This window comes from Hyphomonas sp. CY54-11-8, assembly GCF_000682735.1.
Taxonomy (GTDB): domain Bacteria; phylum Pseudomonadota; class Alphaproteobacteria; order Caulobacterales; family Hyphomonadaceae; genus Hyphomonas.
In genome coordinates, this window is sequence record NZ_AWFD01000009.1 from 1 (window position 1) to 54,119 (window position 54,119).

The following is a 54,119-nucleotide window of genomic DNA, read 5'->3' on the forward strand; positions in this document are numbered from 1 at the left end:
GTTTGGCGATGCCTTCGGCTTCATATTTTCCCCCCACCATGAACCCGGAAATATTCTGCAGGAAAAGAAGGGGAATGCGGCGCTGGCAGGCAAGCTCGATAAAATGCGCGCCTTTTTGTGCGCTTTCGGAGTAAAGCACGCCATTGTTTGCCAGGATCGCCACCGGGATTCCCCATATGTGCGCAAAGCCGCACACAAGTGTCGCGCCATAGAGTGATTTGAATTCATGGAATTGGGAGCCGTCCACGAGCCGGGCAATAATCTCCCGAACGTCGAATGGTGTCCGAAGGTCGGGCGGAAGGACGCCATATATTTCTTCCGGCGAATGAAGCGGCGGCCTGATAGGTTGAAGATTGATGTTCGCATTTCTGTTCGCGGGAAGGGTCGCCACAATGTCGCGAACAATGGCGAGGGCGTGTTCATCATTTTCCGCCAGATGGTCGGCGACACCTGATTTGCGACTATGCGTATCACCGCCGCCCAGCTCCTCGGCTGAAATCACTTCGCCGATTGCGGCTTTGACCAGTGGTGGGCCGGCAAGGAAAATCGTGCCCTGATTGCGAACGATAATGGATTCATCCGACATTGCCGGCACATAGGCGCCGCCTGCCGTGCAGCTTCCCATGACACAGGCGATCTGCGGTATGCCAAGCGCCGACATGTTGGCCTGATTGTAGAAGATTCGGCCGAAATGATCCTTGTCCGGAAAAACTTCATCCTGGTGTGGCAGGTTCGCGCCGCCTGAATCGACGAGGTAGATGCAGGGCAACCGGTTTTCGAACGCGATCTCCTGCGCGCGCAGGTGTTTTTTTACCGTCAACGGATAGTAGGTGCCGCCTTTGACAGTTGCGTCATTGACAATGATCATGACAGATCGGCCGCAAACTTGGCCGATTCCGGTTATCAGTCCTGCACCAGAGATGTCTTCTCCGTACATTCCGTACGCCGCCAGTTGTGACAATTCGAGAAACGGGCTCACAGGATCGAGCAGGTGCCTGACCCGATCGCGTGGCAGGAGTTTCCCCCGGGATGTATGTCGCTCTCTTGCCCGTTTATTGCCGCCCCGCGCCAAGTCAGCGACATCGGCGTGAAGGCGGTCTCGGAGCTCACGATTATGGCGACTGTTGCTGGCGAACCCGGTGTCGGCCGGATTTAACTGTGTCTTGATGACGGCGCCGCTCATCCTTTCATGAGCTCCCGACCGATGAGAAAGCGACGGATTTCGTTCGTTCCGGCGCCGATGTCATAGAGTTTTGCATCTCGCGCAAATCGCTCGACTGGCCACTCCTTTGTATAACCGGCCCCGCCCAGCGCCTGGATTGCCTCCATCGAGCTGCGCACCGCGTTTTCACTCGACATCAGTATGGCGCCTGCCGCGTCAAATCGGGTGGTTCGGCCTTCGTCACAGGCGTTAGCAACGGCATAAACATAAGCCCTTGCGGAATTCAGCGCGACATACATGTCGGCAAGTTTTGCCTGCATGAGCTGAAAATTGCCGATGGGCTGGCCGAACTGTTTCCTTTCGCGAGCATAGGGCAAGACAGCATCAATGCAAGCCTGCATGATGCCGATCGGTCCGCCCGACAACACCGTGCGCTCATAGTCGAGACCGCTCATTAGTATGGCGGCGCCCTGACCAAGGTCACCCATGACATTCGTATCCGGGACAAAGCAGTCCTGGAAGACCAGCTCTCCGGTGTAGGACCCTCGCATCCCCATCTTGTCGAGTTTTCTTGCAACGGAAAAACCCTCAAAACCCTTCTCTACAAGAAAAGTCGTTAGCCCTTTTGAACCCGCCGCTGGATCGGTCTTCGCGTAGATGACCATCGTATCGGCAATGGGACCATTTGTGATCCAGAATTTGCTGCCATTGAGAACGAATCCGCCATCCGCCTGTTCGGCTTTCAGCATCATGCTCATGACATCCGAACCTGCACCCGCTTCCGACATGGCGAGCGCACCGACATACTCGCCGCTAATCAGCTTTGGCAGGTAGCGGGCTTTCTGGTCCGGACTTGCCCAGCGCCTGATCTGATTGATACAGAGATTGGAATGGGCACCGTAGGAGAGCCCGATCGAGGCAGAGGCTCTGGAGATTTCCTCCATAGCAACAACATGGTGCAGATAGCCCAGTCCAAGTCCGCCATCTTCTTCTTCAACCGTGATCCCATGAAGTCCCAACTCGCCCATTTCGGTCCAGACCCACTGCGGGCACTCATCGGTCCGGTCAATCTCGGCGGCGATCGGCGCAAGCTTGTCGCGCGCAAACCGCGTGCAGGTTTCACGGATCATGTCTACCGTTTCGCCGAGCGAGAAATCAAATAGCGTCATGTGTCTGCGCCCCTGACTGTGTTTTGCGAGGGACTAGCAAATTTGATCAAATAGGAAAAATTGAATTAAACGGCCCCACAGTATAAGCATTGTCTATGATCGATCGTTATCTCGTCCGCTATTTCCTCGCTGTCGTCGACAGCGGTAATTTTTCCCGTGCGGCCCAACGAATGAACGTGGCCCAGCCGACTCTGTCCATTGGTATTGCCAAGCTGGAAGAACTGGTTGGCGCAAGCTTGTTCGACCGCAACAACAAGCGGGTAAACCTGACTGATGCCGGTGCGCGTTTCCTTCCCTATGCGCGGCGGATCGAAAGTGAATTCAATCGGTCTCTCGCCGCCATTCAGGAAGTGCAGCCTTCCAAGGTCCTGAAGCTCGGAATTCTCAACACGATTTCTTCCACACTTGTTCAATCGGCCATCGCGCAGATGCTGGCCGCAGATCCGTCGCAACGCATTGAAGTCGTCGACGGTTCGGAACGCGAGATTGTGAATAGTATCGGACGCGGCCGCGTCGATGTTGCCTTGACCCTTGTGGAGAGGGGAGGGGAACGTCTTGGCGAAGAAGTGCTGTTTGAAGAAGGTTATGTCGCAGCCCTGCCGCGCACTCATCCGCAGGCAGGCAAGAGTGTGCTGAAAGCCGAAGACCTGGCCGACAGCATCATGATCGTACGCCGCCAATGCGAAGCGCTATCCGAGACAAGCCGATACTTTACTGAACGCGGCGTGCGTCCGTTTTTTGCATACAGGTCATCTCAGGACGATAGGGTCATGGCAATGGTCGCGGCTGGCCTGGGTTTGACCGTGGTTCCGGAGTCCCACGGTGCTCCAGGCGTTTGGCAGGCTCGATTGACCGGGTTCGACCTGACACGGAAAATTGGTCTGATGTACTCTCCCGACGTGAATCGTACCGCGCTCGACGGGTCGCCAGCCTTCCAGAAATTCAGGGAACTCGTTGGACGGCGTGGCTGAGCCACACTCATAAATCGGGAATGGAATTGTCAAAGGAACCGTGCATTGTCAAATTAAACGAGTTTGAGGCAGTCGAATCTAGCGTCTAGCCTCGGAGGGGCGTTGTCAGGGGAATCGAGGTTGAGGCGGCCAATCTGGGCGTCTAGCGTCGGAAAATGACCCAATCGCCATTCCGCTATTTCAAGACGTCCCCCGAGATCATCCAACTTGCGGTGATGATGTACGTCAGATTTCCGCTTTCGCTGCGCAATGTTGAGGACTTGCTACATGAGCGCGGGATCGACATTTGCCATGAAACGGTTCGACATTGGGTTGATCGGTTCGGCACCCATTTCGCTCATCAGATCCGAAAACGCCGGTCAGAGGGAATGCGTCAGCGAATTCAGTGGCAGTGGCACCTGGACGAAGTTTTTGTAAAGATCCGTGGGCAGACTCACTATCTGTGGCGTGCGGTCGATCATGAAGGCGAAGTTCTCGAGTCATTCGTGACGAAGGCGAGCGACAAGGCTTCTGCGTTGAAATTTATGCGAAAAGCCATGAAGCGGTATGGAAACCCCCGGGTCGTAGTCACGGATAAGCTTCGTTCCTACGGCGCAGCCATGAGCGATATCGGAAATGCTCACCGTCGCGAAATTGGACGACATTTAAACAACCGAGCTGAAAATTCTCACCTCCCTTTCCGGCGACGAGAGCGGGCGATGTCTCGCTTTAGGCACATGCGAAGTCTTCAAAAGTTCGCCTCCATCCATTCGTCTGTGTACAATCACTTCAATCATCAAAGGAATATCGAGAGCAGGGCCAGGTTCAAATTGTTACGTGACGCCGCTCTTCTCGAATGGCGCGAGCTGCTCGCGGCCTGAGACCTGCTCATCCGGGAAAAACGGAGACTGGTTCGAATTCGTCTGACAGCACCCTGGGAGGCTGTTTCAATTGCGGCAAATCATGTTAGCAAAACGAATGGCGCGGATGGGCCGCGTCGAAGTCAGGAAACAGGAAAGGAGTGCACCACAGTTTGCACTACAGATTGCAGACTTTTTGCACTACAGGCGAAAAATTCGACGCCATAACGCGTTGAATTGATTAGGTTTCAGGGATTGGGGTTAGGCGCGTCACTCGCGGTTCGGAAATCCACTGTCGGCTCTTGGCGAAAGGGCAACCTGGTTTGCTGCGTACGAGCTTCAATTCAAAAATAAATTAGACCCCAGACCCTTTTGTTCGGTACAGCCTGTGCCGTTCGGGTGATTAAGGGACCCACTTTCTCATTCCAAAAAACATACTAAAATCGAGATCTTGTGCCTGTGCCGAGAGTAATTTCTGTCTTCATTGTGCATGAATTTTTAATAATAAATGTTGCATAGTATGGAGCATGACCCCTATATTGCCGGTGATGGAGACAGGACATGACAGCACTTGCAAAACTAAAAAGGAGATTGCGCCCCGGGCAGGTGTACCGGCGCAAGGAGCTTGCGACCTGGTCAAACGCTGTCGATCGACATGTTGGACAGCTGCTTGACGAAGGACGCCTCGAAAAAGTTGGGGCAGGGCTCTACATGGCTCCGAGAAAAACCCGGTTCGGGCAGGCACCCGCCAAGCCGGAGAAGTTGGTTGAGTCATTCCTGGGGGATGACCGGTTTCTTATGGTTTGGCCAAACGCCTATAACAGCCTCGAATTGGGAACGACGCAGCTCTACAATGAGCCAGTTGTTTATAATCGCAAACGACACGGGCATTTCGAGCTGGATGGTCAACGCTATGATTTCCGCATGCGGACGTCTGTGCCATCAAACCTCAGTGAAGAATTCCTCCTGGTGGATCTGTTGCACAACCTCGATCGGCTTCCCGAGGATAAGGCCACGGTACTTCCCAAAGCACTTAGGCGTGCGCGACGTATGGACCGCGCGCGACTGTCACGTGCCGTGAAGGATTTCGGATCGGCGCGGGCTGCAAGGCTCCTCAAGCCTGTATTGAACCCTGATCAGACAACCGCCGCGTGACGCTTCTGCACGAACTGCCTGATTTTGCCGACCTCATCGCTGTTGCTGCGCGAAACAACACTATCGATCCGGGCCTTATCGAAAAGGACTACTGGTTGATGCATTGCCTCTGGGGACTGCAGCAGCTTGACTACAGGTTTGAGCTGAAAGGCGGAACTTCGCTGTCAAAGGGGTACGGCCTCATCGACCGTTTTTCGGAAGACATCGACATCCTGATCCACCCAGACGCCGACCTCCAGTATGGCCCAAACCACAACAAGCCTGCGCAGGTAAAAGCGCGTCTCGAATTCTTCAACGGTCTGGCCGAAGCCATCAAAATTTCTGGCATTATCGAAGTGGTCCGCGACGAAGAGTTCGACGACACACGCCACTATCGCGGCGCAGGCATTCGATTGAAGTATGAGTCGGTGAACCCACTGCCAGAAGGGCTGAAGGCAGGCATCCTGCTCGAAGTCGGGTTCGACCAGGTGGCGCCGAACCGGCCATGTACGATCTCATCCTGGGCCTACGAACTTGCAGTCGAGAGTGGGATTGCAGACTTGACCGACACCCGCGCGGTCGATGTGCCTTGCTATGAGCCGGGCTATACTTTTGTCGAAAAGCTCCAGACCATCTCAACGAAATTCCGCAAGCAGCAGGCGGACGGCGATATGCCGGTCAATTTCATGCGCCACTATTATGACGTGTACTGCCTGCTCGCTGACGCCTCGGTGAAAGAGTTCATCGGAACAGACGCATACAAGGACCACAAGGCCAAAAGGTTCCGCAAGGCAGATGAACCGGACCTCACCAGGAACGAAGCCTTTCTATTGAGTGACGCAGCAACGCGAAAAGCGTACGCGGAAGCTTATGTGAAGTCACGAGCGCTTTACTACAGGGAGCCTGCACTCTTTGACGATATTCTGGCACGCATCAGCGAGCACCTGCCGGAACTTTGAATGATCGTTGCGTGCAGGGAAATCACTAACCCTCTGAAATAAAAGGAATTACTATATTTCTCTTTTGTGGGGTGCGCCCTCCCGCACCCAATAAGCCCCTGATTTCCTTGCGGATTTCGGGGGCTTTTCTTATGCGGAAAAGGTCCGTATTCAATTTGGCTTTGGCCATTTGTGCTTGGTTTGCGAGCCGGTGCGGCTCCAGAACATGACCAACAAGGATGCAGAGACCTGGAATTTTCAAGACATTGCTTCGCAATAGTTGAAAACTCCAATCCCCACGAATAAGTTTCTAATTATGGCTGTGGGGACATCCATGAATACATCTTATGGTTTTGTGGTTTGCGCGCAATTTCTCGGAATTCAGCCCGAGGATCTTGTATACATTATCAGCTCACGATTGAATGAGGATGTGCCTGTGTCAAAGGCGCAGTCGGTCCTGCGAGGGAACATTCCTGTACCCAAGGGGTGGTGGGATGCGTTGCGAAGCTTCTGGTCGGAGTGCAAGGAAATCGGCGTGCAGCTGGCCGATGATCATCAAGCAGGCTCTGACTCCGGCTGGTGCATGTGCCTTTCCGAAAAATACCCAGCCTATATGGCGCTTCCATTGCTCCTGGCCATGCTCGAGATTTCCGGCGACCAGGATGTGAGCGTGAAGGTGGATTGCGCGTCCAGAAACCGGCACTAGGCCGCTGAGCTTGCCGATGTAGGCCGCGGGGCAACTCCGGCGTCTGAGTGGAATGTCCCCATGAGCCTCACGCCGGGGTCTTTTGTCATCTGGTGCAGGCGCCGGAGGCAATGCAGTGAGCAGCGACAGATTTATGTTACCGGGTCGTTAGATCTGGCAGACGGACTCATGAAGGGGCTTCTGGTATGCGGCGTATTTTCTTTTGGGCGCACTTCGTCATGGGGCTCGCGGCAGGAGCGCTGATCCTGCTGATGTCTGTAACAGGTGTGCTGCTCACCTATGAGCGCCAGATGGTTGCCGCCGCGCAGAACGCGGCTGTTGAGGCGCCGGCCGGCGCTGAGCCGTTGAGTATTGAAGCGCTCTCACAAGCGGCCGCGGCGCTGGGTGGGGCACCCGGAAATACCTTGATAATTCAAAGGGGTGCCTCGGATGTTGTGACTCTGTCCAAGGGGCGGCAGGACTCGGTCCTGCTTGATCCGTATACAGGCGAAGTGCTCGATGGGGCGGGCGAAGAGACTGAAGCCTTCTTCGGCCGTGTCATGCGCATTCATCGCTGGCTGGCTTTCACAGGCGGGCGCAATGAATTGGGCGCCGCGGTGAATGGTGCAGCAAACCTGATTTTTGGGGCGCTCCTGATTTCCGGCGTTGTGCTCTGGTGGCCGCGCAAATGGAAGTGGCCGCTGGTGAAGATGCAGCTCTTTTTCCGGCGCGGCCTGACAAATGCGAAGGCGCGTCACTACAACTGGCACCATGTACTCGCGGCGTGGAGCTTCGTACCACTTTTCCTGATCATCGTGTCGGGCGCTGTCTTCTCCTACAGCTGGGCAAACAAGCTGGTCTATGCGGCATTCGGCGAAACGCCAGGCGGTCAACGTGCGGGGCGACAGCCTGCTGCGGCAGCGCCACCAGTGCTGACCGGGGAGGTCCAGCCTCTTGATCAACTGGTCGCACAGGCTACTGAGCCATTCAGCAATTGGCGCCGTGTTTCCATTACGCTTCCCGAGCCGAATGCGACAACGCTCGAGCTCGCGGTCGATTGGGGCAATGGCACCCAGGCGTCGAAACAGCGCAGCGTGAGTGTCGCGCGTGATGGTTCCGGTTTTATCGGGGCGCCAGTTGGTGATATTTCCAGCCCGGCGTCGAAAGCCCGCCGTTATCTACGTTTTGTGCATACCGGAGAGATCTATGGCCTCATCGGGCAGACGCTGGCAGGGCTTGCTTCCATTGCCGCGATTGTCCTCGTTTACACGGGAATGTCTTTGGCCATCCGGCGCTTGATCCGAATACGAAATTCATCGAAAGCCTGATTTTCCGGGCTCTGCGCAATCCGTCGCATGGCGGCCGTTCAGAATTCATTTTACAAAAACGTAAAATGAGCTGACGGCCAGTCGGCGTCATGGTGCGTGTCCTGCTTTGGCTGGCCGGGGAGGTGTTCGATGAGCACAACGAACCGACCGGTCTTTGAACAATACCCGGAACGTGCCGGCATTCAGGCCGAGGCGCATGCGCGCCCGCCGCTGGCCATCGAGCCAGAGGCCGCTGAAGTATGGAACTGGGTGTTGTACGATTTGCCGGAAGATCCGGCAGTCTGGCAAGCGCCGTATGATCCGGCTTGCAGACACAAAGTGCTGGAGCTTGCCGCCGGGCAATTGCGAATTGAGCGGCATACAGAATTTGTCTCTGTCACATGGCTGGGCGAAGGACCGCCTGATACTGAGAGCTTGAGCATCATCGCGCTCTGTCCGGGGCGCCAGTTGGCCGGAGCGCGGATACTGATCCGGCCCGCCGGATGGAGTGGTATGGCAGACGTCTTCGGACCAGGCCGTATATTTGGCGGAGCTGCCCGGTTTTCCGGGGTGGAGGTTGCGACCGACTTCCAGGTCGGAGCAGACCAGATGGTCGTTTATATATTGTCTGGAGCATTCGAGGACGCTTTTGCGCGGGGGAGGCTGGTCAAGCGGCTGGTCGATCTTGAAACCTATCGGATGGCATCACTTCTTGGCCTGCCGGTGGTTCGGCAAGCGACGCCGGCGCTTCAGTCCCTGGAAGCGCGGACCGGGCGTGCCATGCGCGCCTTGAGCGCGTCCGAAGGCGAAACTCTGGGAGACACGATCCGGGAGATTTCAGCGCTTCTTGCTGAAGTTGGTGCTTTGCGGGACGACCTCCGTTACCGCATGGCCGCGTCGAAAGCCTACTATGATATTGTATCGGATCGATTGGAGAGCCTGGCCGAAGCACCGATCGGTCAGCGCCAGACCCTGAAAGGCTTCGTCGATCATCGCCTGGCGCCCGCAATCAAGACCGTTTCTGCCTTTGACCGTCGGATCGCAGATGTTTCAGTCACCTTGTCGGAAGCGATGGCGTTGGCACGGACCCGGTTGGAGCAGGCTTCGCAGGAACACAATCAGGCCTTGCTGGTCTCGATGGAAAAGCGTGCGCGCCAGCAGGTGCATCTCGGCCAGGCTGTCGAGGGGCTCTCTGTCGCGGCGATTTCCTACTATGTCGTCGGCCTGATTGGTGTGCTGATCAAATCGCTGCCGCATACGGTGGTGAGTGTTCCTGTTCTCCAAGCGGTCAGCGTGCCTGCCGTGATCGCTTTGGTCTGGTTGAACGTGCGCCGGGCGAAAACGCGGATCGACGAAGTCTGAGCACCTCAAGACTGGATGAAGACCCGTTCCGAGACGAGGTCTTCAAACGGCGCATCCAAAGGTTTGTGGGTCAGTGCGATGAGGGCGCGGGGTGCCTGTGCTGCCCAGTCTTCTAGGTTTGCAGCAAGGCGCTGGGCGAGTTCAGCCTCGAGCCCTGCGAAAGGCTCATCCAGGATCAGGATTTCAGGTTTCGTCAGAAGGGCGCGGGCGAGGCCGATGCGGCGCAATTCGCCGCCGGAAAAGGGCAAATCGTCTTCACTGAATCTGGTGTTCAGGCTTTCCGGCCGGGCCGTCACAAATGCCTCGGCACAGGCGATGCGGAGCGCGTTCCAGATGTCGTCATCCGAGGCTGCCGGCGCCGCAAGGCGCATCTGATCGCCGAGTGTGCCTGGCAGGAAAGCCGGCATTTGCGGACTGATCGCGATATGGGTCAGGACGCTTGCGATACGCGCAGTCTCTGCGGGAACATCGCCATATTGCAGCATGCCGGGCGACACCGGATGAAGGCGCATGAGTGTTTCGGCGACCGTCGTCTTGCCACTGCCAGATGGACCAATCAGCTGCAACAGCGTTCCCGGTTTCAATGTAAAACTCAGCGGGCCGATCATTGGTGCATTGGTCGCGGCCTGAGCCATGAGACCGGTCGCTTTGAGAGGGAAGAGCGTGTCCAGCACAGGTGCGGCTTCGAGTGGAGGATCCCAACTCGCTTCACTTGTCTGCAGGCGCGCGGCCAGGCGGTTTGCCGCGACGCCGGAGCGGGCACGGGCATCGAAAATCTTCAGCATCGCGCCCGTCGACTCGAACGCTGCCATGAGGGCGAGGGCTGCGCCGGTTGCCATCGCGATACCTGACTGCGCTCCGGCGGCACGCCATAGGACGAGCAGTGCCAGCGCAAGGCCGACGGTCGCTGTGAAGGTGCCGAGATTGCGGTAGGGTGCCTCGATGGCATCTCGGGTGGCAACCTGCTGTTCCAGTGCGGTCTGCGCCGCTTCCGTCTCACGGCCGATGGCGCCAAGAATGTCGAGTTCAATGGCGTTCTCAACGAGACGGGCCGTTTGCTCCCGCGCCAGTTCTGCCTGTCGGGCATGAGCTTCGGCGGCCTGGTGGGACCGGCGGACGGCCATGGCAGGGCAAATCCAGCCCGTACACAGGAAGGCGCCAAGCGCGAGGAACCCGCTGACCCAGTCATTTGCGAAGACAAATCCAAGCGCGACTGCAATGCCGGCGATGACAGCCGCAGCCGGGCTGAAGACGCGCAGGAATCCAGCCTCTGCTGCCTCGACATCATCGATCAGTGTGCTGAGCTCACGGGCTGGCATGGAGGTGAAACCCCGCTGGGTGGCTGCGCTCGCCGCAAAGAGCTGGGGGCGCAAGCGCGCCGACAGGCTCAATGTCGCGTCATGGCCGACAAGTTGTTCGCCATAGCGCGTCAGGACACGCAAGAATGCCGCTGCCCGTACGCCAGCGCTCGGATAGAGGTGGTTGAAGATATATCCCGCGCCGGCAGAGCCTGCGATCGCAGCAGCGGTCAGGAACCAGCCTGACAGGCCAAGCAAGGCGATGCTCGATGCACCGGCAAGGGCAGAGAGGAACAGGGTCAGGCCAAAACGGATTTTCGCGGGCCGGCCGAGAAGGCGCCAGAGGTTCAGCATCCGGCTTCCTCCGGCATTTGTTGCGGCTGCAGTCGTATAACCGCATCGGAAGCGGCGATAAGGGCGTCGGAGTGAGTCGCCACCAAAAGCGTCCGGCCTTTTGCCAGGTCTTCGAGCTTGGAAAGAAATTTCCTTTCTGCATCCGGATCCAGATGGGCTGTCGGCTCATCCAACAGGATGATCGGCGCTTTTCTCAAAAGAGCCCGGGCAAGGGCAATCCGCTGGCGCTGGCCGCCGGACAGCCCCGCGCCAAATCGGGCGAGCGTCTGCTCCAGTCCGCCACGGCTGTCGTAAGCGAAGTCCAGAATGCCCGCCTGCGCCGCCGCTTCCTCGATCTCAACAGGGTTGGCGTCCGGCCGGGCGATGGCAATGTTTTCCCGGATCGAGCCTTCCATCAGCCAGGGCGTCTGACCGATATAGGCGATGGAATCTGCGAGACTGTCTCCGGGTGCGAGTGAATGCGGGCCGACACGGATCTGTCCGCTGGCCAATCGGACACGGCCGATCAAGGCGAGCAGGGCCGTGGATTTTCCAGATCCGGATGGACCGGCGAGTGTGGTCACCATGCCTGGTTGCGCTTCGAATGAGAGATCAGAGATAGCCAGGCGGTCATCACCCCAGCCAAGAGCGACCTCATCGAACACGATGACTGGGGCCTTGGGGAGCGGCGCCAGTTTATTCACCGGGTGGTGTTCGCGGTGTGCCAGCCATTCCGAGAGCATCTCTGCAGCCGCGGTCGCATCTGCGCGATCATGGTGCAGGCTGGAGAGTTTGCGGATAGGGCTGAAGAATTCCGGCGCGAGGATCAGCGCTGTCAGTCCCTCTGCAAGCGTCAGAGTTTCGCCCGTGCCGAAGGGGAAAACGCCCAACAGCTTGAATCCGATATAGACGGCGACCAGCGCAATGGAGACGGATGCAAAGAATTCCAGCACGGCAGTGGACAGGAACGCCACGCGCAGGATGGACATCGTCCGGTCGCGCAGCTGGAGGGAGGCTTCTTCGAGCTTGGCAGACTCACGTCGGATGCCACGGAAAGCCCGTATCAGGCCGGATTGAGCGGCCCGGGACTGGAATGCCCCGGAAAGCTGATCCAGCGCGGCCTGTTGCGCCTTGGCCCGGGCCGCCGTTTCGCTGGCGGTCAGCCAGATGAAGATGGGCAACACCATGACGGATACCAGCAGAAGAACGGCGGACAGCCATGTCTGCGTCGCCACAGCGATCAGAATGATTACCGGCCCGGCAACGGCGAGGCGCATGCCGGGAAGCCAGCGCGAGGCGTAACCTTCGAGTTTTGCGGTGCGGTCAATGATCTGCGCCGTGCGTGTGCCAGCGTCAGCACCGCCGAGCCAGCCGGCCCCGGCGTCGGACAGGGTTTTGAAGATGTCTGCGCGGGCGGAAGTGACCATAGTCTGGCCGGCGCGGGCGAGCAGCAGGTCGCCCAGCCAACCTGAAACACCGCGGAACAGGACGCCTGCGGCTGCGATCGGCAGGCCGGGCCCAGCCGGCTGACCTGCGGTGATGGCAGCGACGCTGTGTCCGATGCCCCAGGCGATTGCGATCCAGCCGGCCATCGCCAACAGCTGACAGGAAAGCCCAAGCCTGACCGCCGGCTGCGATCTGCCTACCCATGATTGCAGGACAATCCGCGTCCGCTTTTTCCCAGATATTTCAGTGGTTTCCGGCATATTGGGTCATTAGGACTTATAAGTGTTATATTGCATGCGACTTTTTGCGCTATCGTTTGTTAAATAAGGCAGGCATATTTGTGCCGTCATGTAGACCAGAGACCGCCGATTTGCGGTCGGGAGACGACCATGCCTGAATTATTAGTTGCTGACCTGTCGCGCTGGCAATTTGCGCTGACAGCCATGTACCATTTCCTTTTCGTGCCGCTGACGCTTGGGCTTTCCATGCTGCTGGTGGTCATGGAAGGCGCTTATGTGATGACCGGCAAGGAGGTGTGGCGACGCACCACCAAATTCTGGGGCACGCTGTTCGGCATCAACTTCGTGCTCGGCGTTGCGACCGGTATCACGATGGAATTCCAGTTCGGGATGAACTGGTCCTATTATTCGCATTATGTTGGCGACATCTTCGGCGCTCCGCTGGCGATTGAGGGCCTGATGGCCTTCTTCCTGGAAGCGACGCTGGTCGGCCTGATGTTCTTCGGCTGGGACAAGCTGTCCCGCCCGGCGCACTGGCTGGTCACCTTCCTTGTCGCGCTTGGCTCCAACCTGTCGGCGCTATGGATCCTGATCGCCAATGGCTGGATGCAGAACCCGGTCGGGTCTGAATTCAATCCGGACACGATGCGGATGGAAGTCACCAACTTCATGGAAGTTCTGTTCAATCCGGTCGCGCAGGCGAAGTTCGTGCACACGGTCAGCGCGGGCTATGTGACGGCCTCCGTGTTCGTGCTCGGTATTTCTTCCTGGTATGTTCTGAAGAACCGGCACCTCGGCCTCGCCAAGCGCTCGATGGCCGTTGCGGCCAGCTTCGGTCTTCTGTCGGCCCTGTCGGTTGTCGTCCTTGGCGACGAGAGCGGTTATGCCCTGACAGATAACCAGAAGATGAAGCTCGCCGCGTTGGAAGCCATGTGGGAAACGGAACCGGCTCCGGCCGGGCTGACACTGATCGGTATTCCCAACCAGGCAGAGCACAAAACCGAATATGCCATTCACATCCCTTATGTGCTGGGCCTGATCGCGACGCGCTCGCTGGATGGCGAAGTGGAAGGTATCCTGCCGCTCGTCGCAGTGGCGGAAGACCGGATCGAAAACGGGATCCGCGCCTACACAGCAGTGGAAACGCTGAACGACAACCCGAACGACGTCAAGGCGCGCGAGATCTTCGAACAGACCAAGACGGATCTTGGTTACGCCATGCTCCTGAAACGGTATGTCGATGACCCGGCAACTGCCGACCGTGCGACGATCGAGAAGGCCGCCATGGACACGGTTCCGAACGTGGCCTTGTCATTCTTCTCGTTCCGCCTCATGGCTGGGATCGGATTCCTGTTCATCGCGGTGTTCGCCGTGGCTTTCTATTTCGTCAGCCTGAAGCGAAAAGTTCCGCGCTGGTTCCTGTATCTGGCATTGTACTCCATCCCGTTGCCGTGGATTGCGGCGGAGCTTGGCTGGGTTCTCGCTGAAACCGGACGCCAGCCCTGGGTGATTGACGGTGTGCTGCCCACCTTCATGGGCGTCTCCAGCCTGTCGGCGACGCAGGTGATCATGACCATGGTCGGCTTCACGCTCCTCTACGGCACGCTGGCCGTGATCGAGATCACCCTGATGATCCGCGCCGTGAAGCTCGGCCCCGGTGCACGCATCCTGCCTCAGGGTGTAGGCGGCGGAGGTCCCGACACCCACAGTGACGCCGTGCCGGCCCATCCGCGCACCATCCAGTTTGACAAATAGGAGGACAGGACAATGGAGCTTCCTCTCGACTATGCAACGCTGAAAGTCCTCTGGTGGGGCCTCGTCGGTGTGCTGCTAATCGGCTACGCCCTGACAGACGGCTATGACCTCGGCGTCGCCTCGCTGTTGCCCTTCGTAGCAAAGAACGACAAGGAACGCCGTCTCGTCATCAACTCCATCGGCCCGATGTGGGAAGGCCACCAGGTGTGGCTGATCACGGGTGGCGGCGCATTGTTTGCCGCATGGCCTTACGTCTACGCGATCAGTTTCTCAGGCTTCTATCTCGCCATGTTCGTGGTGCTGGCCGCGCTGATCCTGAGGCCCGTAGGATTCAAGTACCGGTCCAAGCGGGAGAGCGCGACATGGCGCACGTCCTGGGACTGGGCGCTATTTGTCGGCGGTTTTGTGCCTGCCCTGATCTTTGGTGTCGCGCTCGGCAATGTGCTGCAGGGTGTCCCGTTCGATATCGACCGCACGCTGCGGGCAACTTACACCGGCGGTCTGCTTGGCCTGTTGAACCCGTTCGCCCTGCTGTGTGGCCTGGCGTCCGTCGCCATGCTGGTGGTCCATGGCGCATCGTGGCTGGTCGTGAAGATTGAGCACGGTCACGTCATGAACCGGGCGGCCAAGTTCGGACAGATCGCGGCGCTTCTGGTCATCGTGTTCTATGCCGCTGCTGGCATCTGGCTCGCTGTGACCGGCATGGGCTATCGTATCGTGACGGACATGGATCCAAACGGTGTCGCCAATCCGCTGCGCAAGGACGTCGTGGTGGAAGCAGGTGCATGGCTGACCAATTACGGAAAGTATCCGTGGATGATCCTTGCGCCAGCGCTTGGCTTCATCGGTTCGGCCCTGGCCTTTGTTGGCCTCCGGAACAAGACGTCGCTGTCCCTGATCGGCTCAGGATTGGCGGCGACCGGCATCGTGGCGTCGGTTGGCACCTCGATGTTCCCATTCATCCTGCCAAGCTCGATCAACCCCAACGCCAGCCTGACTGTGTGGGACAGCTCTTCCAGCCATCTCACCCTGTTCATCATGCTGATCGTGACGGTGATCTTTGTTCCGATCATTCTGGCCTATACGGCCTGGGTGTTCAAAGTCCTCTTTGGTCGTCTGACCACGGAGGAGGCTAACGCCCCCGGCACTTACTAGTTCACGCTTATCAAGCGGAAGGAAAACGATATGTGGTATTTCAGCTGGATTCTTGGCCTCGGCCTTGCGCTGACCTTCGGCATCCTCAACGCGATGTGGAATGAAGTGTCCATGGGCGAAGCCGGTGAAAACGATCTGGAGATCGACTGATCATGAAGAGAGCCTGGGCGGCCTTTGGCTGGATCTTTTTCGGCCTGATCATGGGCATTGGCCTGATGCGATTTGTCTCGACGCAAGAGGACCTCAGCGAACTGGCGGCCGAAACGGCGCGGCCGGAACGCACGGCCGATGGCCGCCTGGCGCTTTACTTTACAGCGGACGACCGTTCCCATGTCAGCGCCGAGATGCTGGGCTTCCTTCAGGGGCTGGAGGCCATCGAAACGGCCATTGCCGAAGAAGACCGGCAAACCATCCGCGATGTGACGGACGGCCTCCGCCGCGGCAATGGTCAAGGGCAGGCCGTGCAGGCGAAAGCCCCGGACGGCTTCCGGGCTATCGGCCAATCCATGCGTCAGGATTTCAGTGATATTTCAGGCATGGCCATGACGGCGGAGATGGGTGAGATCCAGCTGGCCGTCAGTGGCATCATGGGAAAATGCGCCGCCTGCCATGGCAGCTACAAGGTCGTCGAAGTGAAGGATGAAGCGGCGGATTAGCAGCCTGTCGCGAGAGCTTCCCGGTTGGATTCCAGCCGTTCAAGCAATACCGGGCCGTTGGCGACGATGTCGGCCAAAGTCACCTTGTCGAGTTCGGCAAAGAAGGCGCGCAGGCCTGCGCGGAACAATGTGCTGAACTTGCAAACACCGATCAGCGGGCAGGTATTGGTTGTCGGGTTGAAGCATTCGACGATTTCGAGATCGCCTTCCGTATGACGCACGACTTCCCCGATGATAATGCGTTCCGGCGGACGTCCAAGGCGCACGCCACCAGCGCGGCCGCGGATATTTTCCAGATAACCGAGCTGGCCCAGTTGACGCGCTGCCTTGAGAAGGTGTGCCTTGGAGATGCCATGCGCATCGGCAACATCCTGAATACGCACCAGCTGGTTCGGGTGCAATGCGCAATACATCAGCGTCCGGAGCGCATAGTTTGTATAGGCTGTTAGTCGCACGTGTCCTGTTTCCTCCCGGTTGGTCCGCCACCCAGCCTGTTTATGACACATAAAAGTGTGAAAGTTATTGACACTATTCTGGGGGCACAGAGAGCATTGTCAATCCGTAACTCTACGTGGATCAGCGTCTTCTGGCTATTCTGAATGCCGGTTCTTGCAAATATTAGTTATAAAAAACAGAACAATAATCCGGTTCTAAGTGTCGTCCGCGCCACGCGTTTTTCCATAAATTCTACCTATGGCAGGCATCGGCAGAATGAGTTTGAAAAGTGTCACATAATATAACACATATGTTCTAGGAAGCGGCCCGGTAAACAGCCTGGCCGAAGCCGGAAAAAGATCGCCAACTTCACGAAAGGAATACTGCCATGTCATTGCGTATCGGAGATATCGCCCCGGACTTTACCGTTGCCACCCAGAAAGGAGAGATCTCTTTCCATGATTGGGCAGGCGACAGCTGGGTCTTTTTCTTTTCCCATCCAGCTGACTTCACGCCGGTCTGCACCACGGAAATGGGGCGCACCGCTCAGCTGGCGGACAAATTCGCCGCCCGCAATGTGAAGCCCCTCGGCTTGTCGACCGATACGGTGGAAGAGCACATCAAATGGATCGAGGACGTCAACGATACCCAGAACACCAATCTGGAATTCCCGATTGTGGCCGACAAGGATCTCAAGATCGCACAGGCCTACGACATGATCCATCCCGATCAGAGTGACACCCAGGCCGTACGGTCGGTCTTCATTATCGACCCTGACAAGAAGATCCGCCTGACGATGACCTACCCCATGGCTGTTGGCCGGAACTTTGACGAGATCCTGCGCGTGATCGACGCCCTCCAGACCAGTGACGCGAACAAGATCGCGACGCCGGCAGACTGGGTCCCGGGCAAGAAGGTGATCATTCCGCCGTCTATCGGCGATGAGGAAGCCAAGTCCCTGTTCCCGCAGGGCTGGGAAACCCTTCGTCCCTATCTGCGCCTCACGGACGTGAAGGCCTGATGAGACCGCTGCCCTTCTGACCTCCTCCCTTTAGGGCGGCCAGGATCGCGCAGGTGCCCGTCACCTGCGCGATTTCCTTTTCAGGCGTCGCCGAACAGGTCGCCGGTCGCCTCGTCGCGGACATTCGCGATATCTTCGCCGATATAGAAGCAAGGGTGTTTCAGGCGGGACAGGCCGATGCCCCGTTCGAAATGGACCCAGCCGCCATTTGGCATGCGCAGACTGAGAATCGGGGCATCGCAAACCGGGCAGGCCGAGTGGAAAGATGCGCCCTTCGCATCGCCGCCCTTGTCCTCCACGGGCACCCAACTGGGCGCAACCTGGACACAGTCCCCCGATGCCAGACGCCGGACATGTGCGCGCCGCCGAACCCATTTGATGGACATATCAGCCTCCTCATTCCGGGATGACGAAAGCATGCCGGCGATTCGGTTAAGGTCGGTTAAGTCTTGCCGGCAGGACCAGGTATGATCCCGTAATTTCCAATAAATACGCCTGTTCACGCCATTCGGTCGTCGCCACTCAACTGGCAAGAAAGTTGCGAATGGTCCTGGCAAAAGGCCTCCGGAGCAGGGTTCCGGAACGTATTGGCACAGGAAGGCGCAAGCAGGACGATGGGCACGCAGGGCGACATTCTCACAGTTGTTCATGGACCGGGGCGCGGCCGCGATGTGCCAACAGGCGGCGTGTTCATGGATCGCGTCCGGCAAACCGATCCTGACCTTGCGGCGCGCATTCGCTGTCATGAAACTGGCTCACACCCGCCAGATCTATCGGGCGTTGACCTCGTCATGTTCTGGCTTGGCGATCCTTTAAAAGAGAAATATCCCGATTGCTTTGCCGAGGCGGTCGAAATCGCCAATGCTGCCCGCGCCGCCAATATCCGTGTCCTCAACAGTCCCGAAGCGCTGAGCAATACGGCGAAGACACGCCAGTCCGCGATCTGGAACCAGGAACGCGTGCCGTCGGCGCGCGCCCGCATCGTCAACAGGCCCTCCAGCCTGGCGCAGGTTTGCAAGGAACTGGGCGGCAACTGTATTCTTCGATCCGATGTCGAACATGCCCAACGGGATGTCCGGATTGTCCGAACTGAGGCGGATGTGGAACGCGCGGCGCGTGAATGCGTGTTTCCCGTCGCGGTCATCCAGCTGTTCGATATCCGGTCGGAATACCGTGCCGCCAAGGCAAACCCCTCCAGCCTGTTTTCTCGTTACCACCACAAGGCCCGCGCCTTCGTGTTCGGTGATGCGGTCATGCCGAGTCACCTGTTCTTCGCTTCCGGTACTGTGGTCGGCCTGTCGAATTGCCTGCTGAAGCGGGAGGCTCGCCCGCGCCGGCGCCTGGGGCATCGCTTGGGCTACAATCGCAAGCTGCTCGAGGATCTGATCCGGGAAGACAAGGCCTATTTTGACACCGATCCGCTCCATGCCAGAACGCTTGTTCAGGCCGTGCAGGCGCTCGGGCTGGACTTTGCGGCAGTCGACTACAGCATCCGTCCGGATGGCAGTGTCATCCTATGGGAGGCAAACCCCTATTTCTATCTTCCGCGCGGTGAGCAGAGCGTGCTGAGTGCAGAGCGCAATGCAGTGGAGCGTGTGAACACCTCGCTTGACTGGATGGCAGGGAATCTCCGGGCTGCAGCAGCTGGTGCACATGGCGCGGCTGATCTGATGCAGGCATCCTGACTGTCACATAAGTTTGACGGCTCAGACAAGAAACCGTTGACGAACAGACATATGGAAGGCCCGAAGGTACGGGGCGTTCCGATATGTCTGGCGATCCTCAGCTCGTTTATTCTCTTGAGATCAAGGTGTTGGACCTTGAGGCGAAAGTGGCGTCGCTCGAAAAGACTCTGGATCGCCTCGCCCGCGAAGTCAGCGCAACAGACCCGGCAAATCTACCCGCCGATGTGCTGGAGCTGATCGATCAGGGCGAAAATCCGGTTCGCGCTGTGCGCCAGTATCGGTTGCTGACCCAGAAGGAGCTGGGCGAGCGCAGCGGGATACGCGCCAATCATATCTCCGCTATTGAGCGTGGCATGCCGTATGGGCTGAAAACGGCCAAACGTTTGTCGGACGCTCTGGACGTGCCGGTCGGCCTGCTCACCTGACCTGTTTCCCTTAGGAAATCCCCGCGCGGCAGGCCTTGCCAAGGCCTTCCGGCCTGTCCCATTGAAGATGAAAAACGAGGAGATGCCCATGCCGGGAACAAGCGTGCTGTCCGATATCCGAATTGCCGACATGACCACGGTGATCTTCGGGCCGTATTGCACCCAGACCCTGGCCGATATGGGCGCAGATGTGGTGAAGGTTGAGCCAGCCAGCGGTGACGATTTTCGCAATGTGGGCAAGTCTGCCAACAACCGACATATGGGTCCCTGCCACATGACGATCAATCGCGGCAAGCGATCGGTCGTCTGGGACATGAAATCCGACGAAGGCCAGGAAGCGATCCGCCGGCTGATCGAGCGCAGCGATGTGTTCATCCACAATATCCGCCCGGATGCCGTGGCGCGGCTGGGGCTGACTTTCGAGGAAGTGAAGGCGATCAAGCCGGACATTGTCTATGTCCATTGCCTCGGCTTCGGATCGGAAGGTCCCTATGCAGGCCGGCCGGCCTATGACGACCTGATCCAGGGCCTCTCCGCTGCGACCAGTCTGTTGCCGAAAGTGGATGGCAATCCGCGCCCACGATTCATCCCGACGGCTTTTGCCGACAAGGTCTCTGGCCTCCATGCGGTCTATGCGACGTTGGCAGCGCTCCGCCAGCGCGATCGGACCGGTGAGGCCGTCCATGTGGAGGTGCCGATGTTCGAATGCATCACGCATTTCCTGCTCGAGGAGCATTTCTACGAGGCGGCGTTCGATCCGGCAGTGGGTCCGTTCTGCTACCAGCGTCAGGTCGATCCGTGCCGCCAGCCGCTCCAGACGGCGAACGGCTATATCGTGATCGCGCCTTATGTGGATCAGCGGTGGGTGAAGCTGTTTGAGGTGATGGGTGCGCCGGAGGAGCTGGAGGACCAGCGCATCGCTGACCGGCGCGGCCGTTTCTTCAACATGGATTACATGATGGAGCGCGTGCAGCACTATTTCGTCAATCACACGACAGAGCACTGGCTGAAACTGCTGGCCGAAGCCGACATTCCGGCAGCACGGGCGAATGATTTTCCGGACCTTCAGGACGATCCGCATCTGAAGGCTGTGAACTTCTTCCAGCGCCGCGAACACCCGACGGAAGGTGGTTATTGGGAAACGCAGCCGCCGGTCCAGTTCGTCGGCCAGCCGCAGAGGGAGATCACGCCGGCTCCGGCCATCGGAGAGCATACCGAGGATGTGCTTTCGGAGCTGGGCCTGAAGAAGGACTGACGTTTCTCCCGTTGAGAACGATTCACAGTTTTCCTTTCAGTTGAAATTGACACCGCGCTTTGCGGACATCAGGACTGTAGCCACAAATCCCGGCGGGAAATGTGGAACCGCGTTCATGAGTGAACTAACGACCTTTGGCTCTCTGGCGCTCAGAGAACCGACAATGGATGATCTGAAGCGCCATTTCGCGATTTTCAGCGACCCGGAGGTCTCTGCCTATGCGCCGTCTGGCCCGCTGGTCGACAAGAGTGACAGCCGGCGCATGCTCCAGACCATCAAAGACCATTGGTGGAAATATGGGTTCGGTCACTGGGCGGTCTCAACAGTGGAGAACCGGGACCATGTGATCGGCTTCGGCGGGCTGGCTTACCGGCAAATCAACGGTAAGGAGCGGTTCAATCTCCGTTTCCGCCTGGCCCGTGAGGCCTGGGGCAAGGGATATGGGCAGGAACTTGGCCGGGCAAGTTTCCACGAGGCGTTCGATTTGCTGGACGCGGGTGCGGTTCACGCCATTGTCCGCCCGGATAACCAGAAGATCATTGAGGCGCTGGAACAGCTGAACATGCGTCAGACCGAGACGGTGAAGGATTGGCCGGACGCGCCGCCCAGCCTTGTCTTTTGCATCACTGCGGACGAGGCCCGGGCCACCGGCGTCTAGGCAGCCCCGATCCCCCTCGCTAACGCGTCCCAGGCGTCGCGGGCGTATTGCTTCGTCACCCGCGCTTTCGGCACCCACATGAAGCCGTGCGGCGCGCCGGGATAGACATGCAGCTCCACCGGCACCCCGGCCGCCATCAGGCGGCGGGCATATTCGAGGTCTTCTTCCGTGAAGAGGTCCAGAGCGCCGGTCGAGATGAAGGTCGGCGGCAGGCCGGACAGATCATCCGCCCGGGCAGCGGCGGCATAGGGCGAGACGTCATGTCCGCCCGGCGCCTGACCCAGCAGGGCGGCCCAGCCGAAATGGTTCTTCTCCCGGTCCCAGACATATTCCCCAAACACATGCGAGAGGTCGGCGCGGATCGTGGTGCGATCGTCCAGCATCGGGAAGATCAGGTACTGGAAGCAGAAGCTGTACTCCTTCCGGTCACGGACGAGCAGTGCGAGCGCCGCAGCGAGCCCGCCGCCTGCACTTTCCCCAGCTACGGCGATCTTGGATGTGTCGACACCCAGCTGATCGGCATTCCTGTGGAGCCAGGCCAGCGCCGCATAGGCATCTTCGACATTGCCGGGATAGGCCGTCTCGGGCGCGAGGCGATAGGCCGGTGCGACGACGACCGCATCCATGCCCTTTGCCCAGGCGCAGTGCTGCGGCGCATTGCTTTCCGGGCTGCCCAGCACGTAGCCGCCACCATGCAGGTGCAGGATGGCAGGCCGGTCTTTGCGGTCGGACGGCGTGCGGTAGATCTTCATCCGCACATCCGGCGCGCCATCGCGGCCGGGCGCCAGTTCCTGCACGATGGAAACTTCCGGCGGCAGCGGGGGCATCTGCTCCATCGCCATCTTCTCGCGCGCTTCGCGGATGGCGGGCATGGCCTCCCGCGACAGCGTCAAGGGCGGCATGGACAGGAAGAAATCCTTCAGGTCCGGTTCCAGCAGATGCTCGGATGACATTACGCGCCTCCGTCAACCCGGATGATGGAGCCGGTCGTGAAGCTGGAATGATCGGAGGCGAGATAGAGCGCAGCGGTGACAATCTCTTCCGGCCGGCCTGGGCGACCGAGGGCGTTGTCTGAAGTCTCGCGCGCCTCTTCCGTCCAGGCCTTGGAGATGTCTGTCAGGAAGGGCCCTGCTGCGATGCAGTTCACGCGGACTTCGGGGCCATATTCCCGGGCGAAGCTGGTGGTCATGGCATTCAGCGCGGCTTTGGCGCCGGCATAGGAAACGACGCGAGGCATCGGCACCAGCGAGGCGATGGAGGAGATGTTGATGATGGAGCCGCCGCCTGCCTTCTTCATGCGGTCACCGATGATGGCGGCGAGGCGGTAAGGGCCTTTGAAATTGAGGTTCACGACGCTGTCGAACAGGTTTTCCGGCACTTCGTGGCTGGGCACCATCGGGCCCATGCCGGCATTGTTGACGAGGATGTCAACGCGGCCGAATTCGGCATAGGCGGCCTCGATCAGCTGGTCGATGTCGTCCCACTTGCCGCAATGGGCGCCGATGGCGAGGGCCTTGCGGCCCATGGCGCGGACTTCTTTGGCGACTTCTTCACAGGCCTCAACCTTGCGGCTGGCGATGATCACATCGGCACCGCGTTCGGCAAAAGCCTTGACCATCTGATAGCCGAGGCCGCGGCTGCCGCCGGTGACGAGGGCGACTTTGCCTTCAAGACTGAAAAGCGGATCTGCCATGTGTTCCTCCTGATACATTACGCACCAGTCTAGCCGGGACGGGCGCGTGCACCAGTCGTGACCCATGGTCAGGCCACAAGGGAAATCCCTAGAGGAAGGCTTTCAGGTCGTCGACGAACTCATCAAGCTTGTCATGGTGCAGCCAGTGGCCGGCATCCTTGTAGAGCTTCACCTGCGCATTACGGAAATGCTTCAGCCGTCCGTCTTCCTGCGGGTTCGAGGCCCAGCTTTTCTCGCCATAAAGCAGCAGGGTCGGGCAGCTAATATTGGCCCATAGCTGTTCCAGTTCGTCCTGCGGCATGTCGTGCGGCGTCATCACGCGGAAATAATTGTCGAACTTCCAGGAATAGGTGCCGTCCTCATTCTGGCTGATGCCGTGAATGGTCAGGTGGCGTGCCTGCTCGGCGGACAGGTAGGAGTTCTCCTCGATCATGCGCTTGTAGGCGTCTTCCAGCGTGGCGTACTTGCGCGGTGTGCGGCCGGCAGCGGCACGCTTGTTTTCGATCCAGTCCCGCATGCGCTTGTCCGGCGGAACGGTTGAGCGCTCAGACAGCATCCGCGGCGACGGGCCGAGCCCCTCTATGGCGACCAGCTTCTTCACCATGTCCGGATAGATCCCGGCATAGCGCAGCGATATGTTGCCGCCATAGGAGTGGGCGACGATGTGCACCGGGCCGACATTCAGCTGGTGGATCAGCTGGGCGAGGTCGTAGACATTGGCGCGGGGGCTGTACTCCCCGTCCGACGACCAGGCGCTGTCGCCATGGCCGCGCAGGTCCGGCGCAATTATGTGCCAGTCGTCGCGCAGTTCCTGGGCCACCCAGTCCCAGTTGCGGCAATGGTCGCGCCCGCCGTGCAGCAGGATCAGCGTCGGGGCGCCTTCATTGCCCCAGTCGACATAATGAAGCCGCAGGCGCTGCGACATGAACGAATGTGAAGTCGGTCCTGTAATCATGGCGCGAATGTCGGGCGCTGCGGCGGACTTGTCCAGACATGCCGTTGCGCCCAGCAGGTGCGGCGCTCGTGAAGGCGGTTGGTGGAAGGTCAGATTTTCGGGTGCAGATTGCGCACCGGGTTTCCGGCAGAAGGAGAGTCAGAGGGCGGGCTGGCGCGATGCGGCAGGCGCAATGGCAGCGTCATGAGGGACGGGCGCCCAGATGGCCGCTGGTCATCGGGCGTAATGCAAATCAGGAAGGATTACTCCAGACCAATATCCGTCTACGCCATGATCAGGTGTGACTAATCTTGATTATACCGGACGATAGACGACCAGACTCAGGCGTCGCCCCATAGGCGGAGCAGGTTCGAGATCGCTTTCGCCAGGGTCAGCATTTCGGGCGATTGCGCATCATGCTGCTGCACGAGCGTGGCGCGCAGGTTTTCGAGGTCGAACAGGATTTCGCGCGCGGCGGCATCGCGCACAGCGCTTTCGATCCAGCCGACGCAGACGATGCGTTCGCCGGAGGTGACGGGCCGTACCTCGTGCAGCGTGGTGGAGGGATAGAGGACAAGGTCCCCCGCCTCCGGCTTCACGACATGTTCGCCGGATGGCGTGTCAACGGCGAGCTCGCCGCCTTCATAGGTGGACGGGTCACTGAGGAAGAGCGTGAAGGAGAGGTCGGTGCGCAGGCGCCGGTCGCCCGTGCCCATGAAGGCATTGTCGACATGGCGGCCATAGCCGCCGCCATTGCTGGCGCGGCTGATCATCAGCGTGGAGAAACGGCGCGGCTGGGCGGCGGCGCGCAGCACGGGGTGGCGCTCGATCGCTTCGGTCAGGATTTTCTTCGCGGCCGTGCCGGTGGCGCCGGCCAGCTCGGCCTGCTCGTTGCGCTTCACCTGACGGGCGACGGCGCCGGCGGTGGTGGCACCGTCCCGCCAGTTGAGGCCGGAGGCGAGGCTGGTGACCTGTCGGACCTGGTCTGGGGTGAGGACGCTGCTGAGCGTGATCATCATGGGATTTGCGGAGCCTTTGTTAGTGCGTCAGCGAGGTGTCAGCATGATCTGGTCGATTGCCACGGTGACCATCGATGCTCTCCCGCCTAGCCCAGATCCGCTGCTGCTGAAACCCGGGGACTTTCCTTGGAAGGTAGCTTGACGCTGGCTGTCGATACGATAATGCAATAGTATAACAATACAGCAAGTGGATCCTCCCTCCCTCATGAAACAGCTCCTCCTTCTCGCTGCCTCTTCGGCGGTCCTCGCCGGTTTTGCCCATGCCGATGCCCCGGAAGACACAGACTTGCGCCAGCAATCCGTCATCGTCACGGCGCCGGGGCCCGACAGGCTGGAGGGCGAGCTGATCGGCAATGCGACCTCAATTGGCCGGGAAGGCATTATCGAGACGCTGGGCCCGACGCTGGGCGATACGCTGGATCGCCAGCCGGGTGTCTCGACCACTTTCTTCGGACAGGGTGCGAGCCGGCCAGTGCTGCGCGGGCTTGGGGCTGAACGTGTGCAGGTGCTGACCAATGGGATCGGCGTGATCGACGTCTCTGCCGCCTCGCCCGACCACCAGGCTGCGGCCGACGGCATCGATGCGGAGAAAATCGAGATCCTGCGCGGCCCGGCGGCGCTGGCCTATGGCGGGCAGGCCATAGGCGGCGTGGTCAATGTGATTGACGGCCTGCTACCGGACGTCCTGCCGGAACGCAAGGAGTCCGCCGACATGTTCGGCGCCTATAATGACGTCAACGAAGGCACGGAAGTGGCCGGGCGCGGCCAGATGGTGCAGGGACCGTTCGTCTTTACCCTGACGGGCTCTGCCCGCGACTTCGGAAATTATGACATTCCGGGCATGGCCGAGTCGGCGCAGCTGCATGCGATGGAAGAGGCCGAGGAAGGCCCGGCGCATGAGGAAGAGGAGCACGCCTCCGGCACGATGGAAAACTCCTTCGCCCAGACGACGTCATTGGCGGGCGGTGTATCGTGGGTCGGCGAGAAGGCTTTCCTGGGCGTGGCCGTGCGCCAGCAGCAGGCGCAGTACGGGCTGCCGGGCTCGGCCCATGAGCATGGCGATGAGGACGGTGACGCAGGCGACGGCGTCGCCGCGGAGGAAAATCCCTTCATCGACATGGAACAGACCCGCTACGATTTCCGCGGCGGCATCAAGTTCGATACCGGCATCCTGAAGGAACTCACCACGACGGTCTCGCAGGCCGACTACGAGCACACCGAGTTCGAAGCGCCAGGCGAGCCGGGCACGATCTATGAAACCGACGGTACTGAAGCGCGCGTCGAAGCCAGTCACGAGATCGGCCTGCTGAAAGGCGCCGTCGGTGTGCAATATACCGACAAGACACTGGACGCGTTTGGCGATGAAGCCTTCATCACGAAGACGGATTCGAACAGCCTCGGCGTGTTCCTGTACGAGACGATCGATTGGGAAAACGGCTTCGGCCTTGAAGGCGGCGCGCGGGTCGAGAATGCCGAGCGTGGCAATGCGGCGGGTGATACCGATTTCGACCTGTTCAGCGCCTCCATCGGTGCGCACCAGCACTGGGACAATGGCTGGTTTGTCGGCCTGCAGGTCTCCCACACAGAACGCGCTCCGAACGAGAGCGAGCTTTATGCCGACGGCGCCCACCTCGCGACCGCACAGTATGAAGTCGGCAGCGTCAATCTGGACAAGGAGAAGGGCCTGAATATCGAGGCGACGGCGCGCTGGGAAAGTGCGAATGCGAGCTTCGGTGTGAACCTGTTCCGTACGTCGTTCGACGGATTCATCTATCTGGCGCCCGGCCTCTATGAAGGGCTCGAAGAGGTCGACGGCCTGCCAGTCTACCTGTTCAGTCAGGAAGACGCGACCTTCACCGGCGCCGAGATTTATGGACAGGCCTATATCCCGCAGGGCCTGCTGAAGGCGGACTGGACGCTGGACGGCGGCATCGATGTTGTCTCGGGCGAACTGGACAAGGGCGGCAACGTCCCGCTGATGCCGCCGCTGACGATCAATACCGGTGCGAAGGCGGACTGGGGCCTCTGGTCAGCCGGGGCGCATGTGACGTGGGCGGATGATCAGACAGATGTCGCGACGGGCGAGCTGCCGACCGATGGCTACACGCAGCTGGACCTGCGGGCGGATTTGAACCTCGCCGCGCTCGGCTTTGGTCATGACGGCACGACGCTGTTCGTCGATGCGCGCAATGTGACGGATGAAGAGATCCGCTACGCGACCAGCGTTCTGAAGGACCGCGTGCCTGCGCCAGGCCGCAACATTCGCGTCGGCATTCGCGCGGCATTCTAGGCTTCCTCCCGGAAGACCCGCCAGGCCCTCACCTCCAGCCGCTGATCCCCCGCAGCGGTGTCTCCTCCCCCTACAGGAGGTGGGGGCTCAGGCGGAGCCGATGAGGCGGTCAGTCGAGCTGGCGAAGAGCTCATCAAGGAAAGCATTCACCGCCCGCGCACGGCTGGTGGCGTGGATATCTTCGTGCACGGCCAGCCAGAAGGCGCGCTCAATCCGCACGGCCTCCGGCAGCACGGAGATCAGCTGCGGGTCGTGCCCGGCGATGAAGTGCGGCAGCACGGCGATGCCCGCGCCTTCCCGCGCCATCTGCCACTGCGCGACGATAGACGGGCTGCAGAAGCGGGGCGTCAGGCCCGGCATGATGTCTTCATGATAGCGCAGCTGCGAGGAATAGATCAGGTCGTCGACGTATCCGATCAGGTCATGCTCGGCGAGGTCGGCCACCGTGCGCACACGGCCGTTGCGGGCCAGATAGTCCGGATGAGCGTAGAGCTGCAGCACATAGTCCGACAGTTTCCGCACCTTGAGGCGCCCGGTCTTGGGCCGTGTCAGCATGATCGACATGTCGGCTTCCCGCTTGGGCACCGAGACGAAACCCGAGACGGCGATGATGTCGAGCCCGATATGCGGGGCCTGCGCGGCGAAGCGGGCCATGGCTGGGGCGATCAGCAGGCTGCCGAGGCCCTCGGTGACGCCGAGGCGCACGCGGCCCGCAGCGAGCGGGCCCTCGGTTTCTGACAGGCCTGCGATCTCGGCGGCGGAGTGTTCCAGCCCTTCGGCCTTGTCGGCGACGGCTTGCCCGGCCGGGGTGAGCAGATGGCCCTTCGGCGTGCGCTCGAAGAGTTCAAGGCCGAGGTCCGTTTCGAGTCTGCGCAGGCGCCGGCTGATCGTCGTCGCATCGAGGCCGGTGCGCGCGGCGACATCGGCCAGGCGCGGATGACGGCTCACATCGAGGAGCAGCCGGAGATCGTCCCAATTCATTGTCTTTTCACCTGCAAATACGCAGCTGGTAGCTGCGATATTGTCCATTTACCTGAAATTAAGCGCACTATACGGTCCCGTCAAAGTCAGGGATCTATGCCCGTGAAAATTCCACGGGATCCATTCCCGTCATTACTCAAGGGAGTCCACCATGCGCGAAGTGCATCATTTCATCGGCGGCAGACACGTGACCGGCACGTCCGGCCGGTTCGGCGACATCTACAATCCGAACACCGGCGAGGTTCAGGCGCGTGTCGCGCTGGCGACGGAAGGCGAACTGGATGCGGCGGTGGCGAATGCCGCAGACGCCTTCCCGGCCTGGTCTGTCATGAACCCGCAGCGCCGTGCACGTGTCATGTTCGAATTCAAGCGCCTCCTGGAAGCGAACATCAACGAGCTCGCCGAGCTGCTGTCTTCCGAGCATGGCAAGGTGGTTGCCGACTCCAAGGGCGACGTGCAGCGCGGCATCGACGTGGTGGAGTTCGCCTGCGGCATTCCGCACCTGCAGAAGGGCGAATACACCGAAGGCGCAGGCCCTGGCATCGACGTCTATTCCATGCGCCAGCCGCTGGGCGTCGTGGCGGGCATCACGCCGTTCAACTTCCCCGCCATGATCCCCTGCTGGATGGCGGCCGTGGCGATTGCCTGCGGCAACACCTTCATCCTGAAGCCGTCGGAGAAGGACCCTTCGGTGCCGATGCGCCTGGCCGAGCTGCTGCTGGAAGCGGGCGCGCCGGAAGGCGTGCTGAACGTCGTCAATGGTGACAAGGTGGCCGTCGATGCCATCCTGAAACATCCGGAGATCAAGGCCGTCAGCTTTGTCGGGTCGTCCGACATCGCACAATATGTCTACGCGACCGGCACGGCGCACGGCAAGCGCGTGCAGGCCATGGGCGGGGCGAAGAACCACGGCATCATCATGCCGGACGCGAACATGGAGCAGGCCGTGAAGGACATCGTCGGCGCGGCTTACGGCTCGGCAGGCGAGCGCTGCATGGCGCTTCCCGTCGCCGTGACCGTCGGCAAGAAGACGGGCGATGAGTTCGTCGAGCGCATGCTGGATGCGGCGCGCGGGCTTAAGGTTGGCGTCTCGACCGATCCGGAGGCGCATTACGGCCCGGTCGTTTCCGCCGCTCACAAGGCCAAAGTGGAAAGCTACATCCAGATGGGTGTGGACGAGGGCGCTGACCTCAAGCTTGATGGCCGGGGCCTCACCATGCAGGGCGCCGAGGGCGGATACTTCATCGGGCCGAACCTGTTCGACAATGTGAAGCCGCACATGCAGTCCTACAAGGAAGAGATCTTCGGGCCAGTGCTGCAGGTGGTGCGTGCGGAGTCTCTGGAAGAGGCCGCGGCGCTTCCCTCCAATCACCAGTACGGCAATGGCTGCGCGATCTTCACCTCGAACGGCCGCGCCGCGCGCGAGTTTGCGGCACAGGTGAATGTCGGCATGGTCGGCGTCAACGTGCCAATCCCGGTGCCGGTCTCCTATCACACCTTCGGGGGCTGGAAGCGCTCGGCCTTCGGCGATACGAACCAGCATGGCCCGGAAGGCGTACGGTTCTGGACGAAGATCAAGACGATCACCCAGCGCTGGCCCGAAGGCGACATCGGCGACCAGGCCTTCATCATTCCAACGATGGGATAGGATTTCATGAGCACCTACGACACGATCACTTTCGAACATAACGACCGCATTGCGCTGGTTACGATCAACCGTCCGGACAGCCTCAACGCGCTGAACAAGGAAGTCATGGCGGAAGTGGCGCATGTCTTTGGCGAGATTGACCGGAACAAGGACATTGCCGTCAGTGTCCTGACGGGTGAAGGCCGGGCCTTCGCGGCTGGCGCGGACATCAAGGAGATGCAGCCGCAGAGCTTCTCCGACATGTATGTCGACGATTATTTCGCCGGATGGGACCGGTTCGCGGCCTGCCGCAAGCCGGTGATCGCGGCGGTGAACGGCTTCGCCCTTGGCGGTGGGTGTGAGCTGGCCATGATGTGCGACATGATTATCGCGTCGGAAAAGGCGAAGTTCGGCCAGCCGGAAATCAAGCTGGGCGTGACGCCGGGTATAGGCGGCTCGATCCGCCTGACAAAAGCCGTCGGCAAGGCAAAAGCCATGGACATGGTGCTGACCGGCCGCATGATCGACGCCGGCGAAGCCGACCGGATCGGCCTCGTCTCCCGCGTCGTCGAGCATGACAAGCTGATGGACACGGCGATGGAAGCGGCGAAGGAAATCGCGGGCTATTCCATTCCGTCCATCATGGCCGCCAAGGAAATGGTCGGCCGGGCGCTGGAAATCTCAACTGCCGAAGGTGTGAAGTTCGAACGCCGCCTGTTCCAAGGCCTGTTCGGCACCGCCGACCAGAAGGAAGGCATGAGCGCCTTCGTCGAGAAGCGCGCTCCGGACTTCAAGGACAAATAAGAACAAAGTCAAAGGGAGGCCGTCATGGCCAAGATCGCATTCATCGGGCTCGGGAACATGGGCTCGGGCATGTGTGCCAATCTCTGCAATGCGGGGCATGAGGTGCATGCCTTCGACCTGAACGAAAAGGCCGTGCAGGATGCGGCGGCGCATGGCGCGCTGCCTGCGCTGACGCTGGCCGACGCCGTGAAGGCGGCCGATGTGGTCGTCACCATGCTGCCCGCGGGCAAGCACGTCCTGTCGGTCTATTTCGGCGACGATGGCGTCGCGGCGAATGCGAAGCCGGGCATGCTGTTCATCGATTGTTCCACCATTGCTGTGGAAGACGCGCGCGAGGCGGCGAAGCAGGCCGAGGCGGGCGGGTTCCTGATGGTCGACGCGCCGGTTTCCGGCGGTACAGCAGCGGCGGACGCAGGCACGCTGACCTTCATGGCTGGCGGGCTGGAGTCAGCCTTCGAGAAGGCGAAGCCGATCCTCGACGCCATGGGCAAGAACATCTTCCACGCCGGCGGCAGCGGGAACGGGCAAGCGGCGAAGATCGCCAACAATATGCTGCTCGGTATCTCCATGATCGGCACCTGCGAAGCGTTTAACCTGGCCGAGAAGCTGGGCCTCGACGCGCAGACCTTCTTCAACATCTCGTCGGTCTCGTCCGGGCAGTGCTGGAGCATGACCTCCTATTGCCCAGCGCCGGGGCCGGTGCCGACCTCGCCTGCGAACCGGGATTACCAGCCGGGCTTTGCCGTTGCGATGATGCTGAAGGACCTGAAGCTCGCGCATGAGGCCGCTGTGGCGGCGGGCGCGAAGATCACGCTCGGCGAGATGGCCGAGAAGGTCTATGGCGACCTCGACGCGCGCGGCCATGCCGGGCTCGATTTTTCCGGCGTGATGAAGGACCTGAAGGGCGAGCTTTAAGCGCCTCAGTGTGCCGCATGGGCGGCGCGCGCCTCCGCCATGGCGAGCGCGCCGGTGACGCCGGACTGGTCGCCAAGGGCCGGGGGCACAAGATAGGCGACAAGGTCGCCGCCCGCCGGGCCACCGTACAGGTAGTCCGCCAGAAGGATGCGGGTGGCGGCGCGCAGGCGCTCCATCAGGCCGGGCGCCTTCATGACGCTGCCGCCGAAAATGATCCGGTCCGGCATGTGGGTCAGGATGATCGTTGCGGCGAGGTGGGCGAGATAGCCCGCTTGCAGGGCGAAGGCCGGATGGCCTACCGGCATTTGCGACAGGTCAATGCCCCAGCGGTCAGTGATCGCCGGGCCGCTGGCGAGGCCTTCCAGGCAATCCTTGTGGAACGGGCAGCGGCCGGGGAACGGGTCTGATTCATAGTCGTGCGGCGGGTAGATGTGGCCCATCTCGAAATGGCCCGCGCCAGAGAGGGAGCGGCCATTCTTCAGGACGCCAGCGCCAATGCCGGTTCCCACGGTGACATAGGCAAGGGTATCGTGTCCTCTCCCGGCGCCGAGCCGCCATTCGCCGAGCGCCGCGCCGTTGACGTCCGTATCGACTATCACCGGGCAGGGCAGGCGGCCGAGCCCGTCCACCCAGTTTGCACCAGCCCAGCCGGGTTTCGGTGTGCGCTGCACTGTGCCGTAGGCGGGGGAACCGGGATCAATGTCTATCGGGCCGAAGGCCGCCACCCCGATGGCGTCGATTTTTCCATGCACGGCCTGGGCCTTGTCGAAGAAGGCGCAGACCTGCTGGAAGCTGATTGCGGGCTCTGCCGTCGGAATGACCTGGCTGGCCAAAATCTGGTCAGGACTGCTCCCGACCGCACAAACGATTTTTGTGCCACCCGCTTCGATCCCGCCCAGCATCGATTCCTCCTAAAGTAACACGTCCAAAGCAATCACTTGCCCGTATAAGCTTACAGAAGGGTTCATCTGCAACCTTTAAGAGAATTTTGAATCCGTAATTGCCGCAATCTCACGAAAATGTGTGCAGCTGCAACAATACGCGTATGGACTTTGGTCACTTTGGACTATCTTTGCTGGTACGGGCGATTTGGAGGCTGGTTGTGCAATGCATGGCCGGCCCGAATGGATATGGAAAGGCGGTTTATGCCGCCGGACAGGATTGAGTAGAAATGAAAACCCGGATTTTCGGACACTGGCACGCGGCCCTGGCAGCTGCGCTGGCCGTGATTTTCACGGCTGGCACTTTGCCGGCGCAAGCCCAGCGCGGACCGGGCGCTGCCAGCGTCTTCACTGCGCCCGTGCAGGAAGCCGAATTCTCCATGCAGATCGAAGCCCTCGGCACGCTGGAAGCCCGTGAAAGCGTTGACCTGACCCTGAACGTCGCCGACCGCGTGACGGCCATCTATTTCGATGATGGCGACCGGGTGACCAAGGGCAAGACGCTGCTCTCCCTCGCCCAGGGCGAACAGGCCGCCCTGGTGGATGCCGCCGAGGCGACCGCCAATGAAGCGCGCCAGCGCTATGAGCGGACCAAGCAACTGGTCGAGGGGCGCACAGTGTCCCAATCTGTCCTCGACGAGGCCCAGCGCGATCTGAATGCTGCCAATGCCCAATTGCGCGCCGTCCAGTCCCGCCAGAAAGACCGTGTCCTCGTGGCGCCGTTCGACGGTGTCCTCGGGTTCCGCCTCGTCAGCGTCGGCTCCTATGTCCGCGCCGGCGATGTGGTGGCCGAACTGATCGACGACAGCGAGATGAAGCTCGACTTCTCCGTGCCGTCCATCTTCCTGCGCTCGGTGCGCAAGGGAACGGATGTGCGCGTCGAGACCGACGACCTGCCGGGCATGTCCTTCGACGGGACCGTCGACACGGTTGGCGCCAGCATCGATCCGGTCACCCGCTCCATCCGCGTGCGTGCCATCCTCCCGAACCCGGACCGCCTGCTGAAGCCCGGTATGTTCATGAAAGTGACGCTGCTGGCCGATCCGCGCCGCGCGCTCTCCGTGCCGGAAGAGGCGATCGAGCCGATCGGACCGAACAGTTTCGTCTATGTTGCGACTGACAAGAACGGCCAGCTGGTGGCAGAGCGCCGGCAAATTCAGGTCGGCCTGCGCCAGGGCGGCCAGGTGGAAGTCATCGCCGGGCTGGAGCCGGGTGAAGAGATCATCACCGACGGCCTGATCCGCGTGCGCGATGGCGCCCCGATTGTCGTGCGTGACCGCACCGTGCTGCAGACAGGTGGTGGCGTGGCCTCGCCTGGCGCCTCCAACGGCCGGTAAGCGCGATGCTGCTGTCAGACGTTTCCATCAAGCGGCCGGTGTTTGCATCGGTCCTTTCGCTCGTCCTCGTCATCTTCGGCATCGTGTCGTTCATGCGGCTGCCGCTGCGCGAGTACCCGGATATCGACGCGCCGATCGTCAACATCCAGACCAATTATCCCGGCGCGTCTGCTGACGTTGTCGAAACGCGCATCACGCGCATCATCGAGGACCAGATTGCCGGTGTGTCCGGCATCCGGTTTATCGATTCCAACTCCACGGACGGCCGGTCCAGCATCAGCGTCGAGTTCTCTGTGAATGTGGACATCGATGCGGCGGCGAACGACATCCGTGACCGGGTCTCGACGGTCCTGAACAATCTGCCGACCGAAGCCGATCCGCCGGAAATCCAGAAGGCCGACAACAACGAAGACGTCATCATGTGGCTGAACCTGGCCAGCGATAACATGACGACGCCGGAATTGTCGGACTATGCTGACCGCTACCTCGTCGACCGCTTCTCGGCGCTGGATGGCGTGGCACGCGTCCGGGTCGGCGGGGACCGCTCCTATGCCCTGCGGGTCTGGATCGACCGCCGGTCCCTGGCCGCGCGGAACCTGACTGTTTCCGATATCGAGAACGCCTTGAGGCGGGAAAATGTCGAAGCTCCGGCGGGCAGCGTCGAGTCCGGCGCACGTAACTATACGGTCCGGATCGACCGGGCGTTCCGGACGCCCGACGAGTTTGCGAACCTCGTCATCGGACGGGGGACAGATGGCTACCTCATCCGGCTGGGTGATGTGGCGCGGGTTGAGCGAGGCACTCAGGAAGACCGGAACCTGTTCCGGGGGAATGGTGTCCCGCAGGTCGGCCTCGGCGTCGTCAAACAGTCGACGGCGAACACGGTGTCCGTCGCCGAAGAGGCTCGGGCGCTGGCGGACCAGCTGAATGGAACCTTGCCGGACGGCATGACGATTGTCGTCAATTATGACAGCTCGGTCTTCATCAGTGCGTCGATCCGGGAAGTCTGGGTGACGCTTGGTATTGCCGTTGCTCTCGTGACGCTGGTGATCTTCCTGTTCCTGGGCAGTTTCCGCTCGACCATTGTGCCGGCCATTACGGTGCCGGTCTCGATCACGGCGACATTCATCGTCCTGTTCGCACTTGGATTCTCGGTGAACCTGCTGACCCTGCTGGCGCTCGTTCTGGCGATTGGTCTCGTCGTGGATGACGCCATCGTGGTTCTGGAGAACATCCACCGCCGCATGGAAGAGTATGGAGAGTCGCCACTGGTTGCGGCCTTCCGCGGGACGCGTCAGGTGGGCTTTGCCGTTGTGGCGACGACGCTGGTTCTGATCGCCGTGTTTGTGCCGATCACGTTCCTTGAGGGCGATCTTGGCCGTCTGTTTACGGAGTTTGCACTGGCGATTGCGGCGGCTGTCTCCTTCTCGGCTATTCTGGCCCTGACATTGACGCCGATGCTGGCGTCGAAGCTTCTTTCCCCGACGCCGCCGCGTGGTGTGTTCTCAATTCTGCCGAATCTGATCGATGGCGGGTTCAGGAAATTGCGGGGCGGGTATTCCGTCCTTTTGAACCAACTCATCAAGCGCCCGATCGCCGTCGGGATTGTGCTCGTTGCGTTGTTTGCCAGCGCGTTCGGCCTGTTGCGGACCGTGCCGCAGGAATATGTGCCTCAAGAAGACCGGGGCAGCTTCTTCATCATGATCCGCGGTCCGGAAGGCGCCTCGTTCGATTATATGAAACAATATGTCGACGAGATTGAGCGCCGGCTGCTGCCTTATACCGAAGGGGACAATCCCGAACTGAGGCGCGTGCTGGTGCGGGCGCCGGGCTTTGGCAGCAACGCGTTCAACCAGGCCTTTGTGGTCGTGTCCCTGTCAGACTGGGGCGAGCGCCGGCCGGGGAACGAGATCATCGGCGAGATCAACAGGAAGCTGAGCGACCTGCCCGGGATCCGAGCCTTTGCCATCATGCGGCAGGGCCTTGGCGGCGGGAACGGCAAGCCTGTCCAGTTCGTTCTTGGCGGGCCGGACTACCAGCAGCTGACCGAATGGCGGGACACATTCCTGCAGGCGCTGCGGGAGAACAATCCCGGCGTCGTGGATATCGACTGGAACTACAAGGAAACCCAGCCGCAATACCGTGTGCAGATCGATTACAACCGGGCAGCAGACCTGGGCGTGACCGTGGCCGATATCGGCAATACGCTGCAGACCATGCTCGGCTCGCGCAGGGTGACGACCTATGTCGACAATGGCGAGGAGTATGACGTCATCCTGGAAGGCCTGCGGTCGGAACAGAACTCGCCGAATGACGTACAGAACATCTATGTTCGGTCCTCGACATCCGGCAATCTGATCCCGCTGGCAAGCCTGGTGCAGATCGTCGGCATCGCTGACAGCCCGATGCTGAACCGTTACAACCGGGTCCGCTCGATCACGATCGAAGCGGGGCTGGCGGATGGGGCCTCATTGGGGGATGTGTTGCTCCAGATGGAACAGATTGCGCGGGACGTGTTGCCTGCCGAGGCGCAGATCGACTTCAAGGGCCAGTCGCTGGACTTCAAGAGTTCCGGCAGTTCCATCCTGTTTGTGTTCGCCATCGGGATGATCATTGTGTTCCTGGTCCTGGCGGCGCAGTTCGAGAGCTACCGCCATCCGATCATCATCATGCTGACCGTTCCGGCGACACTGGCGGGCGGGCTCCTGGGCATCTATCTGACCGGCAACTCGCTGAACATTTACACGCAGATCGGTTTGATCATGCTGATCGGCCTGTCGGCGAAAAACGGCATCCTGATCGTGGAATTTGCCAACCAGCTGCGCGATGAGGGCATGGAATTCCTCGATGCGCTGAAGGAAGCCGCGCTGACGCGCCTCAGGCCCATCGTGATGACCAGCCTGACGACAGCAGCCGGCGCTGTGCCGCTAATTCTGACCAGCGGGGCAGGGGCCGAGACGCGCCAGGCCATCGGCGTGGTGATCCTGTCCGGTGTTCTGGCAGGCATGCTGGTGACGGTACTGATCGTGCCGACAGCCTATGCGTTGATCGCGCGCGGCTCCGGCTCGCCCAGCGATGTCGCCCGGCGCCTGGAAGCAGAAGAGCAGGAAGCGGACGAGGCGGCGGCCTCACCGGCGGAATAGGGGGAATCCCTGCCGGTAAGCGCGAGCGCTGTCGGCAGGGCCTTACTGAGCTTGTGGTTCTTTCACGATCCTGGAAAATTCACCTTCGAAGTACACAAGCGGATCCGCCTCCCGTGCGCTGGTTCTGACGACTTTTCCGATCAGGATGGAATGTGTTCCGAACGTGAAGGATTGAGAAAGTTCGCAATTCAGGACACCCATGGCATCGACAAGGAAGGGGCCGTATTCGCCGTGATTCCAGTGACCGGTGGAAAAGCGGTCCGGCGTGTTTGGGGTTCCGAAGACCTGAGCGATGCCTGCCTGATGGTCGGCCAGATAGTTCGCGGTAAAATATCCGGCGGCCAATACCGCATTATAAAGTCTGGTGCTCTGATTAATGCACGCCAGAATGACTGGCGGACTCAGGCAGACAGAGGTGACGGATGTTGCAGTAATTCCGTAGTCTGAACCATTATGATTCGTCGTAATGATCGACACAGTCGAGGCAACTCGGCGCATCGTGGCGCGAAGCCCGGCGGCAATCTTTTCATGGTTGTTCTCACTCATCGGGTCATCGTCCTTGTGTCGCACAGACGATGCATGCCTACGAAAAAATAACCACGTGTCAATTAAAAGCGAGTTCAGGAGGATGATGTCTGGCGGCGTTCGGGCAAGGAAGTCATCACCCGGCCAGAAGACCGGTGACGATGATATCGACGGCGTCCTCCAATGACTTCTGCACGGCCCGGTCGGATGCAGTCAGGCGAGGATCGACGGTCTTTATCAGGGGGCGTAATGCCAGCATGGCGCCTGCGCCGTGAGCGAGCAGGGTAAAGGGGACAACAGGGTTCACCTTCTTGAAGACGCCCTTGCTCTGGCCCTTTTTCAGAATGTCCGTGAAGGCCCAATTCCGTTGGTGGAAGAATTTTTGGACTATGTAGTCCAGTCGGTCGCTTTGGTGTCCGCCTTCAGCATTCATGATCATGAAGATGGTTGGCGATTCGACGAGTCCCATGAGGAAATTGAGGCTGACCTGTCGCAGCTGGTCCGGAAGATTGTCCTCAGGCGCTTCGGTCTGTTCGTAGGCGGCCATGCGGTCGTAAAGCCGGTCCATCCCAAAGTCGAAGGCTGCGGTCCACAGGTCTCTCTTTGACCCATACTTCGCATTGAGCAGGCTGTGACTGATGCCGCTCTTGCGGGAAATATCGCGAACCGAAGCGCCTTCGAATCCGAATTCTGCAAAGGTTTCGAGCGCAATCTCCATGCACTTTTCTTCGTCGACGACGTGCTTGCCACCGGCGGCAGGACGGCCTTTTCCACGTTTCACAGTCTTGTTCATCATTCGGCGCTTATAGGCGACAAAAATTTCCAAATCCAAAAAAATATAAATAGACAAGTGGACATTAAATGGTATTCCTTCGCAAAATTTTGACGAGGAAGCATTCATGCCTGCCACCGATATTGAGCTGATCAACCGCGCAAAAGCCCTGGTCCCGAAGATCAAGGCGCGCGCCGCAGAAACCGAACGACAGCGTCATGTGCCTGACGAAACCCTTCAGGAGCTGGCGGATGCGGAGCTCCTTCAGATGTTTGTTCCAAAACGGTGGGGCGGATCGGAAGCCAGTCTCGATACGATGCGGCAGGTGATAGAAGCGATCAGCAGCGCATGCGTCTCCACCGGCTGGATCACGGCCTTTTATGCGGGACACAATATCTATGTGACGCGCTTCAGCGAGCAGGCGCAGGAGGAACTGTTCTCTCCTCACGGCTATGTCAAAATGCCGGCCGCCACCGCGCCGAACCTGGACGCGCGGAAAGTCGAAGGTGGCTGGGAAGTCAGTGGACGAGCGGTGTGGGGATCAGGTGTTGTGCATGCCGACTGGGTGCAGATCAGTGGGCGTGTTGGCGACAGTGGGCGGTCCTTCCTGATCCCGGCGTCTGAAATGAACATGATCGACACGTGGAATTTCGCTGGTGCGGCCGGGACGGGCAGCAATGATTACTCCGTGGAAAAGGTATTTGTCCCGGACCATCGCTCACTAGACCTTGTGGAATTCAACGGCGGCAAAACTGAAGGCTCCAGCCTGCATGACAACCCGCTGTACCAGGCGCCGTTCCTGCTGTTGGCTTATTGCACCATCGTTCCGGTCGTAACGGGCGGCGTTGCGGGCGCCAGGGCGGAATTCGAAGAAATGATCTCCCGGCGCGTACGCAATTTTACCGGCGTTGTGGTCAAGGACCTGCAGCACGCCCACATAATGCTGGGTGAAATGGGGATCCGTGCCCAGGTCGCGCAAGAGATGGCGCAGGATGTCTATCGACGTGCCGATGGGATCGTCGCTGCAGGCGAATTCTCCTGGGATGAGCGGATCGCGATGAAGGGACGGGTCGCCTTTCTATCCGACCATTGCCGTCAGTCGGTGAACGCTATGATGATGAACGCCGGTGCGTCGAGCTATCACCTCGATCAGCCTCTGCAACGCTACTGGCGCGACCTGAACACGATCTGCTCGCATGCCTTCTGGGACTGGGATGCGTCCCGTGAAGTCACCGGGCGGAACATGCTGGAATTGCCGGTACAGTATCCGCTCGTTTAGCGAGACTGGTCCGCCAGGAGGTTGCTTATTCTTTCCTCCGCAGACTGTTCGATGAATTCATCGATCTGCGTAATCCTGTTGTTGGAAATCTTTAAGAAGATAGCTGCCTGAATCATCGTTTCCGCGCCATTGTCGCGACGGGTGAGGTAGAGCTGGTGGTGTTGTGCAACGACATCACCCTCCACCGATCGGTGAAGGACTTGGTATCGGAACCTGAGCAGGCCTGCTGCGCTCTTCAGGACGGCAAGATTGTCGACCTTTCCCTGTGTCTGGTCATCATTACTGTGCCAGATGGCGACATCGTCGGAATAGATTTCCTCGATCTCTGCAAAGCTGGCCCGCTCGATGGCGTCGAAGAATCTCGTGGCGGTTCCATTCGGGTCGTTCATGGCTGGGAAATCTCACTTCCTAGTTTGGGCGGTAAACGTTGACAGTCGGAACTGATAAAACTATCAGATATTAAGTGCATTGCCAGAAGTGATTTCGTGCGGGTTCAGGCCCGGGTAAAAGGCAAAGACACAAGTGAATGCAGGGAGAGGGCCAATGCCAACAGAAGCACAAAACATTCTGAATAACGCCAACCATACGGCGTATCGCTGCCGTGATGCGGAGCAAACTCGCTGGTTCTACGAGGACGTGCTCGGGCTGCCGCTACGCATAGCTTTCTCCGAAGAAAATGTTCCGGGAACGAATGAGCCGACGCCATTCATGCACCTGTTTTTCCAGCTGGGAAATGGTGACTTCATCGCCTTCTTCGATGAGCCAACCAACGCCACGCCGGCCCATTTTGCGGCGGCTCACAGCTTTGACCGTCATATCGCTTTCGAGGTGGACTCCGAAGAGGAGATGCTCGCCTGGCAGAAGAAGATCAACGAAAAGGGCGTCATGTGCCTCGGCCCGGTGGATCATGGGTTCCTGAAGTCGGTCTACATGTATGATCCGAACGGCATGCAGGTGGAGATCACCACCAAGACCCCAACGTACGCGGATTATGCCACGGAGCAGGGGCCCAAGGCGCGCAAGAACCTCGATGAATGGGTCCAACGTACCCGGGAGCAAAAGGTCGGGAAATTCGGCGCAGAAGCTCTCGACAATCGCAATATTCCCTATCCAGGGATCTGATCGCCCAATCTGATCATTCAAGGCGAATGGCCGCCGGTCTCTTTTACTGAGACTGGCGGTTTTTCAATCCTCAAATAGCTTGCGTAGTTTTGCCTTGGCGATCTTGTTCAGTTCCGCACGCGGAAAATCTTCCACGAATATCACTTCGACAGGCACCTTGAAATCCGCAAGCTGGGCGCGGCAGGTTTCAAGGATCGCTGATGCCAGTACATCGGATGCTTCCGCAGCGCGGACGAACACGGCCGGTACTTCATCCTTCATCTTGTCAGGCTTGCCGACCACGGCGCACTCCAGGACACCTTCTGTCAGCATGACAGCGCCTTCGATCTCGGACGCGGCAACATTCTCTGCGCCAACCTTCAGCATGTCCTTGGCACGGTCTGCAAAGCGAAGGTGACCGTCCGCCGTCTGGTAAACCCGGTCCCCGGTATCGAACCAGCCTTCATCATCGAAGCTGCCCGCTGTTGCTTCTGGATTGTAGAGGTATTCCTTGAACAAGGTGATGCCCGGAACCCCGCGCACCTTCAAAAGCCCTGTCTCGCCGTGTGACACATCCTGTCCGCTTTCATCAACAATCTTCAGCTCGAATTCCGGGGCAGGCAAGCCCATGGATCGTTCGGGGCTGGAGAGCTGAGGCGGTGTATATGTTCCGTGAGCGATTAGTTCCGTCATGCCCCAGGCGCCGACAAAAGTGATGCGGAACAGGTCTTCAACGGGCCCAATGTTTGCAGCGCCGATCACCCAGTAGCGGAATGCATGATCGTCCGGCACCGGCAGGGTCGCCAATGCCTGCATCGCAAACGGAATGACATTGGCCCAGGTGCATCCGTGTTTCAGCGCTGTCGGCCAGAAGCGACTGGCTGAAAATTTCGGCTGCAGCACCATGGCGCCGCCAGACCACAGCACACCATAATGTGCCCAGCTCATCGCATTGGTGTGGCAAAGCGGTGTGAACACGATCGCGGTGTCGATGTCCCGTAGCAAATTATGGGAGGCCACCGTCTGCGCGCCCCAGAGGGCGTTGGCGTGCGTCCAGACAACACCCTTGGGCCGGGATGTCGTGCCGGATGTGTATTGCACGGAAAACGGCGCCATCGGATCATTCCGCTCAATCTCGAAATCCGTATCGTCGGCGAAGAGGTCGTCAAAAGGTACGATGCCGGCCGGTACGGGCTCGGATGGTTCGGCGCTGTTTTGCTCTGTACTGGCGATCCATTCGAGGTCCGGCCCCGTTTCACGGAGCAGGTCTACGAATTCAGGTTGCGTGATGGCAAAGCGCGCCCGGGAATGGCTGATGAAGTAGCGCATTTCCTCGACGGCCGACCGAGGATTGGTTGTCACCACGACCGCGCCGAGGGCTGCGCAGGCATGGTAGGCAATCAGGAATTCCGGGCAATTGTTCGCATGTAGCAAAAGGAAGTCGCCCCGGCGGACCCCTTTCGCATGCAGGCCCGCCGCAACGCGGCGCACGTCCTTGTAGAAGGCGCCATAGGTCCAGGTCTTCGCGTCGCCTTCAAAGGGTTCCCAGTGAAGGAGCGGAGCATCCGGACGCCGGTGTGCGTGGTTTTTCAGGAGCCAGTGGAAATCCTTGTCCATGGCCACGTGCAGGCTACTCATCGGCTATTTGCCTTTGAATTGGGGTTTGTAGGCTTCAGGATCGGGATTGCTGATCCACATATCGAGCGCATGTTGGGCGTCTTCGGAGACGATGATTTTCATGATCTCTTTTGCTTCCTCAGCCATGAAGTTCAGTTGGTCCTGATTGGTTCCGGCATTTATGAGGCGTTTGATCCCGCGCATGGCGAGCGGCGCACGAGCCGCGAATTTTTCCGCGAAGGCATTCACCTCGGAGTCAAACTCATCTTCCGAATACAGGCGGGAGATCAGACCAAGTTCCAGTGCCGTTCTGGGCTGAAGGAACTCCCCATGGAGCAGGATGTCCAGAGCCTTCGCCCGGCCAAGGTATTTCAAGGCGAACCAGGCGCCGCTGCCGCCGGGCACGAGGCCGAAGCTGCTTTGGGGCAGGGCGAAAGTGGCCGTCGGAGAATCCTTCATCAGGCGGAAGTCGAAGGAAAGCGAGAACTCGCAGCCGCCCCCGCCGACATTGCCGTTGATCGCCGCAATCGTCACGACCGGGAGGGCTTCAATGCGCCGGGCCAGCGTGTGGTTGGCGTTGATGACCGACGGGATGTCGATTTGTCGCTCACCGTGCGCCAGGCTTTGCATCTCGGTCAGTTCCATCCAGCGCAGGAACACATCGTCGGTGCCTGTCACGACCAGGACACGCAGGTCTTCGTCCTGCTCAACCGCATTGAGCATGTCATGCAGTTCGTAGAGCATCTGGGTGTTGAGCGTCTGGTTGGGCGGATTGTGCATCCGGCAGGTCAGGATGTGACCTTCCCGTTCAAGTATCAGGTGTTGGTAGTCCATGATCCGCTGTTCCTCCCGGATGTTATGTTTTCTGCGGCCTTGCCCAGTGGGTCAGCTGATAGCCGCGAGACCGGCCTGAGCGACTTCCATATCGTCCGAATAGTGACCGCCGCTGACGCCGATGCCGCCGACAAGTTCGTCGTTCACGAATACCGGATAGCCGCCGCCGAAAACGACAAGGCGGTCGGTCTTCACGATGCCGTGCAGCAGCGGCGGATCGTTCTCGATGAATGCGTGCCACTCATGGGTCGCCATGCCGAAGGAGATGGCGGTGTAGGCCTTGTCCTGGGCGATTTCGACGCTGAGCAATGGAGCGCCGTCCATACGTTCATAGGCCTTGAGGGCGCCTGCATCGTCGACAACGGCGATGACCATGGGTTTGCCCATCTCTTCGGCTTTGGCCTTGGCGGCCTCGATCATTTTCTGCGCAGCGTAGCTGGTGATGGTGCTTTTGGTTTTTACGAGTTCCATGTGATTCTCCTCGAATTTGATAGACTTATCAGTCTGATTGATAGGTGTTCGCCGGAAATGTCGTCAATGATGATTTCGTTTCATATTGATGGAACCGGTAAGATCGGGTCGTTTGCGTGACGGCCGGCATAGTGAAAACACCAGATCGAAATCAGGGCACACACGCCAACAAGTGCGAGCCCTGCGTGCAGCGAACGCTCCCCCATGTCGGAAAAGACCGTGTCGCTCAGTGTTCCGACGACAACAGGTGTGATGGCATACCCGACAATCGTGACGCAAAAGGCGAGCAGGGCGACAGCCAGGGCGCGTTCGGACGGGTCGGAATTGGCTTGAACCGATGCGAATACGGGCGCGGTTTCAAGATTGATGAAGATGTTGAAGGCGCCGAGAAAGGCAAAAAAGACCAATGGTGAGTTTGCGCCGAGCATTAGATAATAGAAGGGAATTGATGCAGCGACGAAGATCGCGGGCAGCCAGCTCATCCATTTCAGGTCGCGCTTGGCCATGAAATCACAAAGGACACCGCCGATGAACAGGGAAGGCATGGCGCAGAACAGAAGCACACCGGCCGCATAGGCGCCAATCTCGGTCTTGGGCATGCCGAAATTGCGCTCGATCAGGGGATAGAGCCAAACGAGCAGCGCCTGCACGGTGACCAGTGCAAATGTGTGCCCGGCAACCGTTCCGACATAGACTTTGTTGCGGAGCAGCGACCGAATGGTGTCACCCAAGGGGGCCTGGCCGCTGCGGCGCAGACCGGACTCAAGAAACCTGCCACGCTCCGGTTCCCGTATGGAGATATAGGTGAGCAGGCCGAGCAGCACGCCGGGGACGCCCGTGATGTAGAAGACCATCCGCCAGCCATAAGCCTCGACGAGTGCCGTCCCGATCAGGTGACCGCCCAGGACACCGAGCGCGCCCCCCATGGACAGAAATCCAATCGCCCGGCCGAGCTCCACCTTTGTGAAATAGTCGGACAGGAGAGAGTGACTGGAGGGCGTGCCGCCAGCTTCTCCGATTCCCACACCCATTCGCGCCAGAAACAGGGAAGCGAAGCCGCTGGCCGCGCCGCATGCAGCGGTCGCCAGGCTCCAGACCGTAACAGCTGCCGCGAAAATGTTTTTTCTGTTCGTCCGGTCTGCCAGGCGAGCGATCGGTATGCCGAATGCGGCATAAAACAGGGCGAAAGCTGTCCCACCGAGAAGGCCAAGCTGCGTATCGTTCAGTTGGAAATCATTCTGAATGTTCGTCATGACTACCGAGATGAGGCCACGGTCCACCACACTCAATGTTTGTCCGATCATCAGGACAAGCAGCACGTAATATCGGTAGTAACTGCTTCGGGTATGACTTGCCTCTGACACCGCAGACATGAGATTCCTCCTTGAACTCCGGGCCTCTTCTGAGCGGGCATGCCAGCCTTCCTGAATGGAAAGGGAGGCCCCGAGCGGGCGGATTGAGTGCAAGTATTCTGATAAATCGATCAGGATCAATAGCTGTTTTGGCAAACGACAAGTTTCCGCCGCGTGAAGGCGGGACAGTTAGTGCAGGCCTCCCGCCAGGATCACCCGTCACTGTATGAATGTTAGCGTACGGAGGAAGAATGACGCTCTCAATTCATGAGGAAAAAATTTTTGTAATTGGGGCTTGGCGACCGCAAGGAAAGGCTTATAGGCTTATCAGATAAAGCTCACAGATAAAATCCGAGCGACCAGGGAGGTCAAATGTATAGATCCAAGTTTGGTGCCAGCACCATTGTGCTTTCGATGCTGGCCATGTCCGGTGTTCAGGTGGCAGTCGCTCAGGAAGACGAAGCGCCCGCCAGCCAGGAAAACGAGAGCCGGCAGTCGGTCGTGATCGTCACGGCAACAAAAAGCGAAACCACGCTGCAGGAAACGCCGATCGCAATTTCGGTCGTGAGTGGACAGGACCTCGCCGACCGAAATATCCTGGAAGTGAGTGAAATTGCCCAGGACGTGCCCGGCCTGACCTTTAGCCAGTCGCCTGGCGACCTGCCGTCGATCGTCATTCGGGGCATTGGCACGAACAACGCTAACCAGACCGCTGAACAGTCGGTTGGTCTGTTTGTGGACAACGTCTACAAACCGCGGGCCCGCCAATATCGTGACTCCTTGTTCGATGTGGAGCGGGTGGAAGTCATCAAAGGCGCGCAGGGCGTCATCTTCGGAAAGAACACGAGCGTCGGTGCTATCAGCGTTGTCTCGCGCAAGCCGGGTGCCGAATTCGGCGGCGACGTTTACGGTAGCTATGAATTCGAGAATGAAAGCTACACGGTCGGTGCGACAGCGGACCTTCCAGCCAGTGACAAATTGCGGTTCCGGGTCGGCGGCCAGTATTCCGATACGGGCGGCTATGTGAAGAACCTTGCCGGCGGAGACGATGTGCCGGCAACCGAGCGCTACATTGTTCGCGGGACCATGGTCGCGGAGCCAACGGATTCGCTGACCGCGACTTTCATGCTCCAGCACTCGGAACAGGACACGACGGGTAACGCGTTCCAGCTGACGGAGGTGTTGAACCCGGCGCTTGTGTCCTATTTCGGTTATACGACAAGGCCTTATGAGAAAAATCTGAACCCGACGACGACGTTCATCGACGGTGTTTCCGTTCCGGCCGACGCCGATTCCCAAGATAGTACTGATGCCGTCCTGACCCTTGATTGGGAACTGTCCGACACTCTCACGCTGACCTCTGTCAGCGCCTATTCGGTGATGGATTACTCCAACTATTCAAGCATCTTCTATTCTTCCAGCGATGCCGCAGGACAGCCCAAGGGGTACCAGCTGTTCGAAGAGGATTTCGAGCAATTCACCCAGGAGGTTCGCCTGAACTACTCGGGTGATTCCTGGCATGGATTCATTGGCGGCATGTATCAGGACCAGAGCCTGGCATTCGACCGGACGATCCGCCTGCAGACCTGGTTCTCGCCCGGCACGATCAGTGGCGGCGTCGACGTCGGTGGATTTGCCTTCGCGGGCACGTCCAATGCGCTGCTTGATCAGGATCTGGAGTCCTATGCTCTTTTCGGCCTGATGACGCATGATTTTACGGACAGATTTTCAGTCAGCGGTGGTCTGCGTATCGGATACGAAGAAAAGACAGCCGACTTTTCCGTTACTCTGCTGGACCTGATCGGTCTTGATCCGATTTCAGTTCCGGGCGACTTCTTCCTGCCGGTCGATCAGCGCGCAGGAATCTCGATCTATCCGCTGATCAACGCCGCAGGTGTCGTGCCGACCACAACGACGGATGATACGTCCGTCGATGGCAGCCTGAATTTCAGCTACGACATCAATGATGACTGGATGACGTACATTTCCTTCGCGCAGGGCACGAAGAGCGCAGCGTTTAACAATGCGACCATCAGCGGCTCGTTCACGCCTGAGCCATTTATCATTCCTGAGGAAGTCGCGCGCTCTGTTGAGATCGGCGCCAAGGGGAGTTATGCCGGCGGCCGGGGAACGATGAGCGCCGCGGCGTTCTACACTGATCTGACAGATTTCCAGGACTCGGTCTTTGATCCGAACGTGGGCGTCACCGGTGCGTTCGTCATCCAGAGCTTCGATGCCGAAACTTACGGGCTTGAGCTGGAAACGCGATACCGTCTGACGGACAATCTCACCACCTACGGTAATATTGGCCTCCTTGAAGCCAAGAGCCAGTCTACGGGCACCAGGCTCGCTGATGCACCTAAAGTCAGTGGAATGATTGGTGCAGACTATATCCGGCCAATATCTGGAAACCTGGAACTCAATGCCGGCGGTCGATTGTCCTTCAGTTCCAATCAACTCCACCGAAACCCGGCCCTGCCGCGTGGCACGGGTGAATACCAGGTGGCTGACTTCCATATCGGACTGAACGACACCTTGTCGGGATGGTCAGTCAGGGCTGAAGTCAAGAATGCGTTTGAAGAGCGCTATGAAGTGTTTTCGTTCATTCAGCCCCTGCTGTCGGCCGGGGTCGTGGGCGCGTACAATCCTCCCAGAACCGTTTACCTCTCCGTCCGAAAGTCCTTCTAGGCGGGGCTCTTGCCCAATCAGACGGATCCTCCAACGTGACGGGTCACCTTCAGCGCCGGATGAAAGGCCCATGGCTTCTTCATTCGGCGCTGTTTCTTTTTCGGACGGCTGGCCGTATGGTTCTGCGATCACCAAACAATTCAAGTGTCTGATGAATGTTGAAGCGAGAAAAATATACTGAGCAGTACTCTCAGATCCTCGAGGCTGCGATCGAGCTTTTTTCGACCTGCGGGTATGACGGCGTAAGCACGACCCAGATCGCAGCTGCGGCGGGAGTGTCTCAACCCAGCATCCATTATCATTTCGGCAGCAAGACGGAGCTTTGGATCGCGGCAATCCAATCTCTGGCAGCCCAGATCGGATCGGAAATTCCGACTGATTGGGAAACTGTCGAGCAAATGGAACCGGTCGAGGCGCTCCAGTACCTCTGCGGCCTCATTGTCGATGTTTCAATTCAGCGGCCCGAACTAGGCCGGTTCATCCTGCTGGAAGGGCAGGCTGGCGGTGAGCGTCTTGAATGGCTGTACGACATGGTCATGAAGACGTCCTACACCGGGTTCTGCCGGCTCATTCAAAGAGGAATAGACAGTGGGCAGATCAAAAACCACAAGCCACACCAGATCCTGATGCTGCTCCATGGCGCCATTGTCACTTACTTCAATGTTGCGCCTCTGGTGGAGATTGCGTTCGGCGAAACCCCCGGCGAAGAGGCACCCGCCGCAGACTTTCGCGCAGCCTTCCTCGATATCGTAGTTGAGGGTCTGAAAGTGAGTCCGAAGCCCAAACCGAAGAAGCCTGTCCGCACAGGGAAGGCGGCCAAGCGGGCATAAAAGATCACCGATCACGCCTGCCTGGCACGCTTCACTTCCTGGGATTGATCTCGTCAAGTTACGAAACTGAAATTGCCTCTTTCCCGCGCCGCACGAGGCGTCCGGGTAGCACGCCCGTTTGTTCGCCTTGCCAATAGGTGATTTCACCGGAAACGAGGGTCGCAATATATCCATCGGCGAGCTGGTTCATGCGTTTGCCGCCAGCCGGCAGGTCGTAATTTACGGTCGGGACATGAAGTGAGAGCGTATCGAAATCGATGATATTCAGATCAGCTTTCAGGCCAGGGGCAATCCGTCCGCGGTCTGTGAAGCCAACCGTGTCGGCGGGCCGTGAGGTCAATTCCGCAATCGCATCGGCCAGGGAGATCCGCTCTTCTTCCTTGGCGTCACGTACCCAGCGTTGCAGGAAATAGGTCGGGAAACTTGCATCGCAGATCAGACCATAGTGGGCGCCGCCATCGGCGAGCGCCATGACTGTATCAGGGTGGCCCAGCATTTCGCGAACAGCGTTGAGATTGCCTTCGGTGTAGTTCGCAGCGGGAAGGTAGAAGAGCCGCTTGCCGTCATCCTTCAGCAGGAGGTCGTAGGCATACTCTTCGACAGTTTGACCGGCAGCATTGGCGCGGGATTCAATGCGATCCTCGCGCGTCGGCTCGTAATTCGGTGTCTTGTCCCACTCATGCGAAGCGCGGAACGCATTGATGAGGTTCAGCGTGACGGGATTGGAATCGTCGGCTTTTTCCGAAAGCAGCTTCGCGCGGAACTCCGGATCACGCATGATGCGGACGCGCTCTGCCAGCGGCAGGGAGGCGATTTCCCTGTAGCTCGGATGGGCGGTGAAAGGGTGCAGGCTGAGATCGAGACCGAAGAACATGCCGACTGGCCGGGGCGCGACCTGGCCGCGTATTTTCAGTCCATCGGCGCGGGCGGCTTCCAGTGCTTCAAGCACAGCTCGCCAGCCGCGCCCCGGCTGGTTCGGAACGTCAAGAAGCGTAAAAGATATGGGGCGGCGGCCATGCTCGGCGACCTGACGCACCAATGAGAACTCGGATTCGGCATCACCATCCGGCGCCGGAATGAGCTGAAAGACGCCCGCGTCGGCATCGACAAGACCATCCATCAGGGCCTTCAATTCGTCCGTCTCCGAATACAGGCTTGGCGCCAATTCGCCTGCCTTGGTCCGGTGCATCATGTTACGTGACGTCGTCACACCGAACGCACCTTCAGCGATGGCTTCGGTGACAAGCGCCCGCATTTGCTTCAGGTCTTCGGCTGTCGGCGCTTCCTTGCGGGCCGCACGTTCTCCCATCACGAAAATGCGCAGGGCGGAGTGGGGCACCTGGGTCGCTACATCGATGTCGAGCGCGCGATCTTCCAGCGCATTGAGATAGTCGGGAAAGCTTTCCCAGTTCCACGGCAGACCATCGACCATGACGACTTCAGGGATATCTTCCACGCCTTCCATCAGCTTGACGAGCATGTCCCGCTGGTGAGGTCGGCAAGGCGCAAAGCCGACACCACAATTCCCCATCAGGACAGTCGTTACGCCATGGCCTGAAGAAGGAGCCAGCCGATTCTCCCAGGTTACCTGCCCATCATAGTGGGTGTGAATGTCGATGAACCCTGGCGTCACGATGTAGTTGGACGCGTCAATCTCACGATCGCCTTTGGTATCGATGGATCCGACCGCCTCGATGCGACCGTCACGGATACCGATATCTGCAGTGTAGGGAGCACCTCCGGTTCCATCGAAAACCGTTCCTCCCCGAATGACCACGTCATAGCTCATCGTTCATGCTCCCTTTTCATATTCTTTCAGTGTTTCTTGTAGTTTGCGGACATGCTCCCGGCTCAGTTTGCCTGCACCGGCCGGGTCGCCTTCCAGGATCTTTTTTCCGACAGCGATAAGTTCAGAGGCGTGCTGTCCGCGCAGCCTCAGAAAACCGTACTGGGCTCGCAGAACGTGAACCCGTACGCGGGCGAGCAGGTGAGACAGCTCGTCATTGTTCGCTGTGGCGGCGAGCGCGCTGTAGAACTGACGGCGCGCGGTGACAAAGTCGCGAGGCGACATGGAATTCTGGAGGCGTTCCAGCTCGGCCGTTGCGAAGGCGAGCCGGTCGCTGCTTGCCCCTTTGGCAATTTCACATGCAGCGCTTTCGGCCGCCAGGCCGAACAGCAATTCGGTAACTTTGAGTGTGTCGACACCCTGTTGCGGCGTGAGCGTCACAAGGGCGGCGCCGCGATTGGGGGTGATGGACACCACGCCCCGGACCTGGAGCTGTTGCAGGGCGTCACGCACAGCCTGCCGGCCGACGCCGAACCGTGCGCAGAGTTCCGCTTCCACGAGTCGCTGGCCGGGTATGTATTCGCCAACCTCCAATCCTTCGATAATGGCGTGAACCATGCTGATCGCCGAGGGCTTCGGCGAAGGATCCGGTTTGAGGGCGTATTTGGACATGCCCAAATATTTCGCTCCACCCTCAGATTGTCAACAATATTGTAGACAATCTGAGGGTGGGCTCCTGGAGCGAAGTCACGACAAGCGAAATCGCCCGCGCAGCGCAGCCGAACCTGCATATGTGTGGGGCAGCAAACAGGTTGTGTTTTTGAGCGGCTCGAGACATGGGTGACAGATTGTACCGGACACATGGGTAACACTTCTCGCTTTGGCGGGAGGTTGAGATGCCATGGAAGGAACAATCAAAAATGGACGAGAGGCTACGCTTTGTTGCGCGCCGGCTTGAAGGCGAGTCGATGACGGATCTTTGCCGTGAGTTCGGGATTTCCCGGAAGACGGGCTACAAGATCTTTAATCGCTATAAGGAAGAAGGGCTGATCGCCCTGGAGGACCGTTCCCGTCGGCCCGTGCGGTACGCCAACCAGCTACCCGTCCCGATCGAACGGGCGATCATCGAGGCAAAGAAAGACAAGCCCAGCTGGGGTGCCCGCAAGATCCGGGAACTGCTGGTGCGTCGCCTGGCAGGGGATGTACGCATTCCGGCTCATTCGACCATTCATGCGGTTCTGGACCGTCACGGCCTGGTGAAGAAGGCTGGCCGGAAGCGCCAGAGGGCATTGGGAACCGCCCTGTCCGCCGGCTCGGTTCCCAATGCCCTCTGGTGTGTCGACTTCAAGGGCGAGTTCCGTCTCGGCAACCAGGCCTACTGTTACCCTCTGACGGTCACCGACCGTGCCTCACGCTTCATCCTGGCCTGCGAGGCCCTGGAGGGCACAAAGGAGGCGCCCGTCATCGAAGCCTTCCATACCCTGTTCCGGGCGCGTGGCCTGCCGAAGGCCATACGCTCAGACAATGGCGTGCCGTTTGCCAGTCCCAACGGTCTTTACAATCTCTCGAAACTCTCGGTCTGGTGGCTGAGGCTCGGCATCGCCATCGAACGCATCAAGCCCGGACATCCGCAGCAGAACGGCCGGCATGAGCGTATGCACCTGACCCTCAAGCAGGAAACCACCCGGCCGGCTTCAGCCAATCCCCTCCAGCAGCAGGTCCGCTTCGATGACTTCGTTAGCGAGTACAACACAGAGCGCCCTCATGAAGGGCTCGATATGGCAACGCCGGCAGAGGTCTACACACCCTCAGCCCGGATCTATGAAGGCCTGCCGGAGATCGATTATCCCTTCCATGATCGCGAGGTCCTGATAACCGCCTGCGGCCGGATCTGCATGCATCGGAAGAAAATCAACATCTCAACCGTGCTCGCCGGTCAGCGGGTCGGAATCAAGGAGGTCGATGACGGAATCTGGCTCGTCACCTTCATGCACTATGACCTCGGATACATTGACCTCGAGCAGAGAACCCTGCAGACCATCAACAACCCGTTCGGAGCGAATGTGTAACCTATCTCTCCGGTACAAAGTGTTACCTATGTCTCCGGGTCGGACATATCTCCGCATGGTGCCGGCTGCAGGACTCGAACCCGCGACCCTCTGATTACAAAAATCGGAACAAGAATACGGCAATCACCTAAATGCTTTAATTACAGAGCACTAGGGTTTTCTCGAGATCATGGATTGTCAGGAAATGACGTTAAAATCCGCATTTTGCGCGCCAGTTGCGCGCCAGTGAGCTATGCATTCGTGCGCATGGCAGGGCACTTTGACGACCGGAAGCACTTGTTTTTCGCCGCCATTTCCGGCGCCCATTGATGCTGCCCCAAGCCGGGGCAGACATCTACCTTGGGGCGGGCTCTTGCCGCGACTAATCCTGAGGTGGCTCTTGCCCATCAGGCGGAACCTCACCAGGCGCCTCCGATGTGTCAGCAGGTGCGGGGGACGCGCTGTCGCCGGGTACAGGCGGAGAAGTTTCCGCGGAAGCCGGAGCCGTGCCTTCCGAATCCGGGAGGGGCTCTTCTTCCGGAGGCGGAGCGGCAGGCTCTTCTGAAGACGGCAGCCCCGGCTCCACCGTTTCAGCAGTCCCTCCCGAGCCGGAACCTGATGTCTCATTCGGCGGTTCCGGTTGAGGCGCGTACACTTCACTCGTCGGCTGATTTGCTTCCGGCTTGTTACAAGCAGCCATCAACAGCAAAGCCATTGTTGCTGGCAAGAGGATGGAAAATTTCATTGGCCTGTTCCTTCCTGAAAGGCGGCTTTATGCTTGCAGTAGTTTGCTCTGGAACTCGCCTTCACGGTTGACTTTTCTCAATTCCGGCCCGGCACCGTAGTCTCCCATCGAGCAGAGTTCTTTGTACCTGGTGACCTGAGCCCCGTCTGGTCCCGCATTTGAATGGAGAGTCTGTCGCAAGTGAACCGCTCCCAAAATTGCCCTCATTCGGGGCTGGAGTTTTTGGCGCTTCTGAACTGCTCCCAAAAGTGCCCTCATTCGGGGCTGGAGTTTTTGGCACCTCTGAACTGCTCCCAAAAGTGCCCTCATTCGGGGCTGGAGTTTTTGGCGCCTCCTCACCTTAGCGGGCTGGCTTCGCCGAGGTGATTCATCAGTGTAATCGGGGGCATATTCCCGATCGCGCTGTGCGGTCTTACCGTGTTGTAGATGGGGTGGATGGCTCCTGCTCCCACCGCCGCA

Annotated in this window: 48 protein-coding genes; 27 read left to right on the top strand and 21 right to left on the bottom strand. The window is 59.4% G+C overall.

All coding sequences use genetic code 11. The features are described from left to right. The coding region (locus tag HY17_RS07895) for a carboxyl transferase domain-containing protein (protein ID WP_034765595.1) at nucleotides 1–1,183 on the bottom strand (1,183 nt) is incomplete at its 3' end. Continuing rightward, nucleotides 1,180–2,331, bottom strand: a complete 1,152-nt coding sequence (locus HY17_RS07900) for an isovaleryl-CoA dehydrogenase (protein ID WP_034765471.1) — start codon at nucleotides 2,329–2,331, stop codon at nucleotides 1,180–1,182. The genes HY17_RS07900 and HY17_RS07895, both read right to left, overlap by 4 nt. A gap of 95 nt (nucleotides 2,332–2,426) precedes the next feature. Here HY17_RS07900 and HY17_RS07905 point away from each other — a divergent pair, with 95 nt between their 5' ends. The 7 genes from HY17_RS07905 to HY17_RS07935 all read left to right on the top strand — a co-directional run bounded on the left by HY17_RS07905 (nucleotide 2,427) and on the right by HY17_RS07935 (nucleotide 9,567). Then, on the top strand, nucleotides 2,427–3,302 hold the full coding sequence (locus HY17_RS07905) for a LysR family transcriptional regulator (RefSeq protein ID WP_051599829.1): 876 nt from the start codon (nucleotides 2,427–2,429) through the stop codon (nucleotides 3,300–3,302). Between the two features lie 155 nt (nucleotides 3,303–3,457). Beyond that, a complete protein-coding gene (locus HY17_RS07910; protein ID WP_034765475.1) occupies nucleotides 3,458–4,162 on the top strand; it encodes an IS6 family transposase in 705 nt (234 codons plus the stop codon). 540 nt (nucleotides 4,163–4,702) lie between these two features. Continuing rightward, nucleotides 4,703–5,296: a hypothetical protein gene (locus tag HY17_RS07915; protein WP_034765478.1), complete on the top strand. Its 594-nt coding sequence runs from the start codon at nucleotides 4,703–4,705 to the stop codon at nucleotides 5,294–5,296. Next, the gene (locus HY17_RS07920; RefSeq protein ID WP_034765479.1) at nucleotides 5,293–6,234 is read left to right on the top strand and encodes a nucleotidyl transferase AbiEii/AbiGii toxin family protein; all 942 of its coding nucleotides are present in this window, start codon (nucleotides 5,293–5,295) and stop codon (nucleotides 6,232–6,234) included. The genes HY17_RS07915 and HY17_RS07920 overlap by 4 nt, the downstream gene beginning before the upstream one ends. A 313-nt stretch (nucleotides 6,235–6,547) precedes the next feature. Next, a complete protein-coding gene (locus HY17_RS07925) occupies nucleotides 6,548–6,919 on the top strand; it encodes a hypothetical protein (protein ID WP_139068921.1) in 372 nt (123 codons plus the stop codon). 185 nt (nucleotides 6,920–7,104) lie between these two features. After that, entirely contained in the window at nucleotides 7,105–8,226 is a 1,122-nt protein-coding gene (locus HY17_RS07930) for a PepSY domain-containing protein (protein WP_034765481.1), read from the top strand. Nucleotides 8,227–8,355: 129 nt separating this feature from the next. Then, nucleotides 8,356–9,567, top strand: a complete 1,212-nt coding sequence (locus HY17_RS07935) for a DUF3422 domain-containing protein (RefSeq protein ID WP_034765482.1) — start codon at nucleotides 8,356–8,358, stop codon at nucleotides 9,565–9,567. Between the two features lie 5 nt (nucleotides 9,568–9,572). On the opposite strand, the gene HY17_RS07940 is transcribed toward HY17_RS07935, so the two are convergent. Continuing rightward, complete coding sequence (locus HY17_RS07940) at nucleotides 9,573–11,219, bottom strand: amino acid ABC transporter ATP-binding/permease protein (RefSeq protein ID WP_034765483.1); 1,647 nt, start codon at nucleotides 11,217–11,219, stop codon at nucleotides 9,573–9,575. After that, a complete protein-coding gene (gene cydD / locus HY17_RS07945) occupies nucleotides 11,213–12,904 on the bottom strand; it encodes a thiol reductant ABC exporter subunit CydD (RefSeq protein ID WP_081813042.1) in 1,692 nt (563 codons plus the stop codon). Before cydD ends, HY17_RS07940 begins: the two co-directional genes overlap by 7 nt. Before the next feature lie 129 nt (nucleotides 12,905–13,033). Here cydD and HY17_RS07950 point away from each other — a divergent pair, with 129 nt between their 5' ends. The 4 genes from HY17_RS07950 to HY17_RS07965 are packed head-to-tail and all read left to right on the top strand — an operon-like array spanning nucleotide 13,034 to nucleotide 16,449. Further along, nucleotides 13,034–14,638: a cytochrome ubiquinol oxidase subunit I gene (locus HY17_RS07950; protein ID WP_034765486.1), complete on the top strand. Its 1,605-nt coding sequence runs from the start codon at nucleotides 13,034–13,036 to the stop codon at nucleotides 14,636–14,638. 12 nt (nucleotides 14,639–14,650) lie between these two features. Beyond that, nucleotides 14,651–15,793, top strand: a complete 1,143-nt coding sequence (gene cydB / locus HY17_RS07955; RefSeq protein ID WP_034765490.1) for a cytochrome d ubiquinol oxidase subunit II — start codon at nucleotides 14,651–14,653, stop codon at nucleotides 15,791–15,793. A 30-nt stretch (nucleotides 15,794–15,823) separates the two neighbouring features. Beyond that, the gene (gene cydX / locus HY17_RS07960; RefSeq protein WP_034765495.1) at nucleotides 15,824–15,943 is read left to right on the top strand and encodes a cytochrome bd-I oxidase subunit CydX; all 120 of its coding nucleotides are present in this window, start codon (nucleotides 15,824–15,826) and stop codon (nucleotides 15,941–15,943) included. Between the two features lie 2 nt (nucleotides 15,944–15,945). Next, nucleotides 15,946–16,449 (top strand): hypothetical protein, encoded by a 504-nt coding sequence (locus HY17_RS07965; protein WP_034765499.1) that lies wholly within the window; start codon nucleotides 15,946–15,948, stop codon nucleotides 16,447–16,449. Here the strand turns inward: HY17_RS07965 and HY17_RS07970 are convergent. Continuing rightward, complete coding sequence (locus tag HY17_RS07970) at nucleotides 16,446–16,904, bottom strand: Rrf2 family transcriptional regulator (RefSeq protein ID WP_034765502.1); 459 nt, start codon at nucleotides 16,902–16,904, stop codon at nucleotides 16,446–16,448. The two genes, HY17_RS07965 and HY17_RS07970, sit on opposite strands and share 4 nt — an antisense overlap. A 368-nt stretch (nucleotides 16,905–17,272) precedes the next feature. Between HY17_RS07970 and HY17_RS07975 the strand changes: the two genes are divergently transcribed. After that, nucleotides 17,273–17,905: a peroxiredoxin gene (locus tag HY17_RS07975; protein WP_034765506.1), complete on the top strand. Its 633-nt coding sequence runs from the start codon at nucleotides 17,273–17,275 to the stop codon at nucleotides 17,903–17,905. 80 nt (nucleotides 17,906–17,985) lie between these two features. On the opposite strand, the gene HY17_RS07980 is transcribed toward HY17_RS07975, so the two are convergent. Further along, entirely contained in the window at nucleotides 17,986–18,291 is a 306-nt protein-coding gene (locus HY17_RS07980; RefSeq protein WP_034765510.1) for a hypothetical protein, read from the bottom strand. 306 nt (nucleotides 18,292–18,597) lie between these two features. Between HY17_RS07980 and HY17_RS07985 the strand changes: the two genes are divergently transcribed. From HY17_RS07985 to HY17_RS08000, 4 genes are all read left to right on the top strand, one after another. After that, the gene (locus HY17_RS07985; protein ID WP_197020251.1) at nucleotides 18,598–19,590 is read left to right on the top strand and encodes a hypothetical protein; all 993 of its coding nucleotides are present in this window, start codon (nucleotides 18,598–18,600) and stop codon (nucleotides 19,588–19,590) included. Between the two features lie 266 nt (nucleotides 19,591–19,856). Further along, nucleotides 19,857–20,015 carry a helix-turn-helix domain-containing protein gene (locus HY17_RS20690; RefSeq protein ID WP_369802183.1) on the top strand — a complete coding sequence of 53 codons (159 nt, stop codon included), beginning with the start codon at nucleotides 19,857–19,859 and terminating at the stop codon, nucleotides 20,013–20,015. A gap of 88 nt (nucleotides 20,016–20,103) precedes the next feature. Then, nucleotides 20,104–21,270 (top strand): CaiB/BaiF CoA-transferase family protein, encoded by a 1,167-nt coding sequence (locus HY17_RS07995; protein WP_034765605.1) that lies wholly within the window; start codon nucleotides 20,104–20,106, stop codon nucleotides 21,268–21,270. A gap of 115 nt (nucleotides 21,271–21,385) precedes the next feature. After that, nucleotides 21,386–21,928: a GNAT family N-acetyltransferase gene (locus HY17_RS08000; RefSeq protein ID WP_065382929.1), complete on the top strand. Its 543-nt coding sequence runs from the start codon at nucleotides 21,386–21,388 to the stop codon at nucleotides 21,926–21,928. On the opposite strand, the gene HY17_RS08005 is transcribed toward HY17_RS08000, so the two are convergent. From HY17_RS08005 to HY17_RS08020, 4 genes are all read right to left on the bottom strand, one after another. Further along, nucleotides 21,925–22,881: an alpha/beta hydrolase gene (locus tag HY17_RS08005; RefSeq protein ID WP_034765518.1), complete on the bottom strand. Its 957-nt coding sequence runs from the start codon at nucleotides 22,879–22,881 to the stop codon at nucleotides 21,925–21,927. The genes HY17_RS08000 and HY17_RS08005 overlap by 4 nt on opposite strands. Then, nucleotides 22,881–23,621, bottom strand: coding sequence for an SDR family NAD(P)-dependent oxidoreductase (locus tag HY17_RS08010; protein WP_034765522.1), 741 nt, complete (start codon nucleotides 23,619–23,621; stop codon nucleotides 22,881–22,883). Before HY17_RS08010 ends, HY17_RS08005 begins: the two co-directional genes overlap by 1 nt. Before the next feature lie 88 nt (nucleotides 23,622–23,709). Beyond that, nucleotides 23,710–24,546 (bottom strand): alpha/beta fold hydrolase, encoded by an 837-nt coding sequence (locus HY17_RS08015; RefSeq protein ID WP_233348708.1) that lies wholly within the window; start codon nucleotides 24,544–24,546, stop codon nucleotides 23,710–23,712. Between the two features lie 350 nt (nucleotides 24,547–24,896). Beyond that, nucleotides 24,897–25,574: a Fe2+-dependent dioxygenase gene (locus HY17_RS08020; RefSeq protein WP_034765529.1), complete on the bottom strand. Its 678-nt coding sequence runs from the start codon at nucleotides 25,572–25,574 to the stop codon at nucleotides 24,897–24,899. 205 nt (nucleotides 25,575–25,779) lie between these two features. On the opposite strand from HY17_RS08020, the gene HY17_RS08025 reads away from it, so the two are divergent. Continuing rightward, complete coding sequence (locus HY17_RS08025; RefSeq protein WP_034765535.1) at nucleotides 25,780–27,864, top strand: TonB-dependent receptor; 2,085 nt, start codon at nucleotides 25,780–25,782, stop codon at nucleotides 27,862–27,864. A gap of 87 nt (nucleotides 27,865–27,951) precedes the next feature. Here HY17_RS08025 and HY17_RS08030 read toward each other — a convergent pair whose 3' ends face one another. Continuing rightward, nucleotides 27,952–28,845, bottom strand: a complete 894-nt coding sequence (locus HY17_RS08030; RefSeq protein WP_034765538.1) for a LysR family transcriptional regulator — start codon at nucleotides 28,843–28,845, stop codon at nucleotides 27,952–27,954. 151 nt (nucleotides 28,846–28,996) lie between these two features. Here HY17_RS08030 and HY17_RS08035 point away from each other — a divergent pair, with 151 nt between their 5' ends. Genes HY17_RS08035 through mmsB form a run of 3 tightly spaced genes read left to right on the top strand, consistent with a single transcriptional unit; the run spans nucleotide 28,997 to nucleotide 32,191 of the window. Next, a complete protein-coding gene (locus tag HY17_RS08035) occupies nucleotides 28,997–30,493 on the top strand; it encodes a CoA-acylating methylmalonate-semialdehyde dehydrogenase (protein WP_034765541.1) in 1,497 nt (498 codons plus the stop codon). Nucleotides 30,494–30,499: 6 nt separating this feature from the next. Further along, on the top strand, nucleotides 30,500–31,276 hold the full coding sequence (locus tag HY17_RS08040) for an enoyl-CoA hydratase-related protein (RefSeq protein WP_034765543.1): 777 nt from the start codon (nucleotides 30,500–30,502) through the stop codon (nucleotides 31,274–31,276). A 24-nt stretch (nucleotides 31,277–31,300) separates the two neighbouring features. Then, nucleotides 31,301–32,191: a 3-hydroxyisobutyrate dehydrogenase gene (mmsB, locus tag HY17_RS08045; RefSeq protein WP_034765549.1), complete on the top strand. Its 891-nt coding sequence runs from the start codon at nucleotides 31,301–31,303 to the stop codon at nucleotides 32,189–32,191. 5 nt (nucleotides 32,192–32,196) lie between these two features. Here mmsB and HY17_RS08050 read toward each other — a convergent pair whose 3' ends face one another. Next, a complete protein-coding gene (locus HY17_RS08050) occupies nucleotides 32,197–33,093 on the bottom strand; it encodes an ROK family protein (RefSeq protein ID WP_034765554.1) in 897 nt (298 codons plus the stop codon). A 269-nt stretch (nucleotides 33,094–33,362) separates the two neighbouring features. Here HY17_RS08050 and HY17_RS08055 point away from each other — a divergent pair, with 269 nt between their 5' ends. Both HY17_RS08055 and HY17_RS08060 read left to right on the top strand, forming a co-directional pair. After that, nucleotides 33,363–34,469: an efflux RND transporter periplasmic adaptor subunit gene (locus HY17_RS08055; protein WP_051599833.1), complete on the top strand. Its 1,107-nt coding sequence runs from the start codon at nucleotides 33,363–33,365 to the stop codon at nucleotides 34,467–34,469. 5 nt (nucleotides 34,470–34,474) lie between these two features. Then, complete coding sequence (locus HY17_RS08060) at nucleotides 34,475–37,612, top strand: efflux RND transporter permease subunit (RefSeq protein ID WP_034765557.1); 3,138 nt, start codon at nucleotides 34,475–34,477, stop codon at nucleotides 37,610–37,612. Between the two features lie 42 nt (nucleotides 37,613–37,654). Here the strand turns inward: HY17_RS08060 and HY17_RS08065 are convergent, their stop codons facing one another. Beyond that, complete coding sequence (locus tag HY17_RS08065; RefSeq protein ID WP_051599834.1) at nucleotides 37,655–38,158, bottom strand: flavin reductase family protein; 504 nt, start codon at nucleotides 38,156–38,158, stop codon at nucleotides 37,655–37,657. Nucleotides 38,159–38,273: 115 nt separating this feature from the next. Continuing rightward, nucleotides 38,274–39,038, bottom strand: coding sequence for a TetR/AcrR family transcriptional regulator (locus HY17_RS08070; RefSeq protein ID WP_081813044.1), 765 nt, complete (start codon nucleotides 39,036–39,038; stop codon nucleotides 38,274–38,276). Here HY17_RS08070 and HY17_RS08075 point away from each other — a divergent pair. Then, nucleotides 39,037–40,188, top strand: a complete 1,152-nt coding sequence (locus tag HY17_RS08075; RefSeq protein ID WP_034765565.1) for an acyl-CoA dehydrogenase family protein — start codon at nucleotides 39,037–39,039, stop codon at nucleotides 40,186–40,188. The genes HY17_RS08070 and HY17_RS08075 overlap by 2 nt on opposite strands. Here HY17_RS08075 and HY17_RS08080 read toward each other — a convergent pair. Continuing rightward, nucleotides 40,185–40,577 carry a nuclear transport factor 2 family protein gene (locus tag HY17_RS08080; RefSeq protein ID WP_034765568.1) on the bottom strand — a complete coding sequence of 131 codons (393 nt, stop codon included), beginning with the start codon at nucleotides 40,575–40,577 and terminating at the stop codon, nucleotides 40,185–40,187. The genes HY17_RS08075 and HY17_RS08080 overlap by 4 nt on opposite strands. A gap of 154 nt (nucleotides 40,578–40,731) precedes the next feature. Here HY17_RS08080 and HY17_RS08085 point away from each other — a divergent pair, with 154 nt between their 5' ends. Continuing rightward, the gene (locus HY17_RS08085; protein WP_051599835.1) at nucleotides 40,732–41,310 is read left to right on the top strand and encodes a VOC family protein; all 579 of its coding nucleotides are present in this window, start codon (nucleotides 40,732–40,734) and stop codon (nucleotides 41,308–41,310) included. Nucleotides 41,311–41,373: 63 nt separating this feature from the next. On the opposite strand, the gene HY17_RS08090 is transcribed toward HY17_RS08085, so the two are convergent. The 4 genes from HY17_RS08090 to HY17_RS08105 all read right to left on the bottom strand — a co-directional run bounded on the left by HY17_RS08090 (nucleotide 41,374) and on the right by HY17_RS08105 (nucleotide 45,584). Beyond that, entirely contained in the window at nucleotides 41,374–42,927 is a 1,554-nt protein-coding gene (locus tag HY17_RS08090; protein ID WP_051599836.1) for an AMP-binding protein, read from the bottom strand. Between the two features lie 3 nt (nucleotides 42,928–42,930). Further along, on the bottom strand, nucleotides 42,931–43,740 hold the full coding sequence (locus HY17_RS08095; protein WP_034765570.1) for an enoyl-CoA hydratase/isomerase family protein: 810 nt from the start codon (nucleotides 43,738–43,740) through the stop codon (nucleotides 42,931–42,933). A 51-nt stretch (nucleotides 43,741–43,791) separates the two neighbouring features. Further along, entirely contained in the window at nucleotides 43,792–44,211 is a 420-nt protein-coding gene (locus HY17_RS08100; RefSeq protein WP_034765574.1) for a heme-binding protein, read from the bottom strand. An 80-nt stretch (nucleotides 44,212–44,291) separates the two neighbouring features. After that, nucleotides 44,292–45,584: an MFS transporter gene (locus HY17_RS08105; RefSeq protein ID WP_034765577.1), complete on the bottom strand. Its 1,293-nt coding sequence runs from the start codon at nucleotides 45,582–45,584 to the stop codon at nucleotides 44,292–44,294. A 351-nt stretch (nucleotides 45,585–45,935) separates the two neighbouring features. Here HY17_RS08105 and HY17_RS08110 point away from each other — a divergent pair, with 351 nt between their 5' ends. Further along, a complete protein-coding gene (locus HY17_RS08110) occupies nucleotides 45,936–48,251 on the top strand; it encodes a TonB-dependent receptor (protein WP_034765579.1) in 2,316 nt (771 codons plus the stop codon). Between the two features lie 155 nt (nucleotides 48,252–48,406). Then, nucleotides 48,407–49,081, top strand: a complete 675-nt coding sequence (locus HY17_RS08115; protein WP_034765582.1) for a TetR/AcrR family transcriptional regulator — start codon at nucleotides 48,407–48,409, stop codon at nucleotides 49,079–49,081. 58 nt (nucleotides 49,082–49,139) lie between these two features. Here the strand turns inward: HY17_RS08115 and HY17_RS08120 are convergent, their stop codons facing one another. Both HY17_RS08120 and HY17_RS19310 read right to left on the bottom strand, forming a co-directional pair. Then, on the bottom strand, nucleotides 49,140–50,870 hold the full coding sequence (locus HY17_RS08120) for an amidohydrolase family protein (RefSeq protein ID WP_034765586.1): 1,731 nt from the start codon (nucleotides 50,868–50,870) through the stop codon (nucleotides 49,140–49,142). Nucleotides 50,871–50,873: 3 nt separating this feature from the next. Continuing rightward, nucleotides 50,874–51,539: a GntR family transcriptional regulator gene (locus HY17_RS19310; RefSeq protein ID WP_051599837.1), complete on the bottom strand. Its 666-nt coding sequence runs from the start codon at nucleotides 51,537–51,539 to the stop codon at nucleotides 50,874–50,876. Nucleotides 51,540–51,763: 224 nt separating this feature from the next. Here HY17_RS19310 and HY17_RS08130 point away from each other — a divergent pair, with 224 nt between their 5' ends. Then, the gene (locus HY17_RS08130) at nucleotides 51,764–52,936 is read left to right on the top strand and encodes an IS481 family transposase (protein WP_034765589.1); all 1,173 of its coding nucleotides are present in this window, start codon (nucleotides 51,764–51,766) and stop codon (nucleotides 52,934–52,936) included. Nucleotides 52,937–54,119 lie beyond the last annotated feature (1,183 nt).

Bases quoted from the DNA above. Each gene is read 5' to 3' on its own strand.
- cydD (WP_081813042.1), bottom strand. From the start codon at position 12,904: ATGCCGGAAACCACTGAAATATCTGGGAAAAAGCGGACGCGGATTGTC.
- HY17_RS07985 (WP_197020251.1), top strand. From the start codon at position 18,598: ATGGATCGCGTCCGGCAAACCGATCCTGACCTTGCGGCGCGCATTCGC.
- HY17_RS08075 (WP_034765565.1), top strand. From the start codon at position 39,037: ATGCCTGCCACCGATATTGAGCTGATCAACCGCGCAAAAGCCCTGGTC.
- HY17_RS08040 (WP_034765543.1), top strand. From the start codon at position 30,500: ATGAGCACCTACGACACGATCACTTTCGAACATAACGACCGCATTGCG.
- HY17_RS08085 (WP_051599835.1), top strand. From the start codon at position 40,732: ATGCCAACAGAAGCACAAAACATTCTGAATAACGCCAACCATACGGCG.
- HY17_RS07995 (WP_034765605.1), top strand. From the start codon at position 20,104: ATGCCGGGAACAAGCGTGCTGTCCGATATCCGAATTGCCGACATGACC.
- HY17_RS08100 (WP_034765574.1), bottom strand. From the start codon at position 44,211: ATGGAACTCGTAAAAACCAAAAGCACCATCACCAGCTACGCTGCGCAG.
- HY17_RS07930 (WP_034765481.1), top strand. From the start codon at position 7,105: ATGCGGCGTATTTTCTTTTGGGCGCACTTCGTCATGGGGCTCGCGGCA.
- HY17_RS08090 (WP_051599836.1), bottom strand. From the start codon at position 42,927: ATGAGTAGCCTGCACGTGGCCATGGACAAGGATTTCCACTGGCTCCTG.
- HY17_RS08110 (WP_034765579.1), top strand. From the start codon at position 45,936: ATGTATAGATCCAAGTTTGGTGCCAGCACCATTGTGCTTTCGATGCTG.
- HY17_RS07965 (WP_034765499.1), top strand. From the start codon at position 15,946: ATGAAGAGAGCCTGGGCGGCCTTTGGCTGGATCTTTTTCGGCCTGATC.
- HY17_RS08120 (WP_034765586.1), bottom strand. From the start codon at position 50,870: ATGAGCTATGACGTGGTCATTCGGGGAGGAACGGTTTTCGATGGAACC.
- HY17_RS08055 (WP_051599833.1), top strand. From the start codon at position 33,363: ATGAAAACCCGGATTTTCGGACACTGGCACGCGGCCCTGGCAGCTGCG.
- HY17_RS08030 (WP_034765538.1), bottom strand. From the start codon at position 28,845: ATGAATTGGGACGATCTCCGGCTGCTCCTCGATGTGAGCCGTCATCCG.
- HY17_RS07915 (WP_034765478.1), top strand. From the start codon at position 4,703: ATGACAGCACTTGCAAAACTAAAAAGGAGATTGCGCCCCGGGCAGGTG.
- HY17_RS07935 (WP_034765482.1), top strand. From the start codon at position 8,356: ATGAGCACAACGAACCGACCGGTCTTTGAACAATACCCGGAACGTGCC.
- HY17_RS08095 (WP_034765570.1), bottom strand. From the start codon at position 43,740: ATGGACTACCAACACCTGATACTTGAACGGGAAGGTCACATCCTGACC.
- HY17_RS08015 (WP_233348708.1), bottom strand. From the start codon at position 24,546: ATGTCGCAGCGCCTGCGGCTTCATTATGTCGACTGGGGCAATGAAGGC.
- HY17_RS08025 (WP_034765535.1), top strand. From the start codon at position 25,780: ATGAAACAGCTCCTCCTTCTCGCTGCCTCTTCGGCGGTCCTCGCCGGT.
- HY17_RS19310 (WP_051599837.1), bottom strand. From the start codon at position 51,539: ATGTCCAAATACGCCCTCAAACCGGATCCTTCGCCGAAGCCCTCGGCG.
- HY17_RS07900 (WP_034765471.1), bottom strand. From the start codon at position 2,331: ATGACGCTATTTGATTTCTCGCTCGGCGAAACGGTAGACATGATCCGT.
- HY17_RS08070 (WP_081813044.1), bottom strand. From the start codon at position 39,038: ATGAATGCTTCCTCGTCAAAATTTTGCGAAGGAATACCATTTAATGTC.
- HY17_RS07905 (WP_051599829.1), top strand. From the start codon at position 2,427: ATGATCGATCGTTATCTCGTCCGCTATTTCCTCGCTGTCGTCGACAGC.
- HY17_RS07940 (WP_034765483.1), bottom strand. From the start codon at position 11,219: ATGCTGAACCTCTGGCGCCTTCTCGGCCGGCCCGCGAAAATCCGTTTT.
- HY17_RS08080 (WP_034765568.1), bottom strand. From the start codon at position 40,577: ATGAACGACCCGAATGGAACCGCCACGAGATTCTTCGACGCCATCGAG.
- mmsB (WP_034765549.1), top strand. From the start codon at position 31,301: ATGGCCAAGATCGCATTCATCGGGCTCGGGAACATGGGCTCGGGCATG.
- HY17_RS08035 (WP_034765541.1), top strand. From the start codon at position 28,997: ATGCGCGAAGTGCATCATTTCATCGGCGGCAGACACGTGACCGGCACG.
- HY17_RS08105 (WP_034765577.1), bottom strand. From the start codon at position 45,584: ATGTCTGCGGTGTCAGAGGCAAGTCATACCCGAAGCAGTTACTACCGA.
- HY17_RS07980 (WP_034765510.1), bottom strand. From the start codon at position 18,291: ATGTCCATCAAATGGGTTCGGCGGCGCGCACATGTCCGGCGTCTGGCA.
- HY17_RS08060 (WP_034765557.1), top strand. From the start codon at position 34,475: ATGCTGCTGTCAGACGTTTCCATCAAGCGGCCGGTGTTTGCATCGGTC.
- HY17_RS08010 (WP_034765522.1), bottom strand. From the start codon at position 23,621: ATGGCAGATCCGCTTTTCAGTCTTGAAGGCAAAGTCGCCCTCGTCACC.
- cydX (WP_034765495.1), top strand. From the start codon at position 15,824: ATGTGGTATTTCAGCTGGATTCTTGGCCTCGGCCTTGCGCTGACCTTC.
- HY17_RS08050 (WP_034765554.1), bottom strand. From the start codon at position 33,093: ATGCTGGGCGGGATCGAAGCGGGTGGCACAAAAATCGTTTGTGCGGTC.
- HY17_RS08065 (WP_051599834.1), bottom strand. From the start codon at position 38,158: ATGAGTGAGAACAACCATGAAAAGATTGCCGCCGGGCTTCGCGCCACG.
- HY17_RS08130 (WP_034765589.1), top strand. From the start codon at position 51,764: ATGCCATGGAAGGAACAATCAAAAATGGACGAGAGGCTACGCTTTGTT.
- HY17_RS08005 (WP_034765518.1), bottom strand. From the start codon at position 22,881: ATGTCATCCGAGCATCTGCTGGAACCGGACCTGAAGGATTTCTTCCTG.
- HY17_RS07950 (WP_034765486.1), top strand. From the start codon at position 13,034: ATGCCTGAATTATTAGTTGCTGACCTGTCGCGCTGGCAATTTGCGCTG.
- HY17_RS08115 (WP_034765582.1), top strand. From the start codon at position 48,407: ATGTTGAAGCGAGAAAAATATACTGAGCAGTACTCTCAGATCCTCGAG.
- HY17_RS08020 (WP_034765529.1), bottom strand. From the start codon at position 25,574: ATGATGATCACGCTCAGCAGCGTCCTCACCCCAGACCAGGTCCGACAG.
- cydB (WP_034765490.1), top strand. From the start codon at position 14,651: ATGGAGCTTCCTCTCGACTATGCAACGCTGAAAGTCCTCTGGTGGGGC.
- HY17_RS07925 (WP_139068921.1), top strand. From the start codon at position 6,548: ATGAATACATCTTATGGTTTTGTGGTTTGCGCGCAATTTCTCGGAATT.
- HY17_RS08000 (WP_065382929.1), top strand. From the start codon at position 21,386: ATGAGTGAACTAACGACCTTTGGCTCTCTGGCGCTCAGAGAACCGACA.
- HY17_RS07975 (WP_034765506.1), top strand. From the start codon at position 17,273: ATGTCATTGCGTATCGGAGATATCGCCCCGGACTTTACCGTTGCCACC.
- HY17_RS07910 (WP_034765475.1), top strand. From the start codon at position 3,458: ATGACCCAATCGCCATTCCGCTATTTCAAGACGTCCCCCGAGATCATC.